Below are 55,915 nucleotides of genomic sequence, written 5' to 3' on the forward strand. Positions count from 1 at the left end.
CGGTGGTCATCACCGACGACCGGGAGGAGATCGAGCTGCGGCTGCTGGAGGCAGCGCAGGGCTGCACCACCGAGGTCCTCGTGATGCAGCCCTGCGTGGCCCGCGAGACCCGAGAGCTGCGGCTGGCCCGTCCGCTGGTGCTGGAGGCGGTACGGCGCGGCGTGCAGGGGCGGATCCTCTATCCCCACACCGCCCGCGGTGACTCCGACACCCGCGCGCACCTCGGCGAACTCCTGCGTGCCGGTGGGCAGGTGCGCACCACCAAGGAGGTGCGCGACCGCTTCCTGGTCTTCGACCGGAAGACGGCCTTCATCCCGGCCGGCGAGGGCGACGCCATCGCCGTCGTCTACGAGGGCGCGGTCGCGGCCTTCCTGGCCGGACTGCACGCCAGGGTCTGGGAGTCCGCGTTCGACGTCGACTCCGGCGCGGCCGGCTACGCCGGGACGCTGGAGGACCTGAAGGCGACCCTGCTCGACCTGCTGGCCACCGGTGCCAAGGACGAGGTGATCGCGCGCCGGGTGGGCATGTCCGAGCGGACCTTCCGCCGCCATGTGGCCACGATCATGCAGGACCTGTCGGCCACCAGCCGCTTCCAGGCCGGTGTGCTTGCCGCCCGGACGGGCCTGGTCGACCTGGCCCTGAGGAGCGCCGCATGAGCCGGTTCGAGCAGCTCGCGTTCACCGCCGCGGTGCGCCGGGTGCAGCAGGAGATGGGCAGTGCAAGGGCGGCCGACCGCCTGCGCGGGCCGGGCGTGGAGGCCGAGCCGCTCACCGGAGCCGCGGCCGACTTCATCCGCAGCCTCGACGGTTTCCTGTTCGCCAGCGTGGGCGAGACCGGCTGGCCGTACATCCAGTTCCGGGGCGGGCCACCGGGGTTCGTCCACGTCCTGGACGAGCACACCCTCGGCTATCTGGACGTCCGGGGCAACCGGCAGTACGTCACCACGGGCAATGTGCGCGGCGACGACCGGGTCGCGCTCTTCTTCCTCGACCAGGCACGCCAGACCCGCCTCAAGCTGTTGGGCCGCGCCACCGCCGTGCCGGCCGGCGAGGATCCCGAGCTCGCCGAGCGCCTGGACTCACCGCGCACCGAGGGCACGGTCGAACAGCTGGTCACCATCCGGGTCGAGGGCTTCGCCTGGAACTGCCCCAACCACATCACTCCTCGCTTCAGCCGGCGTGAGGTCTCCGACGCCCTGGCCCCGTTGCGCGACCGCCTCGCGCAGCTGGAGCAGGAGAACGCCACCCTGCGCGCGGAACTCGCCGCGCACCTCGACGCGGTCCGGCCGGACCCACCCGGCACCCGGCCACCACATCCCTGAGGGAGCCTGATGTCCGCCGTTCCCCCGTAAAGAACCGACCCGCCCGCTGGCCGAATTCGGCAGCCGCTTTCGGGCGTTGAGGAACCTGTACGGGAATTCCTACTCTGGAATCGGAAAAGAGCCCCCGAAGCGAACGGAGACATCGCGCGATGGTCAGCGATGTGATCGACCGAAATGACCGGTTCCGGGGAATCCTGGACCGACTCGCCACCAAGTCGATCGACGACTACTACAACCCGTACCGACTCTTCGAGTGGCCGGACCGACTCCCGGAGGACATGTGGTGGATGAGCCCCGAGCTCACCACCACGTACGGGACGGAATGGGCCGAGAAGCTCACTCCGCAGCAACTTCACACGCTTTCCAAGCATGAGAGCATCAACTTCTACAGCCTCAATGTGCACGGTATCCGGGAACTGCTCGTCGAGGTGGTCAACCGGATCCACACCGCCGGGTTCGAAACGCCGTCGGAGTTCTTCCACCATTTCATCGGTGAGGAGAACGAGCACATGTGGTTCTTCGCCGAATTCTGCCTCCGCTACGGCGGGAAGATCTATCGGCAGCCGGCCGGCGGGGAGAGTGCCGGCGGGGAAGCGACCGGCTCCGCGGCCAAGATCCAGAGTGTGCTGGTGTTCGCCCGCATCCTGATCTTCGAGGAGCTGGTCGACCACTTCAACTCGGCGATGGCCCAGGACGAGCGGCTGCACGAGACGATCCGCGCCATCAACCGGATCCACCATCAGGACGAGTCCCGGCACATCGCCTTCGGCCGCGAACTGGTCGACCTGCTCCACCAGGACCTGAAGCAGACCGCGACCGAGCAGGAACTGGCCGACATCTCCACCTACCTGCGCCGCTACATGAAGCACAGCTTCGACTCCCTCTACCACCCGCAGGTCTACCGCGACGCCGGTCTGGAGCGCCCGCACGAGGTGCGCCGGGCCCTGCTGGAGTCGCCGGCCCGGGCCGAGGCCGAGCTGCGCACCTTCCGCAAGACCGCCAAGTACCTCGAAAGGACGGGACTCATCCGATGAACCGCCTGACCGGGAGCGACGGCGCACCCGCACTGGCCATCCTCGGGCCGGGGGCCACCCGGCTCGTCAAGGAGCTCGACCGGGTCTTCGCCGGCTGGGGCCTCACGGCCGGCGCCGAGGAGATCAGCGCCCCGCCGCTCTACCCGGTGACCGACCTGGAGAAGTTCGACGTCTACACCAACTTCCCCCACCTCGCCTGGGTGGCCGGCTCGCTCGACCTGACGGACGACCAGTTCAAGCCGGTGGATGGCAGGTTCGGCCCCGGTGCGGTCACCGAGGCACGGTACGGACTGCCGCACGCCACCTGCTACGGCGCGTACCTCTTCCACGAGGGCGACCAGGTCGCCGACGACGCGCTGGTGACCCTGGTCAACCGCTGCTTCCGCAACGAGGACCACTACGGCGGGCTGCGTCGCCTGGCCAGCTTCCAGATGCGCGAGATCGTCGCACTCGGCAGCTTCGAGCACACCCAGCAGGTGCTGGCCCGCTTCACCGAGCGGATCCAGTCCTTCGCCGCCGCGCTCGGGATCGACCTGGGCAAGGTGGCGGCCGGCGACCCGTTCTTCCGCAACGACAACGGCCGCGCCCTGATGCAGAAGCTCAGCCCGGTCAAGTACGAGTTCCAGTACGGCGACCTGGCGATCGCCTCGGTCAACACCCACCGCAACTTCTTCGGCGAGCGGTGCGGCATCCGGCTGGAGTCCGGCGAGCACGCCTACACCTCCTGCGTGGCCTTCGGTCTCGAGCGGTGGCTCGCCGTCCTGACCGAGCACTTCGAGGGGGACCTCGACGCCGCGCTGGCCGCCGTGCACGCCTCCGCCGACCCGTCGTGACCCAGCCCCTGATCGGTGTCGACCTCGTACCGCTCTCCCGGGTGCGCGAGCTGCTGGATCCCGGGATCGGGCCGGTGCTCAGACGCTGCCTCTCCGCCGAGGAACTGGCCGTCTGCCGGACCCCGGACGGCGCACCCGACCAGGCGGGCATCGCCGGACGGCTGGCCGCCAAGGAGGCCGTCTTCAAGCTCCTCGGCGCCGTCGGAAGGCCGGTTCCCTGGCAGGGCATCGAGGTCCTGCGCGGTCCCGGCGGCCGACCGGGGATCCGACTCTCAGGCGGAGCCGCCGAGTTGGCAAGGAACGCCGGGCTCGGCCCGATCGACGTCAGCATCAGCCATGACGCCGGGTTCGCGATCGCCGTCGCGACCGCCTCCACCTCTCTCGACCATCCCATCGTGCTGGATCAGCGACTCTGAAGGGAATGCCATGAGTTCCGCAGGTATCGACAAGGTCCGGGACTGGATCCTCGGCCGCCACCCCGAGCGCACCGAGCTCGCCTCCGACGTCGACCTCATCGAGAGCCGGCTGGTCGACTCGCTGGCCTTCGTCGAACTCGTCTACACCATCGAGGACGCCGCAGGCGTCGAGATCGATTTCGACAACATCGACATCGAGGACTTCCAGACCCTCGCGACCATCGAGAAGGCGTTCTTCGCCTGATCCCGAGGAGGGACCTTCACCATGGATGCAGTCTCGTACACCGCACAGTGGATGGCCGCGGCCCGCGCGCAGGAGTCCGAGCGCGATGACGCGCTGTTCGTCGACCCGCTGGCCCGCGACCTGGCCGCGCCCAGGGGCTTCGAGCTGATCGAGCGCTACGACGGCGGCGGCCTGCTGCCGTTCATCTCCATCCGGACCCGGTTCCTGGACGACGCCATCCGGGACGTCCTCGCCGAGAGCGGGATCCAGCAGGTGGTGCTGATCGCGGCGGGCATGGACACCCGCGCCTTCCGGCTCGACTGGCCGGACGGCACCGAGCTCTACGAGGTCGACCACGCCCTGCTGATCGCCGAGAAGCGGCGCCGGCTCGACGCCCTCGGGGCCGAACCGCGCACCGACCGGCGCGAGGTCTCCGCCGACCTCACCAAGGACTGGCTGCCCGCGCTGGAGGCCGCCGGCTTCGACCGCGACCGCCCGACCCTGTGGGTCGCCGAGGCGCTGACCTTCTTCCTCACCGAGGAGCAGGCCGCCGGACTGCTGCGCCTGCTCGCGTCCGCCTCGGCCCCCGGCAGCCACCTGGCCTTCGACATCCTCGGGCGCGCCCTGCTGCGCAGCCCGTTCTCCAAGCGCTTCCTGGACACGCTCGCCGCCGACGGCACGCCGTGGATCTTCGGCACCGACGAGCCCGAGGAGTTCCTGACCGCGAACGGCTGGAAGACCACCGACCTGCGCGAGCCCGGCCAGCCCGGCGCCGGAGAGGGCCGCTGGCCGTACGAGGTCCAGCCGAGGGACCGCCGCGGCGCCAACCGGCTGTGGCTGATCCGCGCCGAGATCGTGACGTCCTGATGAGCCATCCGACCACGGACCGCCGGATCACCCTGGAGCGGATCGAGTCGTACCTGCCCGAGCGCAGCGTACGGATCGAGGAGCTGGGTGAGCGGCTCGGCCTGCGCAGGGCCGAACTCGGCGTGTTCCGCAAGTTCTACGGTCTGGACACGCTCCGCTTCGACCCCGGGCTCCCGCTGCTCGACCTGCTGCGGCCCGCCGCGCGCAGCGCCCTGGCCGCCCTGCCGGAGGGCGGCCGGGTGGACTACCTGGCCTACGCCCACACCACCCAGGCGGTGGCCCCGGCCGACGTGGACATCGCCCAGGTGGTCGGCGAGGACCTCGGCCTCACCGGCACCGGCACCGAGGCTTTCGGCCTCAGCCACCAGGCCTGCGTCAGCAGCCTGGGCGCCATCGAGGTGCTCGGCGAACTGCTGCGCGCGGAGGGCGCCGAGGACGCGTACGCCCTGATGGTCACCGGTGAGCAGGCGTACTCGCCGATCGTCCAGCACGTGCCCAACACCTCGATCATGGCCGACGCCGCGGCCTCCTGCCTGATCACGCTGGACGGCGACGGCGACGTGGTCCGATCCTTCGCCACCCGGACCCTGGGCGAGTACGCCCAGTGGCTGGAGCTGACCGCCGAGCAGAACACCGAGTTCGGGGAGCAGTACGGCAGCCGGATCGCCGAGGTCATCCACCAGGCCGTGGAGGAAGCCGGGGTGACGCTCGACGAGATCGACCTGGTGATCCCGCACAACGTCAACAAGCTCGCCTGGCGGCAGACCATCAAGGAGCTGGGGGTGGCGCCGGAGAAGGTGTTCCTGGACAACATCCCCCGCTACAGCCACACCTTCGCCTCGGACGTCTTCGTCAACTACACCACCCTGCGCGACGACGGCCGCCTGGTGGACGGCGCGCACTACCTGCTGGTCTCCGTCGGCCTCGGAGCCACCTTCGGCGCGATGGTGATCACACACCGTGCAGGAGGCGATGCCCGATGAGCGGTCCGAACCGTCAGGAAGTGCTGCTCGTCATCGAGAAGGCGCTCAGCGAGGTCCTGGAGCGGCCGATCACCGGGCTCACGGAGGAGACCGCGCTCTTCGACGATCTGCAACTCACCTCCCTCGCCGTGCTGGGCCTGCTGATGACCGTCGAGGAGGCGACCGGGATCGCGGTCGACCCGGAGGAGCTCGATATCGACCACCTGCGGACCGTGGGGTCCTTCGCCGACTACGTCGAGGCCGCACTCCGCGAAGGAGAGGGGACGTCATGAGCGGACTCGCCGTCCGGGCCGCCGCGGGGGTGCGCTCGCCGCGGGGCCGGGCACCGGGCGACGCCCCGGCCGCGCTCGACTACTACCGCGACCTGCTCACTCCCTTCGGTGAGAAGCCGGACGAGGAACTGCTGGGCCGTGGCGCGCACGTCCACCATCGCGACCTCGCGGACCTGCTGGTCGCCGACGACGGCGTCGGCCGGAGTCGGCCGGAGCTGCTGATCGTCACCCACGCCCTTCCGGACGTGGTGCCGTTCACCGCCGTCGCGCCGTACCTGACCGATCGCCTCGGCGGCCGGGCGACCAACTTCGCCATCGGCCAGCAGGGCCTGGCCGCACCCTTCACCGCGCTGCGGATCGCCTCGGCGTACCACGGCGCGGGACGTGCAGCGGAGGTGGTGCTGGCGGTGCTGGAGCAGACCACCCTGCCGACGGCCTTCCCGCTGGTCCAGGAGACCCCGCTGGTCGACTCGGCCGCGGCGCTGGTCCTCGGGGCCGCCACCGAGGGCGGACTGCGGTTCGTCCGGGCGCGCTCGGCCGGTTCGGCGGCGGCCGCGCTCGACGAGGGCACCCTGGGCCGGGACCTCGGGGAGGACGGCACGCTGCTGGTGCTCGGCCCCTGGGTCACCGAGGACATCCCACAGCGCGGCGCGGTGCACCGGGCGGCCCCGGGCAGCTACTGCACCAGCCTCTGGCTGGAGCTGGCCGACCACTGGCAGGAATGGCAGCGGGCCCACCGGCGGATCGTGCTGTGCGACACGGACCCGCGCTCCGGCCGCAGCCACGTGGCGCTCTTCGCCAACGGCGAGGGGTGACGGCGGCGCCCGACCCGCGCCGGGTCCGCGGACGCCGCCGTACGGGCGCCCACCCCCGGCGGCCGGCCGCCGGATGCCGGCCGCCGTACTCGCCGGCCCGGACCGGACGTTCGCCGTACTCGCGGGCGCGGACCGGACGTTCGCCGCGTTCGGCCCGGCTTTGACAGACATCGGACGAGGCAACCGAAGGAAAGGTTGGAACGAGATGACCACCGCTCAGGAGCGGACCATCAGGCTGGACTCCGCGAGGGCCGGGACCGGCCCGGCGACCTGGGGGCAGCGGGCGATCTGGGGGGTCGTCACCCGGCTCGGTGACGACGCCCCCCGGTACAACCTGCCGGTCGACCTGCCCGTCACCCCGCCCCGTCCCGTGTCCCGTGTGCTCGCGGACCTGACGGAGCTGCTCCTGCTCCACGACAGCCTGCACACCAGGTTCCTGGCGGACGGCGACGACGGTCTGGAGCAGGTCGTGGACGGCAGCGGCGAGCTTCCGGTGGAGATCCGGACATGCTCGGCGGCACAGGCCCGGGAGGTCGGCGCCGGGCTGCTCAAGGAGCTGGCCGGGCGCTCCTTCGACCACACGCGGGAGTGGCCCCTGAGGGTCGGCCTGGTGGAGTGCGAGGGCCAGGTCCACCGGCTGGTGCTGGCCGGCGCGCACACCGCGATGGACTACTGGGGGCTGGGCCGGCTGCTCCGCGACCTGGAGTCGATCGAATCGGGGGAGACCGCCGAGTCGCTGCGCGAGGCACGCTCCGCCCTACAGCCCCTGGAGGCCGCGGCGCTCCAGGCGTCGCCGCTCGGCCGTCGCCGGGACGAGGCGGCCCGCCGCTACTGGTGCGAGCAGCTGACCGCCGGTCCCCGGCGGATATTCCAGGACCCCGCGGCGCCGGAACTCGCGGACGATCCGAACCGGCTGTTCCCCAACGCGGTGCTGCGCTCGCCCGCGCTGGCGGTCGCCGTCGGGCGGGTGGCGGCGGAGCTGGAGGTGAGCGATGCCGCGGTGCTGCTGGGGGCGGCCTCCCATCAGCTGGCCAGGATGTCCGGGAGCAGTGACGTGCTCTTCCAGGTGGTCGTGGGCAACCGCTTCCAGCCGGCCGCCGCCGCGTCGGTCAGCACGGTGGCACAGGAGGCCCTGTTCCGTCTCACGGACGCGGACCGGGACTTCGAGGACGCGGTGCGGCGGACGCGGTCCGTCGCGTTCAGCGCGTTCCGCCACGCCGCGTACGACAAGTGGGCGCTGGACCGGGAGGTGGCGCAGCTGGTCGAGAAGGGGGAGGCGGCCGACCACTCGTACTGGTGGAACGACACCCGTGACCCGGGTGTCGGGCCGTTCGACACCGTCGAGAGGCCCCGGGCCGCGCTGAGCGAGCTGATCGGCCGGACCGAGCTGAGCTGGCCGACGGAGTTCCTGCCCCGCAAGAACGTCTCGATGGCGGTGGACGCGCTGACCGCCCCGGGTGCCCTGGACCTCGCCATGACCGCCGACCCGGCAGTCATCGGCCGCGACGGGATGGAGCAGTTCCTGCGCGGGGTCGAGCGGCTGATCGTCGCCGAGGCGATCGCTCTGGGGGACTGATGACCACGCCGTACGCGGGAATCGCCTGGACGGGGGCGGGCTACGAGGTCGAGGTCATGGACGGCGCGGGGCGCCGGGTGGTGGAGCCGAGCAGCTGGGGCGGCGCCCAGGTCGCCGAACTCATCGACTGGCTCCGCGGCCTGGACGACGGGCGGACACCCGCCGTGGTGCTGGACAGCACCAACGGTCTGCTCGACGGCCCGATGACGGCGGCCGGTCTGGAGGTGTACCGCGCGGATCCCTGGCTGCTGCCGCCGCGTCCGCGGTTCGGTTCCGTCCCGGCCGAACGGCTGGCGGAGCGCGCCTGCAGCGCGCCCGGCGCCCTGGCCCGGGTGACCGCCGAGGGCGGCACGCTGACCGGCCGCGCCGAGGAGTACTTCGAGGGCGTGCGGCACGGCGAGCCGGTCCTGGCGGCGCTCACGGCGGCCGGACGCTGCTTCGAGCACGGCAGCCGGGACACCCCACGGGTCGCGCTCACCTTCGACGACGGCCCCGATCCGGTGTACACCCGCCAGGTGCTGGAGATCCTGGACCGCTACGGAGCCCGGGCGACCTTCTTCTGCGTCGGCCACCATGTCGTCGCGCTCCCCGACGAGGTGCGCCGGATCGCCGCGGCCGGCCACGAACTGGGCAACCACTCCTGGTCGCACCCCTTCCTGTTCGACCTGACTCCGGATCAACTGCGCGAGCAGATCGACCGGACGGCGGAGGCGCTGGCCGGGGTGACCGGCGAGACACCGACATGGTTCCGGCCGCCGTACGGTGCGCTGAGCCCCGAGGTGCTGGCCGCCCTGGAGGGGCATCCGACCACCCTGACGATGTGGGACGTGGACGCCCGCGACTGGGCGAGGCCGGGGTCGGAGCGGATCGCCGCCACCGTCCTGGAGGCCGCCGGGCCGGGCTCGGTGGTGCTGATGCACGAGGGCGCCGGCGATCGCGGCCAGACCGTGCAGGCCCTTCCGTCGATCGTCGAGGGCCTGCTTGAACGCGGCCTGGAACTGGTCACCGTGGGGGAACTGTCCGCGCCTCCCGGCACCGACGGCACGCGGCCGCTCGACCGATGAAGACCACGATCAACGACTGAAGGGTTGAACGGTCATGGAAGAACGCTTGGCAGACCACCCCGTGGTGGTGACGCCCCCGCCGACGAAGGACGGGCCCGGCGCGGCGCCGCCGTCGTCGGGGGAGCCGGCGATCTGGTCCCGCAACTTCCGGTACTACTTCACCGCCCGCAGCGCGGGCCTGCTCAGCTGGGCCATGCTGCCGGTCGCGGTCGCGGCCGGTCTGCTCAGCGGCGGGTACGGCCTGCAAGCCGCGGGGTACTCGATGGCCTTCCTGGTCGCCCCGTTCGCCGGCCTGGTGCTGTTCGGCGGGGTGCTCGCCGACCGGTTCACCGCCCGCCGGATGATGATCATCGCGGACCTGGCCAACCTCACCGCCCACGTGCTGCTCGCCCTCCTGTTCATCCACGGCATCGACCACCTCTGGCAGCTGTACGCGCTGCTGGTGGTGGCCGGCACGGCCAACGCGCTGTTCCAGCCGGGCGCCTCCTCGACCGTCCCGCTGGTCTCCCGGGACGTACAGGGCGCCAACGGGGTGCTGCGCACCTCCGAGGCGATCACCGGCCTCGGCGGCCCGGCGCTGGCCGGCGTCCTGGTCGGGTTCGGGTCCACCGGCTGGGTGATGGTGATCTCCGCCGTGGCCTACGGGACCAGCGCGATCTGCCTGTTCGCGCTCCGGCTCGGAGTGGTGCCCGCCCCGCCGGCCGGCGAGAGCCTGTGGCACAACCTGGCGGTCGGCTGGCAGGAGTTCCGCTCCCGCAGCTGGCTCTGGGGCGTGATCCTGATCTGGATGTTCTACGCGGTGCTCTCCTGGGGGCCGCAGCTGTCGGTGGCCGCCGGCGTCATCGTGCCCGAGCACGGCGCGAGCGCCTTCGGTCTGATCAACGCCGCGTTGGGCGCCGGCACCGTGGCCGGCGGTCTGCTGGCGATCCGCTACAAGCCCCAGCGGCCGCTCGCCGCCGGGGCCGTGGCGATGATGGCCTACCCGATCTACCCGCTCGGCATCGTGCTCGGCTGGCCCGTCTGGCTGCTCGCCGCCGCCCAGATCGCGGTCGGGATCGGGATCGGCGTATGGGGCGTCATGTGGGCCACCAGCGTGCAGACCCAGGTGCCGGGCGAGGTGCTCAACCGCGTCCACGCCTACGAGGTCGCGGGTTCCGTCGGCATGTACCCGATCGGCAGCGCGCTGGCCGGCCCCGCCGTCGAAGCGTTCGGCACCGACCAGGTGCTCCTGGTGGGCGTCGTGGTCTCCTTCCTCACCGCCTGCGCCCTCCTGGCCGCCCGCCCGATCCGCACCCTGCGCCGTGTGCCGGACCGCGCCTGAGCGACACCGGACCGGACCGGGGCCGGCGCCCGGCGGGCTTCCGCCTGCCCCGCGGGAGACCAGCGGGCGGCCCGGTCCGGCCTGGTGCGCGCCGGGGCGGCGCGGTGGCGCGTCGCGGGCCGCCGCGTGGCGGGTTGCCGCGTCGTCGGCGGCCCGTGCCGCTGCCGGCCGCCTGCCGGACCTGGTCGGCGGGGCGTCCGGGTGAGCGCCTCGACGGCGGGGCGGAGGGCACGTCTGCACACGGCTGCCGAGGGCGTGCATTACCTGGTCGCCCGGAACGAGGAGGTCCTGGACGCGCTGCCCGTCGCCCCAAGGGATCAGGCGGCCGCCTCGGCGCTGCCGCCGTGGCGCGCCGTGGAGCACGCCGCTTCGCGGACCTTGCTGCGGGCCCTGCTGCGGGAGATCGGCGAGGACCTCCACGGCGGGCCGGTCGCCGCATGCCCCGGCGGACGGCCGTATCTGCCCGATCGGCCCGATCTGGGCGTCAGCCTCTCGCACTCCTCCGGTTGGGTCGCCGCGGCCGTCGCCAGGAACCGCGACGTCGGTGTCGACGTGCAGACCCCGTCCGTCGTCAGCGACCGAGTGCTGCGGTTCTGCTGCTCGCCCCGGGACGTGGAAGTGCTGACCGCCATGCCCGAGGACGGGCGCAGACGTGAGTTCGCCTGGATCTTCACCGTCCAGGAGGCGTGTGTGAAGGCCGTCGGCGCGGGTCTCTCCGGCCGCCCCTGGAGCGTGCCGGTGGCTCTCGGGCAGCGGACGGGCGACTGGGGGCGGGTCCGCTGGTCCGCCCCCCGGGGCCGACAGCCGGTACCGGTCGGCTGCGCCTGGACCGAGCGGCCGGCTCGGGACGGAGACATGGCCGGCTGAGCCGGAAAGGGGACAAAAGTCCCTGGTCCTCGCCTTTGTTTGCTAACAATACTTTTCTGAGCTCAGAGCCGAGCTGCCCCCTGCCCCTGCTTCGACTCCGAGGTCTTCCGTGAACGCCCTGGACGCAGTGATCGTCGATGTGAACGGTCACTTCTGGACCTATCTGCTGATCCCCCTCGTCGTAGGCACGGGTCTGTACTTCACCATCCGCTCCCGGGCCCTTCAGGTGCGGCTCTTCCCCGAGATGCTGCGAGTCCTGAAGGACAAGAGCGGGACGGCCACGGACGGCGGGAAGCAGGTGTCGTCGTTCGGTGCGTTCACGATCTCGGCCGCCGCGCGGGTCGGCACGGGCAATATCGCCGGTGTCGCCACGGCCATCACCCTCGGCGGTGCGGGCGCGGTCTTCTGGATGTGGCTGATGGCCGTCATCGGCGCCGCGTCCGCGTTCGTGGAGTCGGCGCTGGCGCAGCTGTACAAGGTCCGCAACCCGGACGGTGGCGCGTACCGGGGCGGCCCCGCGTACTACATGCAGCGCGGGCTCGGGAAGCGGTGGATGGGTGTGCTCTTCGCGGTCACCATCACCGTGACGTTCGGCTTCGTCTTCAACGCGGTGCAGTCCAACACCATCGCCGCGGTGGCCTCCGGCTCCGTCCACGGCGGTGACGCGTCCTGGTTCCCCAAGGCCGTCGGCCTCGGACTGGTCGTCCTGCTCGGCCTGGTGATCTTCGGCGGGGTGCGGCGCATCGCCACCGTCACGCAGTGGCTCGTCCCGGTGATGGCCGTGGTCTACCTGCTGCTCGGTGCCGCGGTCGTGGCCCTCAACATCGGCGACGTACCGCGGGTCTTCGCCGACATCGTCGGCGGTGCCTTCGGCTTCCGCGAGGTCGCGGGCGGCGCGCTCGGTGCGGCGATCCAGCAGGGCATCCGGCGTGGCATGTTCTCCAACGAGGCGGGCCTCGGCTCGGCCCCCAACGCGGGTGCGACGGCGGAGGTCTCGCACCCGGTCAAGCAGGGTCTGGTCCAGTCGCTCGGCGTCTTCTTCGACACGCTGCTGGTCTGCTCGATGACCGCGTTCATCATCCTGACGACGAACCCGCAGCTGTCCGGACGGCAGGGCGCCGACCTCACCCAGACCGCGCTGACGCACACGCTCGGCGGCTGGGCGGGACACGTCCTGACGGTCGTGGTCTTCATGCTCGCCTTCAGCTCCATGATCGGGAACTACTACTACGGCGAGTCCAACATCGCGTTCATGACCGGCGGCCGGGCCGACCGGAAGTGGGTGCTCCCCGGCTACCGGGTGCTCGTCCTCGCCGTCGTCTTCCTCGGCGCGCTCGGCTCGGTCAGCGTGGTGTGGAACCTCGCGGACGTCTTCATGGGCTTCATGGCCCTGGTCAACATCCTCGCGATCCTGCCGCTCGGAGTGATCGCCCTCCGCCTGCTGGACGACTACCAGACACAGCGCCGCGCGGGCCTGGACCCGGTCTTCACCCGGGACCGGATGCCGGAGCTGACGGGCGTGGAGTGCTGGGCGCCTGCGGCGCGGGCCACGGGTGCGAACACCGGCGCGTGCGCGGGTTCCGGCCCCGGCGGCACCCGGCCGGCCGAGGATGCGGCGGAGCTCGCCGCCGCCCGCTGACCGAGTCGGCCGACGCCCGTACGGACCGAGGGCGGCACCCCAGCAGGGGTGCCGCCCTCAGTGCTGCCCCTCAGGTCGGCGTCCGCGCCCTCCGGCGCCCCGCAGTGGTCCGGGGTGCTCACCCCCCCCGAATTTCTCGCGCATCGGTCTGAAACATTTGCCGCGGTCCATCGCGTCAGTGAGGTGTGCAGCACACCAGGGCGGCAGGCGGCAGAGGCGGGGCAAGGGTGGGGATGAGACGGGACCGGACGGACGAGTTCCTGGATTTCGCGGCCGGCCGCACGGGACACCTGTACCGCTCGGCGTGCCTACTGACCAGCGGAGACACGCATCTCGCCGAGGACCTCGTGCAGGACACGCTCGGGCGCATGTACGCCCTGTGGGGCCGGATGTCCCGGATCGACAACCCTGCGGCCTACGCCCAGACCGTCCTCGTCCGCACTTTCCTCTCGCAGCGTCGGCGGCGCTCCGCCACCGAGCGTCCCCTCGGGGAGCTGCCCGAGTCGTTCGCAGAGACCGGCGCGGGCGCGGGCGACCCGGCGCTGCGGGTGGCGCTGCTCGACGCGCTGGCCCGGCTGGCGCCGAAGGACCGTGCCGTCGTGGTGCTTCGGTACTGGGAGGACCGCAGCATCGGCGAGACGGCGGACGCGCTGAACGTGAGCTCCGCCGCCGTACGGACCCGGTCCGTGCGGGCGCTGGCGAAGCTGCGGACGCTGCTCGGCGGAAGCATCGCCGAGTTCGCCGCCCATTGATCCGTAACCGTACGTACTGACCTTTCGTACCGACCTTTTCGCTCTGCCGCGATGACCGCGGAGGGCCAGGAATGGGTGATTGGCATGCCTTTTGAGGATGAACTCGGCGATGCACTGCACCGCACCGGCGACAGTTTCGCGGCCGTCGACCACCAGGATCTGGTGGCCGGCGGTGTGACCCGGGGCCGCCGCAGCATGGTGCGCAGGCGGGCCGCGGCGGTGGGCGGCAGTGTGCTGGCACTCGCGGTCGTCGCGGCCGGCGGCGCGTATGGAGGCGGTCTGTTCGGCAGCGAGGGTGCCGGGGCCGACGTGGCCGCGTCGCCGGTGACGGTGGATGAGCGGGTGCCGCCGGTGGGCGACGGTACCTCCCAGGACATCATCAAGACCCTCAGGTGGCTGCTGCCCCCGGGGGAGCTGACCGGGACGACGGCGCGCGGCATCGACGACGAACCGGGGCCGATGGTGTCCGGGGTGTTCGACGACGGGAAGGGGAAGGCGGCGGTCGGCGTCAGCTTCTTCCGCGTCATGCCGGGGAACAACGGCTTCAGCGAGTGCCCGGACAGGGCCCACGTCCCGTACGACGCCTGCACGGCCGAGACGTTGGCCGACGGTTCACGGCTCGTGGTCCTTCAGGGGTACGAGTACCCCGACAAGCGGGAGGAGACCAAGGACTGGCGGGCGACGCTGCTCACCAAGGACGGGCTGGTCGTCGACGTGAGCGAGTCCAACGCACCCGCGGAGAAGGGCGCCGAGGTCTCCCGCACCGACCCGCCGCTCACTCCCGCCCAGTTGAAGAAGCTGGTGACGGCCGCGCAGTGGAAGCCCGTACTCGCCGGGCTGGCGCGGCAGAGCCAGGGCGAGGGTGAGGGGGCGGCAGCTCCAGGCAACGCGGGGATCGACGGCGCGGCCGTGCGCACCACGCTCGTCTCGCTGCTGCCCGACGGGCTGGAGGTCACCGACGAGGGCGTCCAACAGAGCGAGTACGCGTACGTCGTCGCGGACGACGGCAAGGGCGGGAGCCTGGTGGAGATCAACGTCCAGCGGGACATGAGGGACGTCGAGGCGGAGCTGTTCCCCGCGGGTACGTTCACCACGCTGCCCGACGGGACCAAGGTCCGGTCCGTGGAGCAGCCCGCCGAGAAGGGCGGCGAAGGGGTCGTCGAGTGGTCGGTGGACACCATTCGGCCCGACGGCAGAAGGGTCGTGCTCTCGGCCTACAACGCCGCGGCGCATCACCAGGCCGCCACCCGTGATGACCCCGCGCTGACCATGGACCAGCTGAAGTCCATCGCCACCAGTGAGAAGTGGACCGAGCTCGGATAGGCCCGTCGGGCTCGGGACCTGACCGCTAGGGCCCGTCCCGGCCCGGTCGGGCCCGTCCGGTCACTTCGCGTCCGAGTACCGCTCCACCACCGCCGTCGTGAACGGGAACCTGACCGGCGTCTCTCCGAACGCGATCCGCCCGGCCAGGTCCCCGGCCGCGCGGATCGCTTCGGCGACCGCCTCCGCCTCCTCGGCCGGGCAGTGCACGATCACCTCGTCGTGCTGGAAGAAGACCAGCTCCGCGCGCATGTCCGCGGTGGCCCTGCGCAGCGCGGCGAGCATCAGCAGCGCCCAGTCCGCCGCGCTGCCCTGCACCACGAAGTTCCGGGTGAAGCGGCCGCGGGCCCGTGCGTTCGTCGAGGCGTATCCGGGCACGAACTCGCCCGGGGCGGCGGTGTCCTCTGCGGTCTCCTGGGGGAGACCCGCCTCCTCCCCGTCGTCCTCGCCCGCGCCGGCGGCCCGGGGGCTCGTCCGGCCCAGCCAGGTGCGGACGAGCCGGCCCTCCTCGCCCGCGCGGGCCGCGTCGTCCACGTACGCCACGGCCAGCGGGAAGCGGCGGCGCAGCGCGGCGAGGTTCTTCAGGCCGTCGCCGCTGGTCTGGCCGTAGATCGCGCCGAGCAGGGCGACCTTGGCGTGGTCGCGGTCGCCCGAGAACGCGCGGTCGGACAGCCGGGTGTACAGATCGTCCGGATGGCCCGCGACCTCCATCAGGCCGGGGTCGCGGGAGATCGCGGCGAGCACCCGCGGCTCCATCTGGTCGGCGTCGGCCACGACGAGCCGCCAGCCGTCGTCGGCGACGACCGCGCGCCGGATCACCTTGGGGATCTGCAGGGCCCCGCCGCCGTTGGTCGTCCACCGTCCGGTGACCGTGCCGCCCGGCAGGTACTCCGGCCGGAAGCGGCCGTCCCTGACCCAGTCCTGGAGCCAGCTCCAGCCGTGGGCGGTCCAGATCCGGTACAGCTTCTTGTACGCGATCAGGGGCGCCACGGCCGGATGGTCGATCTCCTCCAGCTCCCAGCGCCGTGTGGACCGCACCTTGACACCGGCCTGCGTGAACGCCTTCACCACGTCCGCGGGCAGGTCCGGGCGTACGCGCCGGCCGAACGCCGCCGACACCTCGTCCACGAGCTCGGCGAGGCGGCGCGGCTCGCCCCCGCCCGCGTACCGCTCGCCCAGCAGCTCGTGCAGCAGCTCCCGGTGGACGTCAGCCCGCCACGGCAGCCCCGACCGGTTCATCTCCGCGGCCACCAGCATGCCCGCCGACTCGGCCGCCGTCAGCAGCCGCATCCGCCCGGGGTGCTCGGCGGCCTCGTGTCTTCGCTGCTGCTCCGCGTAGACCTTCAGCAGACCCGCGAAGGGGACGGCCATCGGCTGGGGCTCGAACAGCGGGGACTGCGAGCCGGGGTCGGCCGCCCGCTGCGGGGGATCGGGCGGCACGGGCGCGTGGCGCAGCCGCGCCCAGGCCGCGGCCGCGGAGCGGGGCTCGCCGAGCCGCCCCTCGTGCCCGAGCAGCAGCAGCTCGGCGTCCTCGATGTCGTAGCACCGCTCGACCCGCACCCCGGCGGCCAGCAGCCGTGGATAGATCTCGGCGGTGGACCGCCACACCCACCGCCCGACCTCGGGCCGGGACCGCACGGCTGCGACGAGATCGGCCTCGCGGCGCACCTCTCCCGCGGGCAGCCCGTCCGGGCCGAGGGGGACGAGCAGCGCCCCGTCGCCCTCGGCCGGGGCGAGAGCCCACCGGTCGGTCATGGCTGCGAGTCTGGCACCCACCACTGACAACGCCCTGCGTGTCGCCCCTGGCGGGCGCGGGCCCGTGCCCGAACGCGGGGCCCGCGCCCGGCGCCCCGCCCTCGGCATCCGCCCCGCGTGCCGCCCTCGGCGTCCGCCCCGCGTGCCGCGCCCGGCGTCCGCCCCGCCCGCCGCACCCGCCAGGGCCCCGATCACGACAGCGTGCGGACCACCCGGGCCGGGTTCCCCACTGCCAGCACGCCTGCCGGCAGGTCCTTCGTCACCACCGCACCCGCCCCCACCACCGTGTTCTCGCCGATCGTGACGCCGGGGCAGACGATGACCCCGCCGCCCAGCCAGACGTTGTCGCCGATCGTGATGGGCACGCCCTTCTCCCAGCCCTCGCGCCGCCGCGCCGCGTCCAGTTCGTGGGTGGCGGTGAGCAGTTGGACGTTGGGTCCGAGCTGGCAGTGCGCGCCGATCGTGATCGGTGCGACGTCGAGGAAGACCGCGCCGAAGTTGACGAACGTGCCCTCGCCGATCCGGATGTAGCGGCCGAAGTCGCACTGGAACGGCGGCCTGATGCGGACGTCGGGCCCGACGGAGCCGAGGAGTTCGGCGAGGATCCCGGCCCGGTCGGCGGCCGCGGCGCCGCCGTCCGCGTTGTACGCCGCGCAGAGCGCGAAGCGGCGCTCGGTGTCGGCGGCGAGTTCGGGGTCGTCGGGCAGGTACCAGTCTCCGGCCAGCATGCGCCGCTTGTTGTCGCCCATGGCCCACACCGTACGGCCGGAGCCGTCGCGTAGGCTCCACCGTCGTGGATGTGGTGGAGCGGGCGCTCGGCGGCGCGCTGTACGCCGATGACGACGACGCGCTCGACACCGGCGCGTCCCTGCTGGCCGCCGAACCGGCCGCGGACGCGGAGCTGACGCGGCGCGGTGAGGGGTTCGTGCGCCGCGCCTGGGAGCGGGGCTGGCAGCCCGCCGACGTCGTACGCATGGTCGGGCGCGACCTCGACGAGACGCACGTACGGCTGGCGGCCGGGCTCATCGCGAGCGAGACGCGGCGGTACGGGAATGATCTTCCACCGCGGTGGCGGGCGCAGCTCGACGAGCTGCCCGAGCCGTACGAGAAGGGGGCCACGGACCGGTTCTCGTACGCGACGGCCGTGCTGGAGCTGTACCGGCTGCTCGTACGGCTGCCGGCGATCGAGCCGGTGGGTCCGGTGCCGGGTACGCCCCTCCATGTGCCGGCCGCGCCGGGGGAGGAGCCGCGGATGCTGGCCAGGATCCGTGCGCTGCTCGCCAAGGCCGAGGCGACCGGCTACCCGGAGGAGGCGGAGGCGCTCAGCGCGAAGGCACAGGAGCTGATGGCGCGTCACAGCGTGGACGAGGCGCTGCTTGCGGCGCGCACGCACCGCGCGGACGCCCCCGGCGCGTGCCGTGTGGGCGTGGACGCGCCGTACGAGACGGCCAAGGCGATCCTCCTCGACGCCGTCGCGTCGGCGAACCGCTGCCGCGCGGTCTGGAACAGCGCGCTGGGCTTCTCCACGGTGGTCGGTTTCGAGTCCGACCTGGAGGCGGTCGAGTTGCTCCACACCTCCCTGCTGGTGCAGTGCACCGCGGCGATGACACGCGCCGAGGCGGCGCAGCGTGCCGGCGGCCGCAAGCGGACCAAGACCTTCCGGCAGTCCTTCTTCCTGGCCTACGCCGACCGCATCGGCGCCCGGCTGGCCGAGGCCGCGTCGCAGGCCGCGCAGGAGGCGGGTTCCGGGGACCTCCTCCCGGTGCTCGCCGCCCGGGACGTCGCCGTGACGGCGCACGCCGACCGCCTCTTCCCGGAGACCGTGAAGGCCAGGGTCCGCGGCGCCACCGACGCGGAGGGCTGGCGCCACGGGCGGACGGCCGCCGACACGGCTCGCATGCCCCCGCGCGAGGGGCGCGGCGAACTGCCCGGGTAAGCCCTCGCGGTGGCCCCCGGGCAGGCCCGGCGTTCAGGAACTCGTCGGCCCGGTGGTCGGCGCCTGTGTCGGCACGTCCAACGTGAACCCGCCCGGCTCCGTCTTCGTCAGGGTGTCCTTCGGGCCCGTGGACCAGGAGACGACGACCTTGGTGCCGTTGTTGGAGTCGACCGTCCCCGAGGTGCGCTCGGTGTCGCCGTCCGCGCACTTCAGGGCGAGCGTCACCGCCCCGGCCCGCTGCACCGTGCCGTTGCAGACATGCTGGCCGGCGACGAGCGTGGCCTGGCCGTCCTTGACGGAGAGGGCGATGACCTTGCTGTCGCTCAGCCCTGCCCACGTGCCTTCGAGGCCACCGCCACTGGGGTCACCGGAGCCGGAGCCGGAGCCGGAGCCCGCGCCATCTGAGCCCGATCCGCTTGGCGTCGGCGTCGGCGTCGCCGTCGCGCCACTTCGCTCCCGGCCTTTGCCCTGGTCCGCGGTGTCGTCGCCGCTGCCGCTGCTGCAGCCGGTCAGTGCGAGGGCCGAGGCGAGACCCGCCGCGGCGACAACACCGGTTCGTACGCGTACGCGCTCGTGCACGATCCCGTCTCCCTGGTCGTCGGCAAGACCGCGCCAAGTTACCAGCCCGTCAGTTTCGTCACCCTCCCTCGACACGTAGGAATCTCCCTACATTTGACGCGTAGGAAAATGCCTACCTATTGTGGTGCGCATGAACATCACTCACGCCTCGTTCGTCACGCTGCCCGTCTCCGACCAGGACCGTGCGCTCGCCTTCTACACCGAAGTCCTCGGCTTCGAGGTCACCGCCGACCTCCAGGTGCCCCCGGGGCGCTGGCTCCAGGTCGCGCCCAAGGGGGCCCAGACCGTCTTCACGCTCTCCGGGCCCGGCATGGGCGGCTTCACGCCCGGATCGACGCGGGGGATCATGTTGGTCACGACCGATGTCGACGCCGACTGTGCGAAGCTCACGGCTGCCGGGGTCGAGGTGGACGGGCCCAACGATGTCCCCTGGGGGCGGATGGCCGGTTTCACCGACCCCGACGGCAACGGTCTGATGCTGCTGACGGAGAAGGAAGGCATGTAAGCCCCCATGGTTGCCATCGGTGAACGCGAGGACCGGCTCTTCGCCGCGCTCGCGAACACCACCCGCCGTGAAGTGCTCCGGCTGCTGCGCGAGGACGGTCCCCAGCCCGTCCAGGCCATCGCCGACCACTTCGCCATGCGCCGGCCGAGCCTCTCGGAGCACCTCAAGGTGCTGCGGGAGGCCGGTCTCGTGTCCGAGGAGCGGTCGGGCAGGCAGCGCATCTACCGTCTCGAAGCGGCCCCGCTCGCCGACGTGCAGGACTGGCTCCACCCGTACGAGCGGTTCTGGCGCGACCGGCTCTCGGACCTCGGCGCGCTCCTGGACCGTATGCCCGACGATGAGTCATGAACTCCGCAAGTGAAGACGACTCCTTCGGTGACGGCCACTCCGTGAGCGGCGGCCACTCCATGGACGACGACGACCTGACCACCATCCGGGTCGACCAGTTCCTCGCCCATCCGCCCGCCAAGGTCTGGCGTGCGCTGACCGAGCCCGAGCTCATCGCCCAGTGGCTGATGCCCTGCGACTTCAGGCTCGAAGTGGGGCACCGCTACGCGATGACCTCCGTGCCCCGCCCGAACACCGGCTTCTCCGGGACCGTCGAAGCCCAGGTGCTGGCCTTCGAGCGGGAGCGGATGCTCCGCGTCCAGTGGGCCGATGCCGACCCGGATTCCGCTGTGGACTGGACAATTACGTGGAGCCTGGAGCCAGAAGGCCGTGGAACGCGTCTCTTTCTCGTGCACGAGGGATTCGACCCGGACGATCCTGCCCAGCGGATGGCGCACAAGATCATGGGTGGCGGCTGGCGCTCGTCCGTCATGAAGGGGCTGGAGGGGACACTGGACCGGCTGTGACCAATGGTTGCGGAAAGTGCGGCTGTAACCGAAGGACCACCCCGCGTGCACGTGCATCTGCTCATGCATACGCATATGAAACACGGCTATGATCCGAGACAGTTGACACCTGCACCTTGTAACTCGGGGAGCGTCCTGTGCACGACGTGTACAACGGCATGGCGGCGACAGAGCTTCACGGGGTCGTCTGGCAGAAGAGCAGGCACAGCAACTCCCAGGGATCATGCGTGGAGTTCGCCAAACTGCCTGGTGGGAACGTTGCGGTGCGCAATTCGCGCTACCCGAACGGGCCGGCGCTCGTCTATACGCCGGCCGAGATAGAAGCGCTGCTGCTGGGCGTGAAGGACGGGGAATTCGACCATCTGACGGGCGGCTGACAGGGCGGATGGAGCGGCGGCCGCAGGCTCCGCGGACCCCGCTCACTCCGCGCGAGCAAGCTCACTCCGCGTGCAGCCGGAACAGCGCCCAGACCACTTTTCCGGTCAACGGTCCGGCCAGTGGATGCCAACCCCAGCTGTCGCTGAAGGAATCGACCAGAAACAGTCCCCGGCCGGACTCCGCGGAGTCCTCCGCCTCACCCGCCACCGGGCTCTCCTCGCTGGGATCGCGCACCGCGCACACCAGCCGTCCCGTCCAGCGCATCAGATGCAGCCGCACCGGCGGCTCCTGGTCCCGCTCGCGCGGTGTGTCCGCGGGCAGGGCGTGCCTGAGGGCGTTGGTGACGAGTTCGGAGACGACGAGCGCCACATCGTCGAAGCGGTCGGCCAGTTCCCACTGGGTCAGCGTGCGGCTGGTGAACTTCCGGGCGCCGCGCACGGCTTCGTAGCGAGCGGGCAGGGCGCAGGAGGCGGAGCAGGAGACGGCCGCGGGATCGATCGGCGGAAGCCCCTGCCGTAACGGCTCGAGCATGGTCGATCCATTCGTCCCCATGCGAGGCACTCCCGGGAATCGCGGCTGTGACGCTACAACACGAACGAGCACGAACGAGTACGCAGGTGCGCGGGGTCCATGGTTCCGAATGAGATAGGCAGATGCAAGGGCAGATGCACGTGCACGCGCCCGGCCTGTCCCGCCCCGTGCCGGTTCACGCCTGTTTCTTCCCCGAGCTTCTTTCACGCCCTTCCCAAAGGCTTCCTATTTCCGTAATCGATTGAGTACGGGGCGGAGCGTTTTGGTGGCAGAATCCGGGGCTCGGGGCTCGGGGTGCTCCGTGACACCGAAGGCGATGGGGAGGGTTGGGAGACGTGACCGCAGTGGAGTCGTCAGGTTCCGTGGTGCGGCGCATCCTGCTGGGCTCACAGCTGAGGCGGCTGCGGGAGTCGCGCGGAATCACCCGCGAGGCCGCCGGCTACTCGATCCGGGCGTCCGAATCCAAGATCAGCCGTATGGAGTTGGGCAGGGTGAGCTTCAAGGCCAGGGATGTCGAGGACCTCCTCACGCTCTACGGCGTCACGGACGAGGCGGAGCGCGACTCGCTGCTCGGCCTGGCCCGGGAGGCCAATGTGGCGGGCTGGTGGCACAGCTTCGGCGATGTGCTGCCGGGCTGGTTCCAGACCTACATCGGCCTGGAGGGCGCGGCCTCACTCATCCGGATCTACGAAGTCCAGTTCGTTCACGGCCTGCTCCAGACGGAGGCGTACGCACACGCGGTCGTCTCCCGCGGAATGCCCGGAGCGCCGCGCGCCGAGATCGACCGCCGGGTCGCGCTGCGCCTGGAGCGCCAGAAGGTGCTCGTCTCCGAGCGGGCGCCGCGCTTCCACGCCGTGCTGGACGAGGCGGCGCTGCGCCGGCCCTACGGCGACCGGTCGGTGATGCAGGGCCAGCTGAGGCATCTGATCGACATCTCCGAGCAGTCGAACATCACCCTGCAGGTGATGCCGTTCAGCTTCGGCGGCCACGCGGGAGAGTCGGGGGCGTTCACGATGCTGAGCTTCCCCGAGTCGGACCTCTCGGACATCGTGTACCTGGAGCAGCTGACGAGCGCGCTCTATCTCGACAAGCGCGAAGAGGTCGCCCAGTACGAGCGTGTGATGGAGCGGCTGCAACGCGATTCACCAGGTCCGGAGGAGAGCCGGGACCTCCTCCGTGGTCTACTCCAACTGACGTAAAACGCCAGTACGATGACGTCCCATCAGGACCCCGCACCGTTTGCGCCGCCTGCAGTAAGGGATCGTATGTCCTTCTTCACCGACCTGGCCCATCAGTACATCGACGGCGAGTGGCGGACCGGCAGCGGTTCGTGGGACATCATCGACTTCAATCCGTACAACGGTGAGAAGCTCGCCGCCATCACCGTCGCCACGGTCGCCGAGGTCGACCAGGCGTACCGGGCGGCGGAGCGGGCGCAGCGCCCCTGGGCCGAGACCAATCCGTACACCCGCAGACGGGTCTTCGAGCGCGCCCTGCGTCTCGTGGAGGAGCGCAACGAGGAGATCGCCGAGGCGATCGTCGAGGAGCTCGGCGGCACCCGGCTGAAGGCCCGGTACGAGATCCATCTGGCCAAGGAGTTCCTGCGCGAGGCGATACAGCTGGCGGTGCGCCCCGAGGGCCGGATCCTGCCGTCGCCGGTCGACGGCAAGGAGAACCGCCTCTACCGGCTGCCCGTCGGCGTCATAGGCGTCATCACCCCCTACAACTTCCCCCTCCTGGTGACCCTCAAGTCCGTCGCGCCCGCGCTGGCGCTCGGCAACGCGGTGGTCATCAAGCCCAACCAGAACACCCCGGTGGTCGGCGGCGGGCTGATCGCCAAGCTCTTCGAGGACGCGGGCCTGCCGCCCGGTCTGCTCAACGTCCTGATCACGGACATCGCCGAGATCGGTGACGCGCTCATCGAACACCCCGTGCCCAAGGTGATCTCGTTCGCCGGCTCGGACCGGGTGGGCCGCCATGTCGGGGCGGTCGCCGGCAGCCACTTCAAGCGGACGGTCCTGGAGCTCAGCGGGAACAGCGCACTGGTCGTCCTGGACGACGCCGATCTCGACTACGCCGTCGACGCCGCGGTCTTCAGCCGCTTCGTCTACCAGGGCCAGGTCTGTATGGCCGCCAACCGGATCCTGGTCGACCGGTCGGTGGCGGCCGAGTTCACCGAGAAGTTCACCGCGAAGACGGCGGCGCTGCGCACCGGCGAGCGGGACCCGGAGACGCAGATCGGCCCGGTCATCAACACCTTCCAGGCCGAGGCGCTGGCCGGGCTGGTCGACCAGGCGGTGGCGGACGGCGCCGAGGCGCTCGTACGCGGACGCACCCGCGGCAATCTCGTCGAGCCGACCGTGCTCACCGGGCTGCCGGAGGACTCGCCCCTCCTCCAGCAGGAGATCTTCGGACCGGTGGCGCTGCTCGCGACGTTCGACGGCGAGGAGGAGGCTGTGCGGGCCGTCAACGCCAGCCCGTACGGACTGAGCGGCGCCGTGCACACGCGGGACGTGGAGCGGGGCGTGCGGTTCGCGCAGCGCATCGAGACCGGGATGTTCCACGTCAACGACTCGACGATCCAGGACGAGCCGCTGATCGCGTTCGGCGGCGAGAAGCTCTCCGGGCTCGGGCGGCTCGGTGGCGACGCGACGGTGGAGGCGTTCACCACGCAGAAGTGGATCTCGGTGCAGCACGGCCGGACGAGGTTTCCCCTCTGAAGTCTCCCTCCCCGGGGACTTGAGGACAGAGGCTGACCGCAAGGGTCCGTAGCTTCTGAGGTGTCAGAAGAACCGGCACCCCGGAAGAAGGACGGACACCCATGGTCACTCACGTTCCCGCAGAGGCTCAGGGAGACGAGCGCGGCGCGCTGCTGAACTTCGTGGAGGCGCAGCGCGGCGCGATCCGCCGCTCGGTGCTCGGGCTCACCGAGGAGCAGGCGGCGAGCCGCCCGAGCGCCAGTGAGCTGTCGCTCTCCGGCCTGCTCAAGCATGTGGCGGAGGCCGAGCTGAACTGGCTGCGGATGGCGCAGCAGCAGCCGAACGAGCGGCAGCGCACCGAGCAGACCTGGAGCGACAGCTTCCGGCTGATGGACGGCGAGTCGGTCCCGGAGACGCTCGCGTTCTGGGAGTCGGTGGCCAAGGAGACCGAGGAGTTCATCCGCTCGGTGCCGAGCCTGGACGACACCTTCCCGCTGCCCGAAGCCCCCTGGTTCCCGAAGGAGGGCAGCGTCTCCATGCGCTGGCTGATGCTGCACCTGGTCGAGGAGATCGGCCGGCACGCCGGCCACGCGGACATCATCAGGGAGTCCCTGGACGGCAAGGACGCCTATGAGCTGGTCGCCCTGGAGCGGGACGGGGCCGGGTCCTAGGGCGGGGCCGGTCCTGGGGGTGGGGCCGGGGCATCAGGCCCAGGGCCTTCGAGGTGTGCCCGCCGCGCCGCTGTCAGACGCTGGAACCATGACCAACGACACCGGCGCACTGCCAAGGACCCCGATCGTCGTCCTCGGTGTCACACCGGGCGATCCGCCGTTCCGTCTGGTGGAGATCAACGGCGAGGCCGTCGGGACCGCTCGTGACGTGCTCGACGTGGTCAGGCTGGCCCACCATGCCGGGCTGACCCATGTCGACCTCGACGACCCGGCGGTCGTGCGCTGGGTCGGCGGAGGCAAGTACAAGTGGGCTCCCTGACCGGCGGGGCCGCCGGAGCGTGCGTACCCTAGTCAAAGTTGAATAGGCGGGTGGAAGGGTACGCGGATGTCAGCGATCCGGCTTCTGGTCCTCGGGGCCGTACGCCAGCACGGGCGGGCGCATGGATACCAGGTCCGCAACGACCTTGAGTTCTGGGGCGCGCACGAGTGGTCCAACGCGAAGCCGGGCTCGATCTACCACGCGCTGAAACAGATGGCCAAGCAGGGCCTGCTGCACGCCCATGAGACCGCGCCCTCGACGGCCGGCGGCCCGCCCCGCACCGAGTACGAGATCACGGAGCGGGGCACCGAGGAGTTCCTGACGCTCCTGCGCGAGGCGCTGACGTCGTACGACCAGAAGACGGACGTCCTCTCGGCCGGCGTCGGCTTCATCGTGGACCTGGAGCGGAGCGAGGCGGTGGAGCTGCTCAAGGAGCGGGTGCGCCGCCTGGAGGAGTGGCGCGCCTCGGTCACCGAGTACTACACCCCCGAGGAAGGGCCCGAGTCGCTCGGTCACATCGGCGAGATCATGAACATGTGGGTCCACTCGGCGGACGCCGGGGCGGCGTGGACGCGCGGTCTGATCGAGCGGATCGAGGGCGGCGCGTACACGTTCGCCGGGGAGGGGGAGCCCTTTGTGGGGGTCCTCGGCGAGGGGCAGGAGAACCCGTACGCGACGGGCGTTCCCCATGAGGGGGATCAGCTCTAATCAAGTTTGACCAGCAGGCCCGGTGGTATTACCTTTCCCTGGTAGTCAAGTTTGATTACTTGCTTTCCGGCCGGGCCGGAGCGCGGGAGGAGACGGATGACGGACGCGATCGTCGTCGAGGGCGTACACAAGGCGTACGGCGGCAAGAAGGCCCTGGACGGGCTCGATCTGGTGGTCTGCGGCGGCACGGTGCACGCGGTGCTCGGGCCGAACGGGGCCGGGAAGACCACGGCGGTGCGGATCATGGCGACGCTGCTGCGCCACGACGCGGGCGCCGTGCGCGTGGCCGGGTACGACGTACGGACGAAGGCCGCCGAGGTCCGGCGGAGGATCGGCCTGCTCGGGCAGCACGCGGCCGTGGACGAGGAGCTCGGCGGCCGGCAGAACCTGGAGATGTTCGGGAGGCTGCACCATCTGGGCGCGCGGCGGGCGGGGACGCGGGCGGACGAACTGCTGGAGCGGTTCGGGCTCGCGGACACCGGCCGCAAGGCGGTCAGGCAGTACAGCGGCGGGATGCGGCGGCGGCTCGACCTCGCCGCCTCGCTGATCACCGAGCCGCAGGTGCTGTTCCTGGACGAGCCGACGACGGGACTCGACCCGAGGGGACGGGCGGAGGTGTGGCAGTCGGTGCGGTCGCTGGTCGGCGGCGGCACGACCGTCCTGCTGACCACGCAGTACCTGGAGGAGGCCGACCAGCTGGCCGACCGGATCTCCGTGATCGACGGGGGGCGGGTCGTCGCGGACGGCACGGCCGACCAGCTCAAGGCGAAGCTGGGCGGCGACCGCATCGACGTCGTCCTGCGGGACGCTGCGGACCTGCCGCGCGCCGCCGTGCTGCTGCCGGGCGACCCGGCCGTGGACGCGGACCGGCGGCTGCTCAGCGCACCGGTGAGCGACCGGATGGCCGCGCTGACCGAGACCGTGCGCGCGCTGGAGGAGGCCGGGATCGAGGCGGAGGACATCGTCCTGCGCCGGCCGACCCTCGACGAGGTCTTCCTGCATCTCACCAAGGAGGCGGCCGCGTGAACGCGTACGCACTGACCGACTCGTGGACCATGACCCGGCGCGAACTCGCCCACTGGGCGCGGCAGCCCGTGGAGGTGGTCGTCGGACTGGTCTTCCCGGTGATGCTGCTGCTGATGTTCGGCTATCTCATCGGCGGCGGGCGGGGCGTCGAAGGGACGTACATCGGCTTCCTCGTGCCCGGCATGCTGGCGCTGACCATGGCCTTCGGCCTGGAAGCGACGATGACGGCCGTCACCCAGGACCTCGACAAGGGGGTGATCGACCGCTTCCGGTCGCTGCCGATGGCGGACTCGGCGGTGCTGGTCGGCCGCAGCGTCGCGGATCTGCTCCAGTCGGCGCTCAGTCTCGTCGTGATGATCGGGGTCGCGTACGCGATCGGCTGGCGCTGGAACGGCGGGTTCGGGGCGCTCCTGTGGGCGCTCGGGCTGCTCCTCCTGCTGCGCTTCGCGATGCTGTGGGTCGGCATCCATCTGGCGATGGTGGCGGGCAGGCCGCAACTGGTGCAGGCCGTGCAGATCCTGGTCTGGCCGGTCGGCTTCCTCTCCAACGCCTTCGCGACCCCCGCGTCGATGCCCGGCTGGCTGGGCGCGACGGTCGAATGGAACCCGCTGTCGGCCACGGCCACCGCGGTACGGGAGCTGTCGGGCATCGCGGCCGGCAGCGACTCCTGGGCGGCGGGCCACGCCCAGCTGCTCGCCCTGGCCTGGCCGTTGGTCCTGGTCGCGGTGTTCTTCCCGCTGGCGGTACGGCGCTTCGTACGCCTCAGCCACTAGCGGGTGCGCGGGGGGCGCGGCCGTCTGCCGCGCCCCCGTTTCTTCGACCGCACCCCCGTTTCTTCGACCGCGCCCCCGATTCGTCGGCCCCGGCTCAGTGGTGGAAGCCGGTGGCCGCCGCCTTGTCCTTGCTCAGCGGCGCGCTCTGGGCGCGCAGCTCCGGCATGGCCCGCTTCAGATCCTCGACCAGCAGCTCCGCGAGGTCCGCCGAGAATCCGTTGCGGCAGACGAAGCGCAGCACCGACAGGTCCTCGCGGTTGGGCGGGAAGGTGTACGCGGGCACCAGCCAGCCGTCCTCCCTCAGCCGCCGCGCGACGTCGAAGACGTCGAAGTTCGTGACGTCCGGGGCGGTCGTCACGGCGAAGACCGGCAACTGGTCCCCCCGGGTGAGCAGGCGGAAGTCGCCGAGCGCCTCGATCCTCTCGGCCAGGCTCCGCGCCACGTCGCGGGTGGTCTGCTGCACCGCCCGGTAGCCCTCGCGGCCGAGCCGCAGGAACGTGTAGTACTGCGCCACCACCTGGGCCCCGGGCCGCGAGAAGTTCAGCGCGAACGTCGGCATGTCGCCGCCGAGGTAGTTGACCCGGAAGACCAGCTCCTCCGGGAGGTCGTCCGGCGAGCGCCACAGCGCCCACCCCACCCCCGGGTAGACCAGCCCGTACTTGTGTCCCGAGGTGTTGATCGACGACACCCTCGGCAGCCGGAAGTCCCAGACCAGGTCCTCGTCCACGAAGGGCGCCACCATCGCTCCGGACGCCCCGTCCACATGGACCGGGATGTCCAGGCCCGTACGCTCCTTGAGGGCGTCCAGCGCCGCGCAGACCTCCCCGACGGGCTCGTACGACCCGTCGAAGGTCGAGCCCAGGACCGCGACCACGCCGATGGTGTTCTCGTCGCAGAGGTCGGCGGCCGCCTGCGGGTCGAGATGGAAGCGGTCGCCCTCCATCGGGACCAGCCGGGGCTCCACCTCCCAGAAGTTGCAGAACTTGTCCCAGCAGACCTGGACGTTGACGCCCATGACGAGGTTCGGCCGGGCGCCGGCACCGGGGTAGCGGTCCGCGTTGCGCTTGGCCCACCGGCGCTTCAGCGCCATCCCCGCGAGCATGCACGCCTCGCTCGAACCCGTCGTCGAGCAGCCCACCGTCGTCGCCGGGTCGGGCGCGTGCCAGAGGTCGGCGAGCATCGCCACGCACCGCCGCTCCAGTTCGGCCGTCCGCGGGTACTCGTCCTTGTCGATCATGTTCTTGTCGCGGCACTCCGCCATCAGCACCCCGGCCTCCGGCTCCATCCACGTCGTCACGAACGTGGCCAGGTTCAGCCGTGAGTTGCCGTCGAGCATCAGCTCGTCGTGGACCAGCTGATAGGCCGTCGAGGGTGCCATCGGCCCGTCCGGAAGCTGGTGTTTGGGCGGCGCGCAGGTCATCGAACCGACCGGATCCGCCTCCCCGTAGAACGGATTGAGGGAGAGCCTGCGCCGCTCCTCGCTCTCCTCGCGGCGCGTACCACCCTTGTGCAGTGCCATGTCGGATCGCCTTTCCGCGCCTCTCAGCGCAGTGATGTGCCGTCGTCGTGGAGTTGCATCTGGGCCCGCCCCGTCACCAGCAGCCAGGCCGGCAGCACGGCGACGCAGAGCAGTGGGAACACATGGGGGTCGGAGGCGAGCAGCGCCGCGGTGAACAGGCTCAGCCACCCCTGCCGGGTGACCGCGAGCAGCACCCCCAGCACCGCGCACACGACCCCGAGCGTCGGATGCACTTCGGGTACGAGCGCGCTCACGCCGAGTCCGAGGGCGACGCCGGTGAACACGGAGGGGAAGATCCGCCCGCCCCGGAACCCGCAGCCGGCGGCGATCGTGAGCGCGCTCAGCTTGACCACCGTCATCAGGGCGAACTCCCTCGACGACCAGCCCGACGGGTCGTCGGCCAGCACCTTCATCTCGGCCAGGCCCTTGAAGAGGGTCAACTGACCGCCGAGGGCCCCGAGCAGGCCGAGCAGCACCCCGCCCGCGGTGATGCTCAGGACGGGGTGCCGGAGCCGTCGGAAGGCGGCGTGGACGTACGGGAACGCGTACACGGCCGCCAGCCCGACCAGCGCCCCCAGCGAGGAGACGGCGACCGCCGCCGGCAGATCGCCCCAACGGGACCCGGACAATTGCGGCAGCGAGAGATCGAAGGTCGGATGCGCGATCAGTACGGTGGTCAGCGCGCCTGCGCCGCCCGCGAGCAGCGGGGCGAAGAGCTTGTCCCAGAGCGCGCCGGGGCCGCCCGGTTTGGCGGCGAGGGACTCGGTGAGGATCAGGGCGGCGGCCACGGGTGTGCCGAAGAGCGCCCCGATCGTGCCGGCGGCCGCGAGCCCGGCCCACAGGTCCGGGGCCGTACCGCGCATGGCCTTGCGGCCCAGCCAGGCCGCGAGCGCGATGTTCGAGGCCGTGATGGGGTTCTCGGGGCCGAGGCTGACCCCGCCGGCCAGTGCGAGCATGCCGGCCAGCAGCAGACTCGGCACCACCGCGGCGGGCAGCGGCGGGTCGACGAGCCCCATGGTCGCGGGGTCGGGCCCGGCGTGTCCGTACACCTTCCACACCACGAGCCCCACGGCGAGGCCGGTGGCCGTCAGCATGGTGATGATCCAGAGCGTGGAGTAGGGGCCGACGCCGACCGCCTTGGGCAGGGTGTCCCACAGCACGTTCTTGAGCAGGTCCGAGAGCTCGGTCACGGCCAGCAGGAGGAGGCTCGAACCGACGCCGACGACGAGCGCGGGGACGATCAGCGGCAGCAGCGTGCGCGCCGGTGTGGCCGCCGGGGCGTGGTCGGTCGTCGTCACGCGCCACACGATAACGGTCTAAATCACACATTTCGGGGTGCCGTGCGGCAGGGAACGCGGTGCGCGCGGCCCCGTGGCGTCATGCCTGAGGGGCGATCACCACGGCCGTGCCGTAAGCGCACACCTCCGTGCCCACGTCCGCCGCCTCCGTCACATCGAAGCGGAACATGAGCACCGCGTTCGCGCCCCGTGAGCGGGCCTGTTCGACCAGCCGCTCCATCGCCTGGTTGCGGGTCTGCACGAGCGTCTTCGTCAGCCCTTTCAGCTCACCCCCGATCATCGACTTCAGGCCGGCGCCGATCTGGCTGCCGAGGTGCCGCGAACGCACCGTCAGCCCGAAGACCTCGCCGATGACCCGCTCCACCCGGAAACCCGGGGCGTCGTTGGTTGTGACGACCAGCACATCGGCGTGCGGGCCCTGGCCGCCGCCGTAGTCCTCGATACCCATGGCCACAGCTTCGTGGCTGTCTGTTCACCTCGCATCCGGTGAGGGCCGGTGGAACCGGGTGCCACCCGGATGCGTTGATACGTTTGGGCAGCCGCGCCGATGCGGCCTTTCAACTATCACCACAGGAGCCCGGACCTCGTGAACACCCTTGCGCTCGGACCGAGCTGGCTCGACCCGGACTATCTGATCACCACGTTCGGCCTGATCGGCGTGCTCGTCATCGTCTTCGCCGAGTCCGGACTGCTCATCGGCTTCTTCCTGCCCGGCGACTCGCTGCTGTTCACCACGGGTCTGCTCGTCACGACCGGTGTGATCGAGCAGCCCCTCTGGGTGGTCTGCACACTCGTCGTGCTCGCCGCGATCATCGGCGACCAGGTCGGCTATCTCTTCGGCCGCAAGGTGGGCCCGGCCCTCTTCAAGCGTCCCGACTCCAGGCTCTTCAAGCAGGAGAACGTGGAGAAGGCGCACGAGTTCTTCGAGAAGTACGGCCCGAAGTCCCTGGTCCTCGCCCGCTTCGTGCCCATCGTCCGCACCTTCACGCCGATCATCGCCGGTGTGAGCCGGATGAACTACCGCTCGTTCATCACCTTCAACATCATCGGCGGTGTCCTGTGGGGCGCCGGTGTCACGCTGCTCGGCGCCGCGCTCGGCAAGGTGGACTTCGTCCACGAGAACATCGAGGCGATCCTCATCGGCATCGTCCTCCTCTCGGTGGTCCCGATCATCATCGAGTTCCTGCGGGCCCGCTCCAAGGGCAAGAAGGAAGCCGCCGCGGCCGGCCACGCGGACGCGGCGCAGACGGCCGCCCGCGGCCGCCACGCCAAGCGCTGACGCACGCTGAAGCGCCCCGGAGGCGAACCGAGCCGCAAGAAATCAGCAGCTAGAAGCCGCGCGTCCGCTTGGCCGCGCGGCGCCGGCCCGCCGCCGCCGGGCTGCGCAGGAACAGCCGGGCCAGCTCACCGCCCAGGTTCACCCCGATCGCGATCGCCAGCGCCAGCGCCGCCGCCCTCGCCAGCGAGGCGAAGCCCTCGTCCATGTTGTTCTGCGCGATGTGCAGCACACCGAAGTACGTGGCGCTACCCGGCAGCAGCGGACCGATCGCCGCCGTCACATACGGCAGTGACGAGGTGTGCTGCACACGGGCCAGCAACTGCCCGAACAGACCGACCAGACCGGCCGCCACCGCCGTGGCCATCACCGAGGAGCCACCGGCCGTCACCGCGATCGCCGCGTAGACCACCCAGGCCACTCCGCCGTTGACGGCCGCGATCAGCACAGTGGAACGATCCTGCTGGAGCAGTACGGCGAAGGTCAGACACAGCACCATCGACGCCAGGATCTGCACCACCGGCCGTTCGACGATGCTCAGCGACCCCTCAGGACTGAGGTTCGCCTCGAACTGCACGCCCACGTACAGCACCGTGAGCACCCCGACGACGATCGCCACGAAGAAGTAGGCGACCTCCAGCAGCCGGGCCGACGCGGTGATGTAGAAGCCCGTCAGCCCGTCCTGCACCGCCGCCACCAGAGCCCGTCCCGGGATCAGCGCGAACAGCCCACCCGTGATGACCGCGGACGGCCGCAGGTCCGCGTGGAGCGCACTGAGCGCCACCCCCATCCCGGCCGGCGGCATCGCCGCCACCACGAACTGGTAGAACTCCGGCAGCCCGCGCCCCGCGCACAGCCACGCCAGCCGGTCGCCCAGCATCGCGCCGACCGCCGCCGCCACGAACACCAGCGGGCCACCGCCGACCAGCACGGACGCCGAGCCGGCGAGGATGCCCGCGGCGAGCGTGAGGACCCAGCCGGGGTACGGATGCCGGTTCCTGCGGATCTCGGCGAGCCGCCGGTACGCCTCGTCGAGCCGGACCTCGTGGTCCTCGGCGCTGATGTCGGCGACCAGCTGGTAGACGGCGGTCAGCCGGGTGTAGTCGGTGCCCCGGCGCCGTACCGTCCGGTTCGCCGTCACCGGATCGTCGACGAGCGACGGCTGGTACGTGATCGACAGCAGCGTGAAGGTGACAGTGGGCTCGCAGGTCTCGAGCCCGTACGAGCTCGTGATCGCGAGCATCGCCGCCTCGACGTCCTCGGCGCCCTCACCGCCCGCGAGCAGCAGCTCGCCGATACGCAGCGTCAGGTCGAGCACGCGCGGTACCGCGGGCCCCGACTCGTCGTGCCGCTGGACGGGCTCCGGCACCGGCCGCTCGCCCACCGGGATCCGCAGCATCGTGCGCATCCGGTCCTGCCAGGGCGCGTCCTTGGAGAGCTGGACCACCGGAATGCCGTACGCCGGGGTGAAGACCGGCGGGGACTCCTTCGCGCGGTACGTCGCCGGCGGGGCGAACGCGCTGCCCTCGGGCTCGGCGGGGGGCTCCGTCGACAGTCCTTCGGGAACGGCGAACTCGGAGGACGGATGGTCCTCCTCGGACGGGCCGGGCTGCTCGACACCCTCCGGCGGGGCGAAGGCGCTGTGCGCCTCGTCCGACTGCGGCTTCCGGTCCTCAGCAGGACCTTCGGGCTCCGCCACCACCGCTACTCCCGACTCCTCCGTCGTCGCGTCCGTCGTCACGTCCGCTGTTCCGTCACGCTCCGGCTGCGGCCAGTATGCGACGGGCGGTGCACCCCCCGCTGGGGTGCACCGCCCGTCGTACCGGAAAGGGTGGTCAGTGAGCGCCGCCCTGCGCCTCCAGGCGCTTGAAGGAGGCCTCGATCTCGGCCTCGGCCTCGGCGCGGCCGACCCAGTTGGCGCCCTCGACCGACTTGCCGGGCTCCAGGTCCTTGTAGACCTCGAAGAAGTGCTGGATCTCCAGGCGGTCGAACTCGGACACGTGGTGGATGTCGCGCAGGTGCTCCACACGCGGGTCGGAGGCCGGGACACAGAGCAGCTTGTCGTCGCCGCCGGCCTCGTCCGTCATACGGAACATGCCGATGGCGCGGCACTTGATCAGACAGCCGGGGAACGTCGGCTCGTCCAGGATGACCAGGGCGTCCAGCGGGTCGCCGTCCTCGCCGAGGGTGTTCTCGACGAAGCCGTAGTCGGCGGGGTAGCTGGTCGAGGTGAAGAGGCGACGGTCCAGACGGATCCGGCCGGTCTCGTGGTCCACCTCGTACTTGTTCCGCGACCCCTTCGGGATCTCGATGGTGACGTCGAACTCCACGGGTGGCACTCCTCCATGATCAACACATATGTAGGTGACGCTGTGTCCGGCGAACCCGCCGGGGTGCCATGCTCGCGGCAGGGCGCAGTGATTAAGTGTCCCCTACGCAGCTGTGTGATCGCGAAAGGGGCTGGGTCAGTCGTGCCCGACCAGAGAACTTGGCAGCTCACGGCCGGTGCGGCCGCGGTCGGTCTCGCCGTCGCGGCCGGGGCGGTGGCCGCGGCCGGCCCCTGGGACTCCGGTCAGCGTACGGCCGAGCGTGACCGGGTCGCCGCTCTGAGCCCCACAGGTGGCGCACATCACCAGGCGCCCGCGCCCGCGCCTGCCGAGGCCGACGGGCCCGCACCCGCCCCCAGCGCCCCGGGAGTACTCGCCGCACCTGCCGCCCCCGTGGCCGCACCGGCCCCCGCGCCGCTCGCGAAGGCCATCGAGCCGCTGCTCCGGGACCCCAAGCTCGGCCCCGTCGTCACCGCCTCCGTCATCGACGTCTCCAGCGGCAAACAGCTGTACGGCAAGGGCCAGGGCACCCTCATGACCCCCGCGTCCACCATCAAGATCGCCACGGCGGCCGCCGCCCTGTCCGCCAGGGGACCCGCCCACCGCATCCCCACCACGGCCGTGGCAGCCCCCGACTACAGCGCGATCACCCTGGTCGGCGGCGGTGACCCCACCCTCGACATGGCCCGTCTGCGCACCCTGGCCGACTCCACCGCGCAGGCCCTGCGCGAACACGGCGTCAGCACGATCCGGCTGTCGTACGACACCTCGCTCTACAGCGGCCCCGTCCGGCACCCCATAGGGAGCAACGACAACATCGCCCCGGTCAGCCCCCTGATGATCAACGAGGGCCGGCTCGACGACTCCACCAGCGGCCCGGCGCCGCGCGGCGCCGACCCGGCCCGCGACACCGCCGCCGCGTTCCTCGGGATGCTCGGCGTACGCGGCATCAACACCGAGGCGGGCCCCGTCCCCGGCAAGGCCCCGGTCAAGGGGGTCCCCGTCGGGAAGACCCTCTCGGCACCCCTGTCCGCGCTGGTCGAACGCACGCTGACCAACAGCGACAACGACATCGCCGAGGCGCTGGCCCGGCAGACGGCGATCGCGGGCGGCCGTCCCGCGAGCTTCGCGGGCGCCCAGGCCGCCGTCACCGAACGGCTCAAGCGGCTGAAACTCCCCGCGGGCAAGGCGGTGTTCGCCGACGGCAGCGGACTGAACCGCGGGGACAAGGTCTCCGCGACCCTCCTCACCGCCCTGCTCGCCCGCGCGGCGGACCCCGCCCACCCCGAACTCCGCCCCGTCCTCACCGGCCTCCCGGTCGCCGGCTTCACCGGCACCCTCACGGGCCGCTCCGAAGCCCGCAGCGCCGGTCTCGTCCGCGCCAAGACCGGCAGCCTCACCGGAGTCGACACCCTCGCGGGCACCGCCGTCTCCTCCGACGGCCGCCTCCTCGCCTTCGCCTTCATGGCCGGGCGCACCCCCGCCTACGGCGCGGGCCGCCCGGCGCTGGACCGCATGGCATCGGCGCTGATCCCGTAAGACCAGGGCCGGGCTCGTCTTACGGCTGGGGCTCCGGCCCGAGGCCCGTGGCGGGGGGACCGCGGCGGGAGCCGGAGCGACTCGCGGCCGGTCCAACGGCCGTGGTGTGGGGCGACAGCCGACCGCGGGCGGGCTCTTCAACGTACGGTTGACGCATGACGAGCATCGGTGGTGCCGAGATGGTCGACTGGAACCTCGCGGTCGCGACCGCGACCCGACTCGTGCGGCCGGGTCCCGACGTCAGCCGGGACGAGGCGCGGGCCGTCGTCGCCGAGCTGCGGCGGCATGCCAAGGCGTCCGAGGAGCACGTCCGGGAGTTCACCCGGATGATCCCCGACGGGCATCGGCCCGAGGACACCCCCGTCCTCGTCGTCGACCGGCCGGGCTGGGTGAAGGCCAACGTCGCGGGCTTCCGCGAGCTGCTGAAGCCCTTGCTGGACAAGATGCAGGAGCGCCGCGCCGGCACCCCCGGCGGGTCCGTGCTCGGCGTCGTCGGCGGCAAGGTCACCGGCGTCGAGCTGGGCATGCTCCTGTCGTTCCTGGCCTCCCGCGTCCTCGGGCAGTACGAGACCTTCGCGCCGCCCAGCCGCGAGCTGCCCGGTGCCCCCGGCAGCGGCGGCCGGCTGCTGCTCGTCGCGCCGAACATCGTCCACGTCGAGCGCGAAATGGACGTCGCCCCGCACGACTTCCGGCTCTGGGTCTGCCTCCACGAGGAGACACACCGCACCCAGTTCACCGGCGTGCCCTGGCTGCGCGACCACCTGGAGGGCGAGATCCAGTCATTCCTCACCGAGACCGACGTGGACCCGATGACGGTCCTCGAACGGCTGCGTGAGGCTGCCCAGTCGCTCGCCGGAGGCCGCCCCGAGGGCGAGGAGGACGAGGGCCGCTCCCTCGTGGAGATCGTCCAGACACCGGAGCAGCGCGAGATCCTCGGCCGGCTGACCGCCGTGATGTCCCTGCTCGAAGGCCACGCGGACTTCGTCATGGACGGCGTCGGCCCCCAGGTCGTGCCCTCCGTCAGCGAGATCCGGGAGAAGTTCCAGCAGCGCAGGGCCCGCGGCGCCTCACGGCTCGACACGGCGCTGCGCAAGCTGCTCGGACTCGACGCGAAGCTGCGCCAGTACCGCGACGGCGAGCGCTTCGTGCGGGCCGTCGTCGGGCAGGTCGGCATGGACGGCTTCAACCGCGTCTGGACGTCGCCCAACACCCTTCCGACCAAGGCGGAGATCGCCGAACCGGCGGACTGGGTCGCGCGAGTGCACCGTAAGGCAGACTGAGGAAGGGCATACGGCCCACGGCAGAAGGATGCCCTCGTAATCACCCATCCGAGGGACCGTGGGCGATGGGTAGGCGTGCAATGCTCGGGGAACGGCCCGGTTCTGTCACCATCGACGCACTCTGAGTGACCGATCCTCCTCCGTCCCGACTCCGACCGAGGCACCCCAACTCCACGAAGGGCACCGGACATGGGTCCCCATCCTGCGGTCGCGGCGATACGCCTGGCGGTCCGCCGCGTACTCCACGACGTACTCAACGAACTGAACGAGATCCCCCGCCCCGCCACCGGCCGCCCCGGCACGCTCCGCCCCGGAACGCTCCACACCGGACAGCGGGCCACCGCCGGACCGCTCGCGACGGCCGAGCGCCCCCTCGTCCTCGTCGCCTGCTCCGGCGGCGCCGACTCCATGGCGCTCGCGTCCGCCCTCGCCTTCGAGGCCCCCAAGCTCTCCGTGCGCGCCGGCGGCATCACCGTCGACCACGGACTTCAGACCGGCTCCGGCCTCCGCGCCGCCGAGGTCGCCGCCCGCCTCACCGCCCTGCGCCTCGACCCGGTCGAGGCCATCGCCGTGAGCGTCGGCCGCGACGGCGGACCCGAGGCCGCGGCCCGCGACGCCCGCTACGCCGCCCTGGACGAGGCCGCCGACCGCCTCGGCGCCGCCGCGGTGCTGCTCGGCCACACCCGCGACGACCAGGCCGAGACGGTCCTGCTCGGCCTCGCCCGCGGCTCCGGCATCCGCTCGCTCTCCGGCATGGCCGCCGTGTCCCCATCCGGCCGCTACCGCCGCCCCTTCCTCCAGCTCGACCGGCAGACCGCCCGCAAGGCGTGCCTCGTCCAGCAGCTGCCCGTCTGGGACGACCCGATGAACGCCGACCCCGCGTACACCCGCTCGCGGCTGCGCCACGAGGGCCTGCCCGCCCTGGAGAAGGCGCTCGGCAAGGGCGTCGTCGAGGCGCTCGCCCGTACCGCCCAGCTCTCCCGCGACGATGCCGACGCCCTGGACGCCTGGGCCGCCGACGTGGACGCGTCCGTACGCGACGACGCCGGTCTCCTCGACTGCGCGAAGCTCTACGCCCTGCCCCCCGCGGTGCGCCGCAGGGTGCTCCGCCGCGCCCTGGTCGCAACCGGTTCACCTGCGGGTTCGCTCTTCGCACGGCACATCGAGGAGGTCGAGCGGCTGATCACCGGCTGGCGCGGCCAGGGGGCCATCAACCTGCCCGGCCGGGTCGAGGCACGCCGCCAGGGTGGCAGACTGGTCATTCGGCAAGGCTGAGCCGGCCGAGCCGGTTGCGGGCAAGCGGGCCGAGAAGCCGAGACAGAAAGCGACGCGGGTGAACGAGAAGGACATGGGCGCCGACCTCAAATCGGTCCTCATCACCAAAGAAGAGATCGACGCGAAGCTGGCAGAGCTGGCCGCGAAGATCGACGCGGAGTACGCGGGCAAGGACCTGCTCATCGTCGGAGTCCTCAAGGGCGCCGTGATGGTGATGGCGGACCTGGCGCGTGCGCTGTCCACCCCCGTCACGATGGACTGGATGGCCGTCTCCTCGTACGGCGCCGGCACCCAGTCCTCCGGTGTGGTCCGCATCCTCAAGGACCTGGACACCGACATCAAGGGCAAGCACGTCCTGATCGTCGAGGACATCATCGACTCGGGGCTGACCCTGTCCTGGCTGCTGTCGAACCTGGGCTCGCGCGAGCCGGCGTCGCTCGAGGTCTGCACGCTGCTGCGCAAGCCGGACGCGGCCAAGGTCGCGATCGACGTGAAGTGGATCGGATTCGACATCCCGAACGAGTTCGTCGTCGGATACGGCCTGGACTACGCCGAGAAGTACCGCAACCTCCCGTTCGTGGGCACGCTCGCCCCGCACGTCTACGGCGGCTGAACCCGGCGGCCCGGGCACGGGAACCAGGACCGTCTTCCCGCCGTTGGAGCATGGGAAGGCGGTCCCGGGTGACAATGCTGGGGTACCTTCCGAAGAACAGTCTTTTCAGTTGAGTCTCATAGCAGCATTTACCTACGGGCAGGAGGGACGGAGCGACACCGCTCCGTATGGATGGACGTGAAGCGATACTTCCGTGGGCCGGTCATGTGGATCGTGCTGGCCGTCCTCGCCGTGGTCGTGCTGATGCAGGTCGTCGGCTCGTCGGGCGGCTACAAGACGGTGGACACCGCCGAGGTTGTCCAGGCGATCGACAAGAACCAGGTCGAGCAGGCCAAGCTGACCACCGGTGACGAACAGGTCATCAAGATCGAGCTGAAGGACGGCCAGAAGGTCGACGGCAGCGACAAGGTCCAGGCGAGCTACATCGGCGACCAGGGCGTCGCGCTCGCCGACAAGCTGCAGCAGAAGTACGACGCGGGTCAGATCGAGAAGGGGTACACGGTCTCGCCCGAGCGGCAGAGCCCGTTCCTCTCGGTGCTGCTCTCGCTGCTGCCCTTCGTCCTCATCGTGGTCGTCTTCCTGTTCCTGATGAACCAGATGCAGGGCGGCGGCTCCCGGGTGATGAACTTCGGGAAGTCCAAGGCCAAGCTCATCACCAAGGACACCCCCAAGACCACCTTCTCCGACGTCGCGGGCGCCGACGAGGCCGTCGAGGAGCTCCACGAGATCAAGGAGTTCCTCCAGGAGCCGGCGAAGTTCCAGGCCGTCGGTGCCAAGATCCCCAAGGGCGTGCTGCTGTACGGCCCGCCCGGCACGGGCAAGACGCTCCTCGCGCGCGCCGTCGCGGGTGAGGCCGGCGTCCCGTTCTACTCGATCTCCGGTTCCGACTTCGTCGAGATGTTCGTCGGTGTCGGTGCCTCGCGCGTCCGCGACCTCTTCGAGCAGGCCAAGGCGAACGCCCCGGCGATCGTCTTCGTCGACGAGATCGACGCGGTGGGCCGCCACCGCGGCGCCGGCCTCGGCGGCGGGCACGACGAGCGCGAGCAGACGCTCAACCAGCTGCTCGTCGAGATGGACGGCTTCGACGTCAAGGGCGGCGTCATCCTGATCGCCGCCACCAACCGCCCGGACATCCTCGACCCGGCGCTGCTGCGCCCCGGCCGCTTCGACCGGCAGATCGCTGTCGACCGACCGGACATGCAGGGCCGCCTGGAGATCCTCAAGGTCCACCAGAAGGGCAAGCCGGTCGCCCCGGACGTCGACCTGTCCGCCGTCGCGCGGCGTACGCCCGGCTTTACCGGTGCCGATCTGTCGAACGTGCTGAACGAGGCCGCCCTGCTGACGGCCCGCAGCGACAAGAAGCTGATCGACAACCACTTCCTGGACGAGGCGATCGACCGCGTCGTGGCGGGCCCGCAGAAGCGGACCCGGATCATGTCCGACAAGGAGAAGAAGATCACCGCGTACCACGAGGGCGGACACGCCCTGGTGGCGGCGGCCTCTCCGAACTCGGACCCGGTCCACAAGATCACGATCCTGTCCCGCGGCCGTGCCCTGGGCTACACGATGGTGCTCCCGGACGAGGACAAGTACTCGACCACGCGCAACGAGATGCTCGACCAGCTGGCCTACATGCTGGGCGGCCGCGCGGCCGAGGAGCTCGTCTTCCACGACCCGACGACGGGCGCGGCGAACGACATCGAGAAGGCCACGACCACCGCCCGCGCGATGGTCACGCAGTACGGCATGACCGAGCGGCTCGGCGCCATCAAGTTCGGTGGCGACAACAGCGAGCCGTTCCTGGGCCGTGAGATGGCGCATCAGCGCGACTACTCGGAAGAGGTCGCGGCGCTGGTCGACGAAGAGGTCAAGAAGCTCATCGAGACCGCGCACAACGAGGCCTGGGAGATCCTCGTCGAGAACCGCGACGTCCTCGACAACCTGGTCCTCGCGCTGCTGGAGAAGGAGACCCTCGGCAAGGAGGAGATCGCCGAGATCTTCGCCCCGATCGTGAAGCGTCCGGCCCGCCCGGCGTGGACCGGCTCCTCGCGGCGCACGCCGTCGACCCGCCCGCCGGTGCTCTCCCCGAAGGAGCTGGCGCTGACCAACGGCGCGGCGAACACCACAGCCAACGGGACCGCGGGTTCGTCGGCCGGCGCGGTGACGGATGTCACCAAGTCGGCGGCCGAGTCGGTCCAGGAGGAGCGACCGGAGGCCTGACCAGGCATTATCCGGCTCCGACCAACGCGGTGCCGGAATGAACGCCGCACCTCCCGGGTTCTAGCCTGGGAGGTGCGGCGTTTTTTCGCGACGATTTCACGCCATAGCCGCTGCGGCGCCATGGCAGAGCACAGGAACGAGGCAGCACAGATGACCGACCCGGTGACGCTGGACGGCGAGGGGACGATCGGCGAGTTCGACGAGAAGCGCGCCGAGAACGCCGTACGTGAACTCCTCATCGCGGTCGGCGAAGACCCGGACCGCGAGGGCCTGCGGGAGACGCCGGGCCGGGTGGCCCGGGCGTACAAGGAGATATTCGCGGGGCTGTGGCAGCGTCCCGAAGAGGTGCTGACGACGACGTTCGACCTGGGCCACGACGAGATGGTGCTGGTGAAGGACATCGAACTGGTCAGCTGCTGCGAGCACCACCTGGTCCCGTTCAGGGGCGTCGCCCACGTGGGCTACATCCCGTCGACCACCGGCAAGATCACCGGCCTCTCCAAGCTGGCCCGCCTCGTCGACGTCTTCGCCCGCCGGCCGCAGGTGCAGGAGCGGCTGACGACGCAGATCGCGGACTCGCTGATGGAGATCCTGGAGCCGCGCGGCGTGATCGTCGTCATCGAGTGCGAGCACATGTGCATGTCGATGCGCGGCATCCGCAAGCCGGGCGCCAAGACGATCACCTCGGCGGTGCGGGGCCAGCTGCGGGACGTCGCGACACGCAACGAGGCGATGAGCCTGATCATGGCGCGATAGTCGGATCGCCTTGTCGGCAGTGCCCGCTACGGTCCCGGTCAGTGGAGTCGACCGCTGATCAGGGAGTCGTCGTGGGGCATGGTCTTCCGAGCAAGCAGACAGTGAACCTTGCCGAGGGTCGTGACCAGGCGAGAAATGTTCAGGTCGGTGACCAACTGCGGAGCCTGGCGGGGGACCGAGCCGTGCACACAACCGTCACTTCCGTGACGGCGGCCAAGACACGCACGGTGGTGGAACCGTGGTGAGCCGGCACCGCATGGGCTACGCCGTCGGGACGTGGCCGTTGTCCTCGTCCTCGGGGAGCTTGCAGACGCGCTCCATGAAGAACGCCGCCGCGATCACGGCCAGGCCGGCCACGACCGCGAAGCCGGCGTAGATGACCTGGTCGCGGCGGGCGGGGATGTCGAGGAAGCCCAGCAGATAGACGCCCGCGCCGCCGTACATCCCGCTGACGAGCGCGGCGACCAGCGCGCTGGCCTGGCCGAAGACAACCGCGCGGGCCGCCATCAGGGGCTCGACGCCCTTCGCGTCGGGGCGGCGCTCGCGCTGGGCGCGCAGGCGGGCGCGCAGCGACAGCGCGGTCGCCGCCAGCACCGCCGCGATCGCCGCGAGGACGATCGGCGCGGCCAGCGGCACGCTCGGCAGTGTGCCGAACGAGTCCCACAGCCGCGCCCCGCCCCACGACAGGACCCCGGCCACCACGAAGAGCCCGGCCAGTACTCCGAGCCGAAGTTGCTTCACCGTCTGTCCTTCGTGTCCGTGTCCGACCGCCGCCCTGGTGACTCTGAAGAGCCTAACGACTACTCGGGCAGCCGGAGTTCCAGGTCCGCGCGTGGCACGACACCTTCCCGGCCCACGCCTACCAGCAGCTCGGCGACCGGGCCGCGGCCGGGCAGCTGGGCCTCCGGCTCGACGTCGTACCAGGGGACGAGGACGAAGGCGCGCTCATGGGCGCGGGGGTGCGGCAGCGTGAGGACGGGGTCGTCCGAGATCACCTCGGCGTAGGCCACGATGTCCACGTCGATCGTCCGCGGCCCCCAGCGCTCCTCGCGCACCCGGTCGAACGCCTCCTCGATCGCCTGGCCGCGCTCCAGCAGGGAGCTGGGCGGCAGCGTGGTCTTCACGACCACCACCGCGTTCAGGTACGACGGCTGGGAGCCGGGCTCGACGCCCCACGGCTCCGTCTCGTAGACGGGCGAGACGGCCCTGACCCGCACGCCCGGCGTGTCCTCCAGGGCGTCGATCGCGCCCTGGAGCGTCTCCAGCCGGTTGCCCAGGTTCGCGCCGAGCGCGATCACGGCTCGCTTGGGGTTCGACAGGGTGGTGTCCGCTGCGTCCACCTGCTCGACCACGGAGGCCGGCACCGGCTGCACGGTGGGGTCGCTCATCATCGTCATCGGCTCCGGGTGATCGTGATGGTCACATCGTCGAAGGGGACGGTGATCGGGGCGTCCGGCTTGTGCACGACGACCTCGACCTCCTGGACGCCCTCGTGCTTGAGGCACTGCTGGGCGATGCGCTCCGCCAGCGTCTCGATCAGGTCGACGGGCTCGCCCTGGACGACGTCGACGACCTCCTCCGCCACCACTCCGTAGTGCACGGTCTTCGCCAGGTCGTCGTCGGCCGCCGCGGGGCGGGTGTCGATGCAGAGCACCAGATCGACGATGAAAGTCTGGCCCTCCTCCCGTTCCCGGGGGAAGACGCCATGGTGCCCGCGGGCCTTGAGGCCGCGCAGCGCGACACGATCCACGCGAATCACTCCTGCTGTCGTTGGTCCTGCGCGCAGGCGGCCGCGTGCGGACGGCAGCGGTGCGCTGGTTCGAATCTACCTGCGGGCGCCGACAGGGCTCGCCCACGGGGGCTATGGACAACGGCCTCTACGACTGGTAGCGGCGCCTACCCGACAACCGTGAAAACGAACCCCTACCGGCCTGTTTGCCCAGTCATGAGAGCGACTCGTCGTCCTGTTCCTCATCGGATTCGGCCAGGACGGGTGAACCGTGATGTGACCAGATTCTCCAGCCGTCGGGTGTGCGGCGGAACACATTCGTGGCCACCACCAGCTGTCCGACGAGCGGTCCGAGCTCGCCGGCCTCCTCCGCGGGCCCGCCACTGAGGATGTTCTCGGTGCAGGTCACGAGGGCCGTGTCGCCGGCCACGCTCACCCGCACATCCGTGAGGAAGAACTGGATGTACTCGGTGTGGGACATGATGAGCGCGTACGAGCGCAGCACCTCGCCCCGCCCGGAGAGCACCGGCCAGCCCGGGTGCACGCAGGAGATGTCGTCGTCGTTCTCGCCGTCCAGCCAGAGCTCGGAGATCCCGTCGAAATCGCCGCGCTCCATGGCCTCGTAGAACGCGGTGTTGGCCTCCTCGACCGCCTCCACGTCGGTACGGGCGCTCACTGTGCCCTTCCGTTCACCGCTCCGCCCGCGGGGCGCGAGGGTGTGGCCGTCGTGGTTGTCTGCGGGTCGGTGGCCTCGCGTGCGTCGCTCACTGTGCCCTTCCGTTCGCTTCTCCGCCCACTCGGCGCAGCGGTGTGGCCGTCGTGGTTGTCTGCGGGTCGGTGGCCTCCCGTGCGTCGCTCACTGTGCCCTTCCGTTCGCTTCTCCGCCCACTCGGCGCAGCGGTGTGGCCGTCATGGTTGTCTGCGGGTCGGTGGCCTCGCGTGCGTCGCTCACGACGCTCCCTCGACGGCCCTGGCGACCCGTACGGCGTCAGCGGTGGCCCGTACCTCGTGGACCCGGACGGCCCAGGCGCCCTCGTGGGCGGCGATCGCGGAGACCGCGGCGGTGGCCGCGTCGCGCTCGCGCGCGGGCGGCGGGGTGGCGGCGCCCTCGGCGAGCACATGGCCGAGGAACCGCTTGCGGGAGGCGGCGACCAGCAGCGGGCGGCCGAGCGCGCGCAGCTCGGCGAGGCGGGCGATGAGCGCGAGGTCGTGCTCGGCCCGCTTGGCGAAGCCGAGGCCGGGGTCGACGACGAGCCGCTCGGCGGCGATGCCTCCCGTGATCACGGCGTCCATGCGGTCGCGCAGCTCGGCGACGACTTCGGCGACGACGTCCCCGTACACCGCCCGGCTGTTCATGTCCTCGCTGAAGCCGCGCCAGTGCATGACGACGAACGGCACCTCCGCGGCGGCCACCGCCGGGACCATCTCCGGGTCGGCGAGGCCGCCGGAGACGTCGTTGACCAGTACCGCGCCCGCGGCGACCGCCTGCGCGGCGACCGAGGCGCGCATGGTGTCGACGGAGACGGCGACGCCCTCGGCGGCCAGGCCCCGGACGACGGGGATGACGCGGCGCAGCTCCTCGTCCTCGTCCACGCGGGTGGCGCCCGGCCGGGTGGACTCGCCGCCGACGTCGATGAGGTCGGCGCCCTCGGCGACGAGGTCGAGGCCGTGCTTGACCGCGGCCGTGGTGTCGAACCAGCGGCCCCCGTCGGAGAAGGAGTCCGGCGTCACATTGACGACTCCCATGACCGCACAGCGGTCCCACTCCGGCAGGCCCGTGGCCGTGCCCCGTCCGCGCAACGACGTACTCATGCGTCCAGCCTAGGCCCGTGAGCGGCCGGTCACGCCGCCCGGACCTCGTGCTCCGGGGCGGTGGCCGGGCGGATGTGGGCGCAGGGGCGTGTGGCGCGGGCCCTCCGGCGGCGGAAGGGGCGGGGCAGGGCGAGGGTCACGAAGCCCTCCGCCTGCATCGCGGCGAAGCCGATCCGCGGCAGGTCCCGGGTGTTGCGGAAGACCACGAAGCGGGGCTCCCAGCGGGGCCGGAACTTGGCGTTGAACTTGTACAGGGACTCGATCTGGAACCAGCGGGAGAGGAAGACCAGCAGCCCGCGCCAGGTCCGCAGGACCGGTCCTGCACCCAGCTTCTCGCCGCGCGCGAGGGCCGAGCGGAACATCGCGAAGTTGAGCGAGACCCGCTCGATGCCGAGCCGGGGGGACGCCTGCAGGGCGGCGACGATGAGCAGCTCGTTCATGCCGGGGTCGGCCGAGCGGTCGCGGCGCATCAGGTCCAGGGACATGCCGTCCGTGCCCCACGGGACGAAGTGGAGGACGGCCTTCAGGTCGCCGTGCGGGCCCGGCTCGCCGTCGTCGGCCTTGTGCGCCGTGGCGATGACGCTGTCGCCGTCCGAGGGGTCGCCGATCCGGCCGAGGGCCATGGAGAAGCCGCGCTCGGTCTCCGTACCGCGCCAGTCCTCGGCGGCGCGGCGTATCCGCTCCAGTTCGCCGTCGGAGAGGTCACGCACGCGGCGGACGCGGGTCTCGTAACCGTTCCGCTCGATGCGCTTGACCATCTGGCGCACATTCCGCATCGCGCGCCCGCTGAGCGAGAAATCCGCGACGTCCACCACCGCCTCGTCGCCTAGTTCGAGGGCGTCGAGGCCGGTCTCCCGGGTCCACACCTCGCCTCCGGTCTCGGAGCAGCCCATGACGGCGGGGGTCCAGGAGTGGGCCCTGGCCTCGTCCATGAAGCGCTCGATCGCGCCGGGCCAGGCTTCGACGTCGCCGATCGGGTCGCCGCTGGCGAGCATCACGCCGGAGACGACGCGGTAGCAGACGGCGGCCTTGCCGCTGGGCGAGAAGACGACGCCCTTGTCGCGGCGGAGCGCGAAGTGGCCGAGTGAGTCGCGGCGGCCGTGCCGGGCGAGCAGCTCGCGCAGCCGGGCCTCGTCGTCCTCGGTGAGCCGGGCGGCCGGCAGTTCGGGGCGGAGGGCGAGGTAGATGGTGGTGACGGCGGTGAGCAGGCCGAGGGCGCCGAGCGAGTAGCCGACGGTCCAGTCGACGCCGCCGCGGTAGCCGATGGGGCCTTCCAGTCCGAAGAGCCCGACCAGGACGTGTTCGAGGCGGTCGCTGAGGCTGGGGCTGCCGACGACCTTGTACGGGTGTGCGCTGACGATGACCAGGCCGAGGCCGATCGAACCGGCGCCCATCAGCACGAAGTTGGCGAGCGCAAGCCAGCGGCTGCTCGGGTCGGGCAGCGCGGCGAACTGGCTGCGGTGGCGCAGCAGCAGCGCGAGCAGGATCAGCGAGAGCAGGACGCCGATGACGGAGTGGCGGTAGGCGAACTGGGCGATCGCGCCGGCCGGCAGCAGGACGACGGCGGCCCGCCAGGCGCGCCGCTTGTGCCGCTTGAGGCCGTGGGCGAGGAGCAGGAGCAGGACGCCGACGCTGAGCGAGAGCGCGGCGGCGAACGGGCCGAGTGCGCCGGGGAGTACCTCGGCGAAGGCGTGCATCCGGCTGTGCCGGAAGCGGGGGAAGACGCCGGCGGCGATGTCGATCAGGCCGATGAAGGTGCAGGCCGTGCCGACCAGAGCGGGTACGGATTCGGCGCGGGGACCACTGAGGATCCGGCGTACCCGAACCGGAACCAGCCCCGACTTATCCCCATCTATCGTGACAGACATCGCTTCCCGTGGCTCCGAGAGAGATCGTGGAGTCCTGGGCCGCAGAACAGGCGGCTCGGACAATTTGCGCCCTCTAGGACGGCGCTTCACGGGAGCGGGTTCATTCCCTCTCGGGAAATTCTCACGTTCACCCCGCACGGAAGTGGCTCGATCTCCTCATGGGTCTCACCAGCAACACCGTTCTGGCGCTGGCCGTACTGGCCGCCGTGGCCTTCTTCGCCGCGACGATCTGGCTGTGGCCGCGGCTCGCCGCCCGCCGTCCGCGGGCGGTCATCGGCAGGGTGGGGCTGCTGCTCGCGACCCAGCTGGCGCTCTTCGCCGCGCTCGGGCTCGCCGCGAACAAGTCCTTCCTCTTCTACGGCTCCTGGGCCGATCTGCTCGGCCGGGAGCAGGAGATGGGCGTGGTCGTGGACCACTCGGCGGACAGCAAGGACATCAAGGTGGTCTCCACCCAGCGTCCCGACGTGCCCGGAGGGACCCGCCCCGCTGCCGCGGGACAGATCCAGAAGGTCGTGATCGCGGGCGGGAAGTCGGGCATCACCAGCCCGGCGTACGTCTATCTGCCGCCGGAGTACTTCCAGCCGGCGTACGCGAAGAAGACCTTTCCCGCGGCGGTCGTGCTGACCGGCTATCCCGGCACGGCGGAGAACCTGCTCAAGGGCCTCAAGTACCCGAGAACGGCGCACCAGCAGGCCAAGAACGGGAAGATGCAGCCGATGATCCTGGTGATGCTGCGGCCGACCGTGGCACCGCCCCGGGACACCGAGTGCGTCGACATCCCGGGCGGGCCGCGGACCGAGACGTTCTTCGCCGACGATCTGCCGGCCGCCGTCTCGGAGACGTACCGGGTCGGCACCAAGCCGCGGAACTGGGGCTTCATGGGGAACTCGACCGGTGGCTACTGCGCGTTGAAGATCGCGCTGCACCACCCGGACCGGTACGCGGCGGGCGCGGGCCTGTCGGCGTACTACAAGGCCGCCGAGGACGTGACCACGGGCGACCTCTTCCAGGGAGACAAGAAGGCCCGCAACCGGGCGGACCTGCTGTGGAGCCTGGACCATCTGCCCCAGGGGCAGAGCTCGTTCCTCGTCACCACGTCCCGGCACGGGGAAGGAAACCTGAAGGGGACGCTCGACTTCATCCGCAAGGTGAAGGCTCCCGCGCGTGTCTCGTCGATCACCCTCGACAGCGGCGGGCACAACTTCAACACCTGGAACCGGGAGATCGCGCCCGCGCTGGTGTGGCTGAGCGGCCGCCTCAGCGCCGTGTGACCACTCTGCGCGGTGTGACCGCTCAGCGCGGTGCGACCGGTCAGCGCGGTGTGACCGTGTCCAGTTCCACTTCCGTACGGGGGATGTCCTGCGCGTCCGCGTCGATGGAACGGCGCAGCGCCTCGTGCAGCCGGGCCGGGGTCAGCACACCGAGGAAACGTCCCTTCTCGGCACGGTCGATGACCGCGATCCAGCCCGCGTCGTGCTGGAGCATCGTGGCGAACGCCTGCTTGAGCGAGGCGCCCACGGGCAGCCACGCCTCCATCCGGCGGGCGCGGTCCCGTACGGACACCTTGCCGCCGAGAGCCGGGCCGGGGACGGGACCGGTGGGCTCGGCGGCCTGCTCGGCGGAGATCCAGCCGTGCAGATTGTCCTCGGCGTCGAGGACGACCGCCCAGCGCGCGCCGAGGTCGCGGGGCAGCGGGTCGTCGAGGTGCACCACCGGCGGCTGTTCGAGGTCGCCCTCCTCGATGGGTGTGACGGACAGCCGCTTCAGCCCGCGGTCGGCGCCGACGAACTCCGCGACGTACGGCGTGGCAGGGGCGCCGAGGACGGCCGCCGGGGCGTCGAACTGCTCGATCCTGCCCTGTCCGTAGACGGCGATGCGGTCGCCGAGCCGCACGGCCTCCTCGATGTCGTGGGTGACGAAGAGGACCGTTTTGCGCACGGCGGCCTGGAGCCCCCGGAACTCGCTCTGGAGGTGGTCGCGGACGACCGGGTCGACCGCGCCGAACGGTTCGTCCATCAGCAGGACCGGCGGGTCCGCCGCGAGCGCCCGTGCGACGCCGACCCGCTGGCGCTGACCGCCGGAGAGCTGGTCGGGATAGCGGTCGCCGTACGTCCTCGGGTCCAGGCCCACGAGGTCGAGGAGCTCGGCGGCGCGAGCCCGGGCCTTCGGGCCCTTCCAGCCGAGCAGATGGGGAACGGTGGCGGTGTTCTCCAGCACGGTCTTGTGGGGGAAGAGCCCCACCTGCTGGATGACGTAGCCGATGTGGCGGCGCAGTTCGACGGGGTCGGCGGCGGATATGTCCTGGCCGTCGAGGAATATCCGGCCGCTGGTGGGCTCGATGAGCCGGTTGACCATCTTCATCGTGGTCGTCTTGCCGCAGCCGGAGGGTCCGACGAGCGTGACCAGTTCGCCCGCGGTGACCTCGAAGGAGAGATCGTCGACGGCCGTGGTGCCGTCCGGGTAGCGCTTGGTGACGTGCTCGAATCGGATCATGCGCCCATTGTGGCGGGTGGTGGCGGGGCATGTGTGAAGGGCGTGTTGCCGGAACGCGAAGCTCCTCGGCGATTGTCAGTGGCGGGGGATAGGGTCGGTTTCCGGTCGGCCTCGGGTCGAACAAGTTTTGCGACGTACCGAACAGAGGGACGGGGGTGGGGCGATGGCGGGCCAGAACTGCCTGGTGACGAACGACTGGATCTGCGGCGAATATCTCCGTTCCCGCAGCCAGGAATTGGCCGACGCGACGGTGCAGCACATCTGGATCACGGCGGTCTCGGTGCTGATCGGGCTGGCGGTCGCTTTCCCGCTGGCGCTGCTCGCCCGGCGCAGCCCCCGGCTCACCGGCCCGGTGCTCGGCCTGACGACGCTGCTCTACACGATTCCGTCACTGGCGATGTTCTCGCTGCTGCTGCCGTTCTTCGGGCTCTCCGCCGCCCTGGTGATCACGGGCCTGGTGCTGTATTCGCTGACGATTCTCGTGCGGAACATACTGGCGGGCCTGGAAGCCGTTCCGCAGGAGGCGCGTGAGGCGGCGCGCGGCATGGGGTACGGACCGGCCAGGCTGCTGTGGGAGGTCGAACTCCCGCTCGCGCTCCCCGCGCTGATGGCGGGCCTGCGCATCGCCACCGTGTCGACGGTCGCGCTCACGACGGTCGGCTCGATCGTCGGCCGCGGCGGCCTCGGCAATCTCATCGAGGACGCGCTGCCCAGCTTCTTCAAGGCCCAGGTGCTGACGGCCTCGGTGCTCTGCGTGCTGCTGGCCGTCGCCGCCGATCTGCTGCTCCTGGGCGTGCAGCGCCTGCTCACGCCCTGGACCCGAATACGGACACGGGCCGCGGCCGCGGCCCCGGGGGCCCGCTGATGGACGTACTGGCCAAGAGCTGGACCTGGCTCACCACCGGCGCCAACTGGTCGGGGGAGAGCGGCGCGTGGCACCGGCTCGGAGAGCATCTGTACGTGAGCGGGGTCGCCATGGCGCTGGCCTGCGCGGTCGCCCTGCCGCTCGCCCTGTACCTGGGGCACGTCGGCCGCGGTGGAGCCCTCGCCGTCAACATCTCCAACGCGGGCCGGGCCATTCCGGTCTTCGCGGTGCTCGCCCTGTTCATGGTCACGCCGCTGCGCAGCGCCGGATACGTCCCGACGATCATCGCGCTGGTGCTGTTCGCCGTGCCGCCGCTGCTGACCAACGCCTATGTGGGGATGCGGGAGGTGGACCGGGCCGTCGTGGAGGCCGCGCGCGGCATGGGGATGTCGGGCCGGCAGCTCTTCGTCCGGGTCGAGCTGCCGCTCGCGTACCCGATGGTGATGACCGGGCTGCGCTCGGCAGCCGTCCAGGTCGTCGCCACCGCGACGATCGCGGCGATGGTCGGCCAGGGCGGCCTCGGCCGGATCATCACGGCCGGTTTCAACACGTACAACACGCCTCAAGTGGTCGCGGGCGCCCTGCTCGTGGCCGTGCTCGCCCTGCTGGTGGAGGCGGTGCTGGTGCTGGTCGACCGGCTGTGCAGTCCGCTGCGTCTCCTGCGTCCCCAGCGCTCCCTGCGGAAGACCGTGTGACCACTCACTCACTTGGATGGTGAACCTCATGAGCAAGACCTCGCGCATCGCGGGTGCAGTGCTGGGCGTCGTGGGCCTTGTCGGCTCGCTCGCCGCGTGCGGCGGCGGCAGCCTGGAGCAGGAGAAGAGCGGCTCCGCCGGCACGGCCGGGAAGCCGAGCAGTGCCGAGAAGGGCACGCTCGTCGTGGGCGCCGCGGCGTTCACGGAGTCCAAGGTGCTCGCCGAGCTCTACGCACAGGTGCTGGGCGACGCCGGTTACCGCACGTCGGTCACGACCGTGAAGAACCGGGAGCTGTACGAGCCGTCGCTGGAGAAGGGCGAGATCGACGTCGTACCGGAATACGCGGCGACGATCGCCGAATTCCTCAACGCGAAGGTGAACGGGCCGAAGGCGCCCGAGGAGAAGCCCGTCGCCTCCAGCGATGTCGCCGCCACCGTCGCCGGGCTGCAGAAGCTCGCCGAACCGCTCGGTCTGAAGGTGCTGCCCGCGGGCGAGGCGGTCGACCAGAACGCCTTCGCGGTGAGCAAGGAATTCGCCGAGAAGAACAAGCTCAAGACCCTTTCCGATCTTGGAAAGTCGAAGCTGAAGGTCAAGATCGCGGCCGGGGACGAGTGCGAAGTCCGGCCGTTCTGCGCGCCCGGTCTGAAGAAGACCTACGGCATCGATGTGGCGGGCGTGGATCCGAAGGGCGTCGGCACCCCCCAGGCCAAGCAGGCCGTCAAGGACGGTGAGGACCAGCTCGTGCTGACCACCACCACCGACGCCACGCTGGAGAGTTTCGGACTTGTTCTGCTGGAGGACGACAAGAAGCTCCAGAACGCGGACAACGTGCTGCCGGTGCTCAATGCCGAGGACGCGGGCGCGCAGGAGATAGCCGACGCCCTCGGCAAGCTCACCGGAGCGCTGACGACGCAGGACCTGGTGGAGCTGAACCGGAAGGTGGACGCGGAGCGGGCGAAGCCGCAGGACGTCGCGAGGGAGTATCTCGCCGCGAAGGGCCTGATCAAGTAGTTCCGATCAAGGACCGGCCGGAAGCGGAAGCGGAGGGGCGGTAAGTGGAGGGGCGGTAAAGGGAGTCGGCCCGTGGCTCGAACTGACCAAGAGATTGCCGGGCCGACCCCCCAATCGTCATCTACGCACGGTAAATTTCAGGCCATGCCACGTGGACGCCATCGCCATTCCCCACCTCTGCACCGGCTCCTGCAGCCCTCCGCGGTCGCCGGAGCTTCGGTTCTCTGTGCCGCCGGCGCCTGGCTATTCGCTGATCCCGTCGTGCTCCGCACCCTGGTCGCCGCGGCCGCGGCAGCCGCGGTCACCGGCGCGGTGCTCATGCGCGGCTGGGACCGGAGCGCGGGCCGCCGCGTCGCCGAGCTCACCCGCCTCCGCGCCAGCGACGCCTGGAAGACCGAGGAGCGCATAGCCGAGCTGGAAGCCGATCTCGACGAATCCCGTGAGCTGCGCACCAAGCTGGATGCGAAGCTCCGCACGAAGCGGGTCGAGCTGGCGGCGCTGCGCAACGAGCACGCCTCGCTGCTGCGCCGGTACGCGAACGCCGAGACCGAGCGGGCCAGCGCGCTGGAGGGCCGTCGCCGGCTCGCACTGGAGGCCGCAGCGCCCAAGGAGCTGCCGCCCGCCGGTTCGACGCCGACGCCCTCCGCCTATCTGCGCGCCGCCAAGGCCCTGGAGGACCTGTCGCGCAACGTCGCGGCGCAGCAGGCGAGGCGCACCGTCGAGGAGGCCCGCAAGCGCGATCTCGCCGAGCGGGCACGGGAGGCGGACGAGCCGCAGGGGAAGCACGCGGCGGCCGCCGGGGGAGAGCAGCACGCCCGCCCGTCGTCCGCCGCCCCCGCACTCCCCGCGCTCCCGGCCAGGACGCCGGTGCCGATCGCCGCGGCGATCGTTCCGTACACCGCGCGCCAGGCTCCGCGCCCGCTGGGGGGCTTCGACTTCTTCGGCACGCAGGGTGGCACCCAGGGCGGCACGCAGGGTGGTACCCCGAGCGGTGGACAGGACGGCGCCCGGCGCGGTCAGGGCAGCCGGAGGGCGCCCGTCGCGGCGATCGAGTCCGAGGACCTGGCGGACGTCGTCGGTGAGGAGGCGCTGGCCGAGGCCGGTGCCGACGGGGTCGGTGCGGTGATCGACCTGACCGCGCACGACGAGACCGAGCAGCTGGACGTCGCCGAGCTGCGCAGCGCGATCTCGTAGCCGCCGCACGGACCGCCCGGCTCCGCCCGCTACTTGCGCCCGGCTCCGGCCGCTACTTGTCGATGTCGCCGACGACGAAGAACAGCGATCCCAGGATCGCCACCATGTCGGCGACGAGCGTGCCGGGCAGCAGCTCGGTCAGCGCCTGGATGTTGTTGTACGACGCGGAGCGGAGCTTGAGGCGGTACGGCGTCTTCTCGCCCTTGGACACCAGGTAGTAGCCGTTGATGCCGAGCGGGTTCTCGGTCCAGGCGTACGTGTGGCCCTCGGGGGCCTTCAGCACCTTCGGCAGGCGCTGGTTGACCGGCCCCGGGGGCAGCTCGGCGAGCCGGTCCAGGCAGGCGTCCGCGAGTTCGAGCGCGTTGTGGGTCTGCTCCAGCAGGCACTCGAAGCGGGCCAGGCAGTCGCCCTCGGTCCGGGTGACGACCTTCAGGGTGTCCTGCAGTTCGCCGTACGCCAGGTACGGCTCGTCGCGGCGCAGGTCGAAGTCGACGCCCGAGGCGCGGGCGATCGGCCCGGAGACCCCGTAGGCGTGCGCGGTCGCCGGCGTCAGGACGCCGATGCCGCGGGTGCGCCCGCGGAAGATCTCGTTGCCGAGGACGAGCCGGTCGTACACGTCCATCCGCGACCGCACGTCGGCGACCGCCTGCCGTGCCCGGCCCGTCCAGCCCGCGGGCAGGTCCTCCTTGAGGCCGCCGACCCGGTTGAACATGTAGTGCATCCGGCCGCCGGAGATCTCCTCCATGACGGTCTGGAGCTCCTCGCGCTCCCGGAATGCGTAGAAGACCGGGGTGATTCCGCCCAGTTCCAGCGGATACGACCCGAGGAACATCAGGTGGTTGAGCACCCGGTTCAGCTCGGCGAGGAGCGTACGCATCCACACCGCGCGCTCCGGCACCTCCATGCCGAGCATGCGCTCGACGGCCATGACGACCCCGAGCTCGTTCGAGAAGGCGGACAGCCAGTCGTGCCGGTTGGCCAGCATCACGATCTGCCGGTAGTCGCGCGCCTCGAACAGCTTCTCCGCGCCCCGGTGCATGTACCCGATCACCGGCTCGGCCTGCTGAATGCGCTCACCGTCCAGGACCAGCCGGAGCCGGAGCACGCCGTGGGTGGAGGGGTGCTGCGGGCCGATGTTCAGCACCATGTCGGTGCTCTCCGCCGCGCCGCCGATGCCGATCGTCGTCTCCGTCATGGGCGACAGTATCCCTCCCTGGCGCGGACGCCGGCGGCCCGGGCCGAGGGGCGGACCCGGTCCCCGCTCGCTCCGTGCCGCAACGGCCCCGCCGCACGGCCCGCCGCGGGCGTCAGGACGGTGGCGGGACCGGCTGGAGGAGCCAGGTGAAGTCGCCGAGGCCGCCGCGGGCGGTCAGCTCCGCCGCCTCACCCGCCGCCGACAGCGCCCGCACGTACGCCGCCGGGTCGGACGACGCCAGCGCCAGCGGCGGCCGGGTCCCGGACACCCCCAGGCGCCCGAGCGCCTCCCGCTGGCTGACCAGCGCGGCTCCGGCTCCGGTTCCGGGGCCGAGGCCGATGCCGGTCCCGGCCTCGGTCCTGGTCCCGGCTCCGGCCCGCGCGCCCGCGTCCGTCCCCACCCCCGCGGCGCACGCGTCCAACGCCACATGCGCCGTGATGTCGCAGCTGCCGTCCGGCACCGGCCGCACCTCCCGCCCCTCCCGGAACCCGGCCAGCGTGCCGTACGGCGGCCGCGCCCCCGCCCGGTGCGCATAGTCCACCGCCACGGCGAGCCCCGCGCCGAGGCTCGCCACGGCCTCCGCCCACGCCTCGTCCCGCGCCCGGCCGATCTCCCCCCGCGTGCCCGGCCCGGTCAGCGGCCACCAGCGCTCCAGCCACTGCGCGTCCGCCCCGCCCGCCGGCACCGGTTCCCCGAGGCGCTCCTCGCCGTCCGCCGGGCGCACCAGGACGTACCGGGCCGTCCCCGTCTCGTCCGCCTCCACGACCTCCACCGGGACGTTGTCCAGCCACTCGTTGGCGAAGAGGAGGCCGGTCACCCCGGCCGGCGGTCGGTCGGTCCATGCGATGCGCTGGTCGAGCCCCGCGGGCCGGCCGGCGGCGCGCTCGACGGCGTACGCCCGTACCGCACGCC

General features: G+C 71.3%; 59 protein-coding genes (2 of these 59 running past the window's edge). 41 read left to right on the forward strand and 18 right to left on the reverse strand.

Annotation, left to right across the window (positions count from 1 at the left end):
- The 17 genes from KK483_RS19865 to KK483_RS19945 all read left to right on the forward strand — a co-directional run.
- Positions 1-656: the 3' portion of a LuxR C-terminal-related transcriptional regulator gene (locus KK483_RS19865; protein WP_262006552.1), read on the forward strand. Its footprint begins 322 nt before the window's first position; the window shows 656 of its 978 coding nt (coding positions 323-978); its start codon lies off the left edge, out of view; its stop codon occupies positions 654-656.
- The gene (locus KK483_RS19870; RefSeq protein ID WP_262006553.1) at positions 653-1,321 is read left to right on the forward strand and encodes a pyridoxamine 5'-phosphate oxidase family protein; all 669 of its coding nucleotides are present in this window, start codon (positions 653-655) and stop codon (positions 1,319-1,321) included. Before KK483_RS19865 ends, KK483_RS19870 begins: the two co-directional genes overlap by 4 nt.
- Before the next feature lie 149 nt (positions 1,322-1,470).
- On the forward strand, positions 1,471-2,355 hold the full coding sequence (locus KK483_RS19875) for a diiron oxygenase (protein WP_262006554.1): 885 nt from the start codon (positions 1,471-1,473) through the stop codon (positions 2,353-2,355).
- Positions 2,352-3,188, forward strand: a complete 837-nt coding sequence (locus KK483_RS19880) for a hypothetical protein (protein ID WP_262006555.1) — start codon at positions 2,352-2,354, stop codon at positions 3,186-3,188. The genes KK483_RS19875 and KK483_RS19880 overlap by 4 nt, the downstream gene beginning before the upstream one ends.
- Positions 3,185-3,604, forward strand: coding sequence for a holo-ACP synthase (locus tag KK483_RS19885; RefSeq protein WP_262006556.1), 420 nt, complete (start codon positions 3,185-3,187; stop codon positions 3,602-3,604). Before KK483_RS19880 ends, KK483_RS19885 begins: the two co-directional genes overlap by 4 nt.
- Before the next feature lie 10 nt (positions 3,605-3,614).
- Positions 3,615-3,848 carry a phosphopantetheine-binding protein gene (locus KK483_RS19890; protein WP_030219305.1) on the forward strand — a complete coding sequence of 78 codons (234 nt, stop codon included), beginning with the start codon at positions 3,615-3,617 and terminating at the stop codon, positions 3,846-3,848.
- Between the two features lie 21 nt (positions 3,849-3,869).
- Entirely contained in the window at positions 3,870-4,694 is an 825-nt protein-coding gene (locus KK483_RS19895) for an SAM-dependent methyltransferase (RefSeq protein ID WP_262006557.1), read from the forward strand.
- Complete coding sequence (locus KK483_RS19900) at positions 4,694-5,677, forward strand: 3-oxoacyl-[acyl-carrier-protein] synthase III C-terminal domain-containing protein (protein ID WP_262006558.1); 984 nt, start codon at positions 4,694-4,696, stop codon at positions 5,675-5,677. The genes KK483_RS19895 and KK483_RS19900 overlap by 1 nt, the downstream gene beginning before the upstream one ends.
- Complete coding sequence (locus tag KK483_RS19905) at positions 5,674-5,949, forward strand: acyl carrier protein (protein ID WP_262006559.1); 276 nt, start codon at positions 5,674-5,676, stop codon at positions 5,947-5,949. The genes KK483_RS19900 and KK483_RS19905 overlap by 4 nt, the downstream gene beginning before the upstream one ends.
- Positions 5,946-6,764 (forward strand): hypothetical protein, encoded by an 819-nt coding sequence (locus KK483_RS19910; protein WP_262006560.1) that lies wholly within the window; start codon positions 5,946-5,948, stop codon positions 6,762-6,764. The genes KK483_RS19905 and KK483_RS19910 overlap by 4 nt, the downstream gene beginning before the upstream one ends.
- Positions 6,765-6,969: 205 nt before the next feature.
- Positions 6,970-8,340: a condensation domain-containing protein gene (locus tag KK483_RS19915; protein WP_262006561.1), complete on the forward strand. Its 1,371-nt coding sequence runs from the start codon at positions 6,970-6,972 to the stop codon at positions 8,338-8,340.
- Positions 8,340-9,404: a polysaccharide deacetylase family protein gene (locus KK483_RS19920; RefSeq protein ID WP_262006562.1), complete on the forward strand. Its 1,065-nt coding sequence runs from the start codon at positions 8,340-8,342 to the stop codon at positions 9,402-9,404. Before KK483_RS19915 ends, KK483_RS19920 begins: the two co-directional genes overlap by 1 nt.
- Positions 9,405-9,438: 34 nt before the next feature.
- Positions 9,439-10,725 (forward strand): MFS transporter, encoded by a 1,287-nt coding sequence (locus KK483_RS19925; RefSeq protein WP_399014365.1) that lies wholly within the window; start codon positions 9,439-9,441, stop codon positions 10,723-10,725.
- 201 nt (positions 10,726-10,926) lie between these two features.
- Positions 10,927-11,592 carry a 4'-phosphopantetheinyl transferase superfamily protein gene (locus tag KK483_RS19930; RefSeq protein ID WP_262006564.1) on the forward strand — a complete coding sequence of 222 codons (666 nt, stop codon included), beginning with the start codon at positions 10,927-10,929 and terminating at the stop codon, positions 11,590-11,592.
- Between the two features lie 109 nt (positions 11,593-11,701).
- Entirely contained in the window at positions 11,702-13,231 is a 1,530-nt protein-coding gene (locus KK483_RS19935) for a sodium:alanine symporter family protein (protein ID WP_262006565.1), read from the forward strand.
- A gap of 233 nt (positions 13,232-13,464) precedes the next feature.
- A complete protein-coding gene (locus KK483_RS19940; RefSeq protein WP_262006566.1) occupies positions 13,465-13,983 on the forward strand; it encodes a SigE family RNA polymerase sigma factor in 519 nt (172 codons plus the stop codon).
- 84 nt (positions 13,984-14,067) lie between these two features.
- Positions 14,068-15,306, forward strand: a complete 1,239-nt coding sequence (locus KK483_RS19945) for a hypothetical protein (protein WP_262006567.1) — start codon at positions 14,068-14,070, stop codon at positions 15,304-15,306.
- 60 nt (positions 15,307-15,366) lie between these two features.
- On the opposite strand, the gene KK483_RS19950 is transcribed toward KK483_RS19945, so the two are convergent.
- Positions 15,367-17,058, reverse strand: coding sequence for a bifunctional 3'-5' exonuclease/DNA polymerase (locus KK483_RS19950; protein WP_262006568.1), 1,692 nt, complete (start codon positions 17,056-17,058; stop codon positions 15,367-15,369).
- 191 nt (positions 17,059-17,249) lie between these two features.
- Positions 17,250-17,807 carry a sugar O-acetyltransferase gene (locus KK483_RS19955; RefSeq protein ID WP_262006569.1) on the reverse strand — a complete coding sequence of 186 codons (558 nt, stop codon included), beginning with the start codon at positions 17,805-17,807 and terminating at the stop codon, positions 17,250-17,252.
- A 53-nt stretch (positions 17,808-17,860) separates the two neighbouring features.
- Here KK483_RS19955 and KK483_RS19960 point away from each other — a divergent pair, with 53 nt between their 5' ends.
- On the forward strand, positions 17,861-18,994 hold the full coding sequence (locus tag KK483_RS19960) for a DUF2786 domain-containing protein (RefSeq protein ID WP_262009609.1): 1,134 nt from the start codon (positions 17,861-17,863) through the stop codon (positions 18,992-18,994).
- A 33-nt stretch (positions 18,995-19,027) separates the two neighbouring features.
- On the opposite strand, the gene KK483_RS19965 is transcribed toward KK483_RS19960, so the two are convergent.
- Positions 19,028-19,573: a hypothetical protein gene (locus KK483_RS19965; RefSeq protein WP_262006570.1), complete on the reverse strand. Its 546-nt coding sequence runs from the start codon at positions 19,571-19,573 to the stop codon at positions 19,028-19,030.
- A gap of 130 nt (positions 19,574-19,703) precedes the next feature.
- Here KK483_RS19965 and KK483_RS19970 point away from each other — a divergent pair, with 130 nt between their 5' ends.
- The 4 genes from KK483_RS19970 (at position 19,704) to KK483_RS19985 (ending at position 21,309) form a co-directional block, all read left to right on the forward strand.
- Positions 19,704-20,078 (forward strand): VOC family protein, encoded by a 375-nt coding sequence (locus tag KK483_RS19970; RefSeq protein ID WP_262006571.1) that lies wholly within the window; start codon positions 19,704-19,706, stop codon positions 20,076-20,078.
- A 6-nt stretch (positions 20,079-20,084) separates the two neighbouring features.
- Positions 20,085-20,426: a helix-turn-helix transcriptional regulator gene (locus KK483_RS19975; RefSeq protein WP_262006572.1), complete on the forward strand. Its 342-nt coding sequence runs from the start codon at positions 20,085-20,087 to the stop codon at positions 20,424-20,426.
- A gap of 59 nt (positions 20,427-20,485) precedes the next feature.
- The gene (locus tag KK483_RS19980) at positions 20,486-20,932 is read left to right on the forward strand and encodes an SRPBCC domain-containing protein (RefSeq protein ID WP_262009610.1); all 447 of its coding nucleotides are present in this window, start codon (positions 20,486-20,488) and stop codon (positions 20,930-20,932) included.
- 137 nt (positions 20,933-21,069) lie between these two features.
- A complete protein-coding gene (locus KK483_RS19985) occupies positions 21,070-21,309 on the forward strand; it encodes a DUF397 domain-containing protein (protein ID WP_262006573.1) in 240 nt (79 codons plus the stop codon).
- A gap of 61 nt (positions 21,310-21,370) precedes the next feature.
- Here KK483_RS19985 and KK483_RS19990 read toward each other — a convergent pair whose 3' ends face one another.
- Positions 21,371-21,862 (reverse strand): ATP-binding protein, encoded by a 492-nt coding sequence (locus tag KK483_RS19990; RefSeq protein WP_262006574.1) that lies wholly within the window; start codon positions 21,860-21,862, stop codon positions 21,371-21,373.
- 314 nt (positions 21,863-22,176) lie between these two features.
- Here KK483_RS19990 and KK483_RS19995 point away from each other — a divergent pair, with 314 nt between their 5' ends.
- The 7 genes from KK483_RS19995 to KK483_RS20025 all read left to right on the forward strand — a co-directional run bounded on the left by KK483_RS19995 (position 22,177) and on the right by KK483_RS20025 (position 28,037).
- Entirely contained in the window at positions 22,177-23,040 is an 864-nt protein-coding gene (locus KK483_RS19995) for a helix-turn-helix transcriptional regulator (protein ID WP_262006576.1), read from the forward strand.
- A 66-nt stretch (positions 23,041-23,106) separates the two neighbouring features.
- Positions 23,107-24,561 (forward strand): aldehyde dehydrogenase family protein, encoded by a 1,455-nt coding sequence (locus KK483_RS20000; RefSeq protein ID WP_262006577.1) that lies wholly within the window; start codon positions 23,107-23,109, stop codon positions 24,559-24,561.
- A 101-nt stretch (positions 24,562-24,662) separates the two neighbouring features.
- A complete protein-coding gene (locus tag KK483_RS20005; RefSeq protein WP_262006578.1) occupies positions 24,663-25,211 on the forward strand; it encodes a DinB family protein in 549 nt (182 codons plus the stop codon).
- Positions 25,212-25,299: 88 nt separating this feature from the next.
- Positions 25,300-25,530, forward strand: a complete 231-nt coding sequence (locus KK483_RS20010) for a hypothetical protein (RefSeq protein WP_262006579.1) — start codon at positions 25,300-25,302, stop codon at positions 25,528-25,530.
- A gap of 66 nt (positions 25,531-25,596) precedes the next feature.
- Positions 25,597-26,238 carry a PadR family transcriptional regulator gene (locus KK483_RS20015; RefSeq protein WP_262006580.1) on the forward strand — a complete coding sequence of 214 codons (642 nt, stop codon included), beginning with the start codon at positions 25,597-25,599 and terminating at the stop codon, positions 26,236-26,238.
- Between the two features lie 96 nt (positions 26,239-26,334).
- On the forward strand, positions 26,335-27,264 hold the full coding sequence (locus KK483_RS20020; protein WP_262006582.1) for an ATP-binding cassette domain-containing protein: 930 nt from the start codon (positions 26,335-26,337) through the stop codon (positions 27,262-27,264).
- Positions 27,261-28,037, forward strand: a complete 777-nt coding sequence (locus KK483_RS20025) for an ABC transporter permease (protein ID WP_399014371.1) — start codon at positions 27,261-27,263, stop codon at positions 28,035-28,037. The genes KK483_RS20020 and KK483_RS20025 overlap by 4 nt, the downstream gene beginning before the upstream one ends.
- Positions 28,038-28,131: 94 nt before the next feature.
- Here KK483_RS20025 and KK483_RS20030 read toward each other — a convergent pair whose 3' ends face one another.
- The 3 genes from KK483_RS20030 to KK483_RS20040 all read right to left on the reverse strand — a co-directional run bounded on the left by KK483_RS20030 (position 28,132) and on the right by KK483_RS20040 (position 31,302).
- Entirely contained in the window at positions 28,132-29,556 is a 1,425-nt protein-coding gene (locus KK483_RS20030) for a glutamate decarboxylase (RefSeq protein ID WP_262006583.1), read from the reverse strand.
- Between the two features lie 23 nt (positions 29,557-29,579).
- On the reverse strand, positions 29,580-30,854 hold the full coding sequence (locus KK483_RS20035; protein ID WP_262006584.1) for an ion channel protein: 1,275 nt from the start codon (positions 30,852-30,854) through the stop codon (positions 29,580-29,582).
- A 79-nt stretch (positions 30,855-30,933) separates the two neighbouring features.
- A complete protein-coding gene (locus KK483_RS20040) occupies positions 30,934-31,302 on the reverse strand; it encodes a YbjQ family protein (RefSeq protein ID WP_262006585.1) in 369 nt (122 codons plus the stop codon).
- 138 nt (positions 31,303-31,440) lie between these two features.
- On the opposite strand from KK483_RS20040, the gene KK483_RS20045 reads away from it, so the two are divergent.
- Complete coding sequence (locus tag KK483_RS20045; RefSeq protein WP_262006586.1) at positions 31,441-32,133, forward strand: DedA family protein; 693 nt, start codon at positions 31,441-31,443, stop codon at positions 32,131-32,133.
- 49 nt (positions 32,134-32,182) lie between these two features.
- Here the strand turns inward: KK483_RS20045 and KK483_RS20050 are convergent, their stop codons facing one another.
- Together KK483_RS20050 and KK483_RS20055 are read right to left on the reverse strand one after the other, a co-directional pair.
- Positions 32,183-33,832, reverse strand: coding sequence for a threonine/serine exporter ThrE family protein (locus KK483_RS20050; protein ID WP_262009612.1), 1,650 nt, complete (start codon positions 33,830-33,832; stop codon positions 32,183-32,185).
- A 133-nt stretch (positions 33,833-33,965) separates the two neighbouring features.
- Positions 33,966-34,460, reverse strand: a complete 495-nt coding sequence (locus tag KK483_RS20055) for an inorganic diphosphatase (RefSeq protein ID WP_017949744.1) — start codon at positions 34,458-34,460, stop codon at positions 33,966-33,968.
- Positions 34,461-34,601: 141 nt separating this feature from the next.
- Here KK483_RS20055 and dacB point away from each other — a divergent pair, with 141 nt between their 5' ends.
- The 6 genes from dacB to folE all read left to right on the forward strand — a co-directional run bounded on the left by dacB (position 34,602) and on the right by folE (position 42,140).
- On the forward strand, positions 34,602-35,996 hold the full coding sequence (gene dacB / locus KK483_RS20060; protein ID WP_262006587.1) for a D-alanyl-D-alanine carboxypeptidase/D-alanyl-D-alanine-endopeptidase: 1,395 nt from the start codon (positions 34,602-34,604) through the stop codon (positions 35,994-35,996).
- A 155-nt stretch (positions 35,997-36,151) separates the two neighbouring features.
- Positions 36,152-37,276, forward strand: coding sequence for a zinc-dependent metalloprotease (locus tag KK483_RS20065; protein WP_262006588.1), 1,125 nt, complete (start codon positions 36,152-36,154; stop codon positions 37,274-37,276).
- A gap of 189 nt (positions 37,277-37,465) precedes the next feature.
- Positions 37,466-38,551: a tRNA lysidine(34) synthetase TilS gene (gene tilS / locus KK483_RS20070; protein ID WP_262006589.1), complete on the forward strand. Its 1,086-nt coding sequence runs from the start codon at positions 37,466-37,468 to the stop codon at positions 38,549-38,551.
- Positions 38,552-38,624: 73 nt separating this feature from the next.
- Positions 38,625-39,164 carry a hypoxanthine phosphoribosyltransferase gene (gene hpt / locus KK483_RS20075; protein ID WP_093660903.1) on the forward strand — a complete coding sequence of 180 codons (540 nt, stop codon included), beginning with the start codon at positions 38,625-38,627 and terminating at the stop codon, positions 39,162-39,164.
- Positions 39,165-39,335: 171 nt separating this feature from the next.
- Positions 39,336-41,384 (forward strand): ATP-dependent zinc metalloprotease FtsH, encoded by a 2,049-nt coding sequence (ftsH, locus tag KK483_RS20080; protein ID WP_262006590.1) that lies wholly within the window; start codon positions 39,336-39,338, stop codon positions 41,382-41,384.
- A 150-nt stretch (positions 41,385-41,534) separates the two neighbouring features.
- A complete protein-coding gene (folE, locus tag KK483_RS20085) occupies positions 41,535-42,140 on the forward strand; it encodes a GTP cyclohydrolase I FolE (RefSeq protein ID WP_262009613.1) in 606 nt (201 codons plus the stop codon).
- A gap of 261 nt (positions 42,141-42,401) precedes the next feature.
- On the opposite strand, the gene KK483_RS20090 is transcribed toward folE, so the two are convergent.
- From KK483_RS20090 to KK483_RS20115, 6 genes are all read right to left on the reverse strand, one after another.
- Positions 42,402-42,881, reverse strand: a complete 480-nt coding sequence (locus tag KK483_RS20090; protein ID WP_262006591.1) for a DUF3180 domain-containing protein — start codon at positions 42,879-42,881, stop codon at positions 42,402-42,404.
- A 59-nt stretch (positions 42,882-42,940) separates the two neighbouring features.
- Entirely contained in the window at positions 42,941-43,528 is a 588-nt protein-coding gene (folK, locus tag KK483_RS20095) for a 2-amino-4-hydroxy-6-hydroxymethyldihydropteridine diphosphokinase (protein ID WP_262009614.1), read from the reverse strand.
- Between the two features lie 5 nt (positions 43,529-43,533).
- Entirely contained in the window at positions 43,534-43,890 is a 357-nt protein-coding gene (gene folB, locus KK483_RS20100) for a dihydroneopterin aldolase (RefSeq protein WP_242329055.1), read from the reverse strand.
- A gap of 193 nt (positions 43,891-44,083) precedes the next feature.
- Positions 44,084-44,545, reverse strand: coding sequence for a nuclear transport factor 2 family protein (locus tag KK483_RS20105; protein ID WP_262006592.1), 462 nt, complete (start codon positions 44,543-44,545; stop codon positions 44,084-44,086).
- A 272-nt stretch (positions 44,546-44,817) separates the two neighbouring features.
- The gene (gene folP / locus KK483_RS20110; protein WP_262006593.1) at positions 44,818-45,681 is read right to left on the reverse strand and encodes a dihydropteroate synthase; all 864 of its coding nucleotides are present in this window, start codon (positions 45,679-45,681) and stop codon (positions 44,818-44,820) included.
- A 29-nt stretch (positions 45,682-45,710) separates the two neighbouring features.
- Positions 45,711-47,549: a phosphatidylglycerol lysyltransferase domain-containing protein gene (locus KK483_RS20115; protein WP_262006594.1), complete on the reverse strand. Its 1,839-nt coding sequence runs from the start codon at positions 47,547-47,549 to the stop codon at positions 45,711-45,713.
- Positions 47,550-47,707: 158 nt separating this feature from the next.
- On the opposite strand from KK483_RS20115, the gene KK483_RS20120 reads away from it, so the two are divergent.
- On the forward strand, positions 47,708-48,820 hold the full coding sequence (locus tag KK483_RS20120) for an esterase family protein (RefSeq protein WP_262006595.1): 1,113 nt from the start codon (positions 47,708-47,710) through the stop codon (positions 48,818-48,820).
- A 40-nt stretch (positions 48,821-48,860) separates the two neighbouring features.
- Here KK483_RS20120 and KK483_RS20125 read toward each other — a convergent pair whose 3' ends face one another.
- Entirely contained in the window at positions 48,861-50,042 is a 1,182-nt protein-coding gene (locus KK483_RS20125; RefSeq protein WP_262006596.1) for an ABC transporter ATP-binding protein, read from the reverse strand.
- A 163-nt stretch (positions 50,043-50,205) separates the two neighbouring features.
- Here KK483_RS20125 and KK483_RS20130 point away from each other — a divergent pair, with 163 nt between their 5' ends.
- The 4 genes from KK483_RS20130 to KK483_RS20145 all read left to right on the forward strand — a co-directional run bounded on the left by KK483_RS20130 (position 50,206) and on the right by KK483_RS20145 (position 53,808).
- Positions 50,206-50,907, forward strand: a complete 702-nt coding sequence (locus KK483_RS20130; RefSeq protein WP_262006597.1) for an ABC transporter permease — start codon at positions 50,206-50,208, stop codon at positions 50,905-50,907.
- On the forward strand, positions 50,907-51,602 hold the full coding sequence (locus tag KK483_RS20135) for an ABC transporter permease (protein WP_262006598.1): 696 nt from the start codon (positions 50,907-50,909) through the stop codon (positions 51,600-51,602). Before KK483_RS20130 ends, KK483_RS20135 begins: the two co-directional genes overlap by 1 nt.
- Positions 51,603-51,630: 28 nt before the next feature.
- Positions 51,631-52,614: an ABC transporter substrate-binding protein gene (locus KK483_RS20140; protein ID WP_262006599.1), complete on the forward strand. Its 984-nt coding sequence runs from the start codon at positions 51,631-51,633 to the stop codon at positions 52,612-52,614.
- A 144-nt stretch (positions 52,615-52,758) separates the two neighbouring features.
- Positions 52,759-53,808, forward strand: coding sequence for a hypothetical protein (locus tag KK483_RS20145; RefSeq protein WP_262006600.1), 1,050 nt, complete (start codon positions 52,759-52,761; stop codon positions 53,806-53,808).
- 52 nt (positions 53,809-53,860) lie between these two features.
- On the opposite strand, the gene KK483_RS20150 is transcribed toward KK483_RS20145, so the two are convergent.
- Together KK483_RS20150 and KK483_RS20155 are read right to left on the reverse strand one after the other, a co-directional pair.
- Entirely contained in the window at positions 53,861-55,003 is a 1,143-nt protein-coding gene (locus KK483_RS20150) for an NADH-quinone oxidoreductase subunit D (RefSeq protein WP_262006601.1), read from the reverse strand.
- Positions 55,004-55,115: 112 nt separating this feature from the next.
- A protein-coding gene (locus KK483_RS20155) for an SAM-dependent methyltransferase (RefSeq protein WP_262006602.1) crosses the window boundary here: on the reverse strand, positions 55,116-55,915 show its 3' portion. The gene runs 301 nt beyond the window's last position; only the last 800 of its 1,101 coding nucleotides appear in the window; the start codon falls outside the window, past its right edge — the gene reads right to left on this strand; it ends in the stop codon at positions 55,116-55,118.

The organism is Streptomyces sp. FIT100 (assembly GCF_024584805.1).
In the GTDB taxonomy this organism is placed as follows: domain Bacteria; phylum Actinomycetota; class Actinomycetes; order Streptomycetales; family Streptomycetaceae; genus Streptomyces.

Coding starts and splice junctions, on each gene's coding strand:
- folE (WP_262009613.1), top strand. CDS start 41,535: ATGACCGACCCGGTGACGCTGGACGGCGAGGGGACGATCGGCGAGTTC.
- KK483_RS20135 (WP_262006598.1), top strand. CDS start 50,907: ATGGACGTACTGGCCAAGAGCTGGACCTGGCTCACCACCGGCGCCAAC.
- KK483_RS19980 (WP_262009610.1), top strand. CDS start 20,486: ATGGACGACGACGACCTGACCACCATCCGGGTCGACCAGTTCCTCGCC.
- KK483_RS20005 (WP_262006578.1), top strand. CDS start 24,663: ATGGTCACTCACGTTCCCGCAGAGGCTCAGGGAGACGAGCGCGGCGCG.
- KK483_RS19870 (WP_262006553.1), top strand. CDS start 653: ATGAGCCGGTTCGAGCAGCTCGCGTTCACCGCCGCGGTGCGCCGGGTG.
- KK483_RS19910 (WP_262006560.1), top strand. CDS start 5,946: ATGAGCGGACTCGCCGTCCGGGCCGCCGCGGGGGTGCGCTCGCCGCGG.
- KK483_RS19900 (WP_262006558.1), top strand. CDS start 4,694: ATGAGCCATCCGACCACGGACCGCCGGATCACCCTGGAGCGGATCGAG.
- KK483_RS19970 (WP_262006571.1), top strand. CDS start 19,704: ATGAACATCACTCACGCCTCGTTCGTCACGCTGCCCGTCTCCGACCAG.
- KK483_RS19955 (WP_262006569.1), bottom strand. CDS start 17,807: ATGGGCGACAACAAGCGGCGCATGCTGGCCGGAGACTGGTACCTGCCC.
- KK483_RS19920 (WP_262006562.1), top strand. CDS start 8,340: ATGACCACGCCGTACGCGGGAATCGCCTGGACGGGGGCGGGCTACGAG.
- KK483_RS20040 (WP_262006585.1), bottom strand. CDS start 31,302: ATGGGTATCGAGGACTACGGCGGCGGCCAGGGCCCGCACGCCGATGTG.
- KK483_RS20030 (WP_262006583.1), bottom strand. CDS start 29,556: ATGGCACTGCACAAGGGTGGTACGCGCCGCGAGGAGAGCGAGGAGCGG.
- KK483_RS19940 (WP_262006566.1), top strand. CDS start 13,465: ATGAGACGGGACCGGACGGACGAGTTCCTGGATTTCGCGGCCGGCCGC.
- KK483_RS19890 (WP_030219305.1), top strand. CDS start 3,615: ATGAGTTCCGCAGGTATCGACAAGGTCCGGGACTGGATCCTCGGCCGC.
- KK483_RS19875 (WP_262006554.1), top strand. CDS start 1,471: ATGGTCAGCGATGTGATCGACCGAAATGACCGGTTCCGGGGAATCCTG.
- KK483_RS20130 (WP_262006597.1), top strand. CDS start 50,206: ATGGCGGGCCAGAACTGCCTGGTGACGAACGACTGGATCTGCGGCGAA.
- KK483_RS20065 (WP_262006588.1), top strand. CDS start 36,152: ATGACGAGCATCGGTGGTGCCGAGATGGTCGACTGGAACCTCGCGGTC.
- KK483_RS20140 (WP_262006599.1), top strand. CDS start 51,631: ATGAGCAAGACCTCGCGCATCGCGGGTGCAGTGCTGGGCGTCGTGGGC.
- KK483_RS20125 (WP_262006596.1), bottom strand. CDS start 50,042: ATGATCCGATTCGAGCACGTCACCAAGCGCTACCCGGACGGCACCACG.
- folP (WP_262006593.1), bottom strand. CDS start 45,681: ATGAGTACGTCGTTGCGCGGACGGGGCACGGCCACGGGCCTGCCGGAG.
- KK483_RS19945 (WP_262006567.1), top strand. CDS start 14,068: ATGCCTTTTGAGGATGAACTCGGCGATGCACTGCACCGCACCGGCGAC.
- ftsH (WP_262006590.1), top strand. CDS start 39,336: ATGGACGTGAAGCGATACTTCCGTGGGCCGGTCATGTGGATCGTGCTG.
- KK483_RS20010 (WP_262006579.1), top strand. CDS start 25,300: ATGACCAACGACACCGGCGCACTGCCAAGGACCCCGATCGTCGTCCTC.
- KK483_RS19990 (WP_262006574.1), bottom strand. CDS start 21,862: ATGGGGACGAATGGATCGACCATGCTCGAGCCGTTACGGCAGGGGCTT.
- tilS (WP_262006589.1), top strand. CDS start 37,466: ATGGGTCCCCATCCTGCGGTCGCGGCGATACGCCTGGCGGTCCGCCGC.
- KK483_RS20115 (WP_262006594.1), bottom strand. CDS start 47,549: ATGTCTGTCACGATAGATGGGGATAAGTCGGGGCTGGTTCCGGTTCGG.
- KK483_RS19975 (WP_262006572.1), top strand. CDS start 20,085: ATGGTTGCCATCGGTGAACGCGAGGACCGGCTCTTCGCCGCGCTCGCG.
- folK (WP_262009614.1), bottom strand. CDS start 43,528: ATGAGCGACCCCACCGTGCAGCCGGTGCCGGCCTCCGTGGTCGAGCAG.
- KK483_RS20020 (WP_262006582.1), top strand. CDS start 26,335: ATGACGGACGCGATCGTCGTCGAGGGCGTACACAAGGCGTACGGCGGC.
- KK483_RS19925 (WP_399014365.1), top strand. CDS start 9,439: ATGGAAGAACGCTTGGCAGACCACCCCGTGGTGGTGACGCCCCCGCCG.
- KK483_RS20120 (WP_262006595.1), top strand. CDS start 47,708: ATGGGTCTCACCAGCAACACCGTTCTGGCGCTGGCCGTACTGGCCGCC.
- KK483_RS20000 (WP_262006577.1), top strand. CDS start 23,107: ATGTCCTTCTTCACCGACCTGGCCCATCAGTACATCGACGGCGAGTGG.
- KK483_RS19880 (WP_262006555.1), top strand. CDS start 2,352: ATGAACCGCCTGACCGGGAGCGACGGCGCACCCGCACTGGCCATCCTC.
- KK483_RS19905 (WP_262006559.1), top strand. CDS start 5,674: ATGAGCGGTCCGAACCGTCAGGAAGTGCTGCTCGTCATCGAGAAGGCG.
- KK483_RS20150 (WP_262006601.1), bottom strand. CDS start 55,003: ATGACGGAGACGACGATCGGCATCGGCGGCGCGGCGGAGAGCACCGAC.
- KK483_RS20015 (WP_262006580.1), top strand. CDS start 25,597: ATGTCAGCGATCCGGCTTCTGGTCCTCGGGGCCGTACGCCAGCACGGG.
- KK483_RS19915 (WP_262006561.1), top strand. CDS start 6,970: ATGACCACCGCTCAGGAGCGGACCATCAGGCTGGACTCCGCGAGGGCC.
- hpt (WP_093660903.1), top strand. CDS start 38,625: ATGGGCGCCGACCTCAAATCGGTCCTCATCACCAAAGAAGAGATCGAC.
- KK483_RS20145 (WP_262006600.1), top strand. CDS start 52,759: ATGCCACGTGGACGCCATCGCCATTCCCCACCTCTGCACCGGCTCCTG.
- KK483_RS19895 (WP_262006557.1), top strand. CDS start 3,870: ATGGATGCAGTCTCGTACACCGCACAGTGGATGGCCGCGGCCCGCGCG.
- KK483_RS19950 (WP_262006568.1), bottom strand. CDS start 17,058: ATGACCGACCGGTGGGCTCTCGCCCCGGCCGAGGGCGACGGGGCGCTG.